The 57,671-nt window shown below is 51.3% G+C and carries 51 protein-coding genes (1 of these 51 running past the window's edge); 13 read left to right on the forward strand and 38 right to left on the reverse strand.

The features are described 5' to 3' along the window. Positions 1–433, forward strand: a 433-nt coding sequence (locus PCH01S_RS26655; RefSeq protein WP_174446854.1) for a YwmB family TATA-box binding protein, incomplete at its 5' end; no start/stop codon positions are given. A gap of 359 nt (positions 434–792) precedes the next feature. Next, positions 793–1,350 carry a hypothetical protein gene (locus PCH01S_RS26660; protein ID WP_042234999.1) on the forward strand — a complete coding sequence of 186 codons (558 nt, stop codon included), beginning with the start codon at positions 793–795 and terminating at the stop codon, positions 1,348–1,350. A gap of 234 nt (positions 1,351–1,584) precedes the next feature. On the opposite strand, the gene PCH01S_RS26665 is transcribed toward PCH01S_RS26660, so the two are convergent. From PCH01S_RS26665 to PCH01S_RS26710, 10 genes are read right to left on the reverse strand one after another with little or no spacing between them, the layout of a single operon-like run. Then, complete coding sequence (locus PCH01S_RS26665; RefSeq protein WP_042235001.1) at positions 1,585–2,628, reverse strand: hypothetical protein; 1,044 nt, start codon at positions 2,626–2,628, stop codon at positions 1,585–1,587. Next, positions 2,588–4,246 carry a glycoside hydrolase family 3 protein gene (locus PCH01S_RS26670; protein WP_042235003.1) on the reverse strand — a complete coding sequence of 553 codons (1,659 nt, stop codon included), beginning with the start codon at positions 4,244–4,246 and terminating at the stop codon, positions 2,588–2,590. The genes PCH01S_RS26665 and PCH01S_RS26670 overlap by 41 nt, the downstream gene beginning before the upstream one ends. 19 nt (positions 4,247–4,265) lie before the next feature. Next, the gene (locus PCH01S_RS26675; RefSeq protein ID WP_042235005.1) at positions 4,266–5,291 is read right to left on the reverse strand and encodes a zinc-dependent alcohol dehydrogenase; all 1,026 of its coding nucleotides are present in this window, start codon (positions 5,289–5,291) and stop codon (positions 4,266–4,268) included. Positions 5,292–5,343: 52 nt separating this feature from the next. Next, a complete protein-coding gene (locus PCH01S_RS26680; protein WP_042235007.1) occupies positions 5,344–6,147 on the reverse strand; it encodes an ABC transporter permease in 804 nt (267 codons plus the stop codon). Positions 6,148–6,159: 12 nt separating this feature from the next. After that, on the reverse strand, positions 6,160–6,969 hold the full coding sequence (locus PCH01S_RS26685) for an ABC transporter permease (RefSeq protein ID WP_042235009.1): 810 nt from the start codon (positions 6,967–6,969) through the stop codon (positions 6,160–6,162). Further along, positions 6,966–7,949, reverse strand: coding sequence for an ABC transporter ATP-binding protein (locus PCH01S_RS26690; RefSeq protein WP_042235010.1), 984 nt, complete (start codon positions 7,947–7,949; stop codon positions 6,966–6,968). The genes PCH01S_RS26685 and PCH01S_RS26690 overlap by 4 nt, the downstream gene beginning before the upstream one ends. Before the next feature lie 60 nt (positions 7,950–8,009). Further along, complete coding sequence (locus tag PCH01S_RS26695) at positions 8,010–9,185, reverse strand: radical SAM protein (RefSeq protein WP_042235012.1); 1,176 nt, start codon at positions 9,183–9,185, stop codon at positions 8,010–8,012. Next, on the reverse strand, positions 9,157–10,263 hold the full coding sequence (locus PCH01S_RS26700; protein WP_042235014.1) for a glycosyltransferase family protein: 1,107 nt from the start codon (positions 10,261–10,263) through the stop codon (positions 9,157–9,159). The genes PCH01S_RS26695 and PCH01S_RS26700 overlap by 29 nt, the downstream gene beginning before the upstream one ends. 23 nt (positions 10,264–10,286) lie before the next feature. Further along, on the reverse strand, positions 10,287–11,801 hold the full coding sequence (locus PCH01S_RS26705) for a hypothetical protein (RefSeq protein WP_042235016.1): 1,515 nt from the start codon (positions 11,799–11,801) through the stop codon (positions 10,287–10,289). Then, positions 11,788–12,063, reverse strand: coding sequence for an acyl carrier protein (locus PCH01S_RS26710; protein ID WP_042235018.1), 276 nt, complete (start codon positions 12,061–12,063; stop codon positions 11,788–11,790). Before PCH01S_RS26710 ends, PCH01S_RS26705 begins: the two co-directional genes overlap by 14 nt. Before the next feature lie 726 nt (positions 12,064–12,789). Between PCH01S_RS26710 and PCH01S_RS26715 the strand changes: the two genes are divergently transcribed. Continuing rightward, complete coding sequence (locus PCH01S_RS26715) at positions 12,790–13,023, forward strand: hypothetical protein (RefSeq protein ID WP_042235021.1); 234 nt, start codon at positions 12,790–12,792, stop codon at positions 13,021–13,023. 103 nt (positions 13,024–13,126) lie between these two features. Here the strand turns inward: PCH01S_RS26715 and PCH01S_RS26720 are convergent, their stop codons facing one another. From PCH01S_RS26720 to PCH01S_RS26740, 5 genes are all read right to left on the reverse strand, one after another. Then, complete coding sequence (locus tag PCH01S_RS26720; protein ID WP_042235022.1) at positions 13,127–14,020, reverse strand: carbohydrate ABC transporter permease; 894 nt, start codon at positions 14,018–14,020, stop codon at positions 13,127–13,129. 19 nt (positions 14,021–14,039) lie between these two features. Beyond that, on the reverse strand, positions 14,040–14,918 hold the full coding sequence (locus tag PCH01S_RS26725; protein ID WP_042235024.1) for a carbohydrate ABC transporter permease: 879 nt from the start codon (positions 14,916–14,918) through the stop codon (positions 14,040–14,042). Positions 14,919–15,285: 367 nt separating this feature from the next. Continuing rightward, positions 15,286–16,611 (reverse strand): extracellular solute-binding protein, encoded by a 1,326-nt coding sequence (locus PCH01S_RS26730; RefSeq protein ID WP_042235026.1) that lies wholly within the window; start codon positions 16,609–16,611, stop codon positions 15,286–15,288. A gap of 344 nt (positions 16,612–16,955) precedes the next feature. After that, positions 16,956–18,566 (reverse strand): response regulator, encoded by a 1,611-nt coding sequence (locus PCH01S_RS26735; protein ID WP_042235029.1) that lies wholly within the window; start codon positions 18,564–18,566, stop codon positions 16,956–16,958. Next, positions 18,563–20,323: a cache domain-containing sensor histidine kinase gene (locus tag PCH01S_RS26740; protein ID WP_042235031.1), complete on the reverse strand. Its 1,761-nt coding sequence runs from the start codon at positions 20,321–20,323 to the stop codon at positions 18,563–18,565. Before PCH01S_RS26740 ends, PCH01S_RS26735 begins: the two co-directional genes overlap by 4 nt. Positions 20,324–20,541: 218 nt before the next feature. On the opposite strand from PCH01S_RS26740, the gene PCH01S_RS26745 reads away from it, so the two are divergent. The 5 genes from PCH01S_RS26745 to PCH01S_RS26765 all read left to right on the forward strand — a co-directional run bounded on the left by PCH01S_RS26745 (position 20,542) and on the right by PCH01S_RS26765 (position 25,594). Continuing rightward, positions 20,542–21,624 (forward strand): cobalamin B12-binding domain-containing protein, encoded by a 1,083-nt coding sequence (locus PCH01S_RS26745; RefSeq protein ID WP_042235033.1) that lies wholly within the window; start codon positions 20,542–20,544, stop codon positions 21,622–21,624. Positions 21,625–21,657: 33 nt separating this feature from the next. Continuing rightward, positions 21,658–23,400 (forward strand): ATP-binding protein, encoded by a 1,743-nt coding sequence (locus tag PCH01S_RS26750; protein WP_042235035.1) that lies wholly within the window; start codon positions 21,658–21,660, stop codon positions 23,398–23,400. 225 nt (positions 23,401–23,625) lie between these two features. Continuing rightward, positions 23,626–24,243 (forward strand): nucleotidyltransferase domain-containing protein, encoded by a 618-nt coding sequence (locus PCH01S_RS26755; protein WP_042235037.1) that lies wholly within the window; start codon positions 23,626–23,628, stop codon positions 24,241–24,243. Positions 24,244–24,486: 243 nt separating this feature from the next. Next, complete coding sequence (locus PCH01S_RS26760) at positions 24,487–25,107, forward strand: GTP pyrophosphokinase (RefSeq protein WP_174446855.1); 621 nt, start codon at positions 24,487–24,489, stop codon at positions 25,105–25,107. Between the two features lie 163 nt (positions 25,108–25,270). Next, positions 25,271–25,594 carry a potassium channel family protein gene (locus PCH01S_RS26765; protein WP_042235042.1) on the forward strand — a complete coding sequence of 108 codons (324 nt, stop codon included), beginning with the start codon at positions 25,271–25,273 and terminating at the stop codon, positions 25,592–25,594. A 128-nt stretch (positions 25,595–25,722) separates the two neighbouring features. Here PCH01S_RS26765 and thrC read toward each other — a convergent pair whose 3' ends face one another. The 14 genes from thrC to PCH01S_RS26835 all read right to left on the reverse strand — a co-directional run bounded on the left by thrC (position 25,723) and on the right by PCH01S_RS26835 (position 43,121). Next, on the reverse strand, positions 25,723–26,976 hold the full coding sequence (gene thrC / locus PCH01S_RS26770) for a threonine synthase (RefSeq protein ID WP_042235043.1): 1,254 nt from the start codon (positions 26,974–26,976) through the stop codon (positions 25,723–25,725). 184 nt (positions 26,977–27,160) lie between these two features. Further along, the gene (locus tag PCH01S_RS26775) at positions 27,161–27,796 is read right to left on the reverse strand and encodes a histidine phosphatase family protein (RefSeq protein ID WP_042235046.1); all 636 of its coding nucleotides are present in this window, start codon (positions 27,794–27,796) and stop codon (positions 27,161–27,163) included. Beyond that, positions 27,787–28,275 carry a GNAT family N-acetyltransferase gene (locus tag PCH01S_RS26780; RefSeq protein WP_042235048.1) on the reverse strand — a complete coding sequence of 163 codons (489 nt, stop codon included), beginning with the start codon at positions 28,273–28,275 and terminating at the stop codon, positions 27,787–27,789. The genes PCH01S_RS26775 and PCH01S_RS26780 overlap by 10 nt, the downstream gene beginning before the upstream one ends. A gap of 321 nt (positions 28,276–28,596) precedes the next feature. Continuing rightward, on the reverse strand, positions 28,597–29,562 hold the full coding sequence (locus PCH01S_RS26785; RefSeq protein ID WP_042235049.1) for a DMT family transporter: 966 nt from the start codon (positions 29,560–29,562) through the stop codon (positions 28,597–28,599). Between the two features lie 6 nt (positions 29,563–29,568). Further along, the gene (locus PCH01S_RS26790) at positions 29,569–30,243 is read right to left on the reverse strand and encodes a GntR family transcriptional regulator (RefSeq protein WP_042235051.1); all 675 of its coding nucleotides are present in this window, start codon (positions 30,241–30,243) and stop codon (positions 29,569–29,571) included. A 70-nt stretch (positions 30,244–30,313) separates the two neighbouring features. After that, on the reverse strand, positions 30,314–31,033 hold the full coding sequence (locus PCH01S_RS26795) for an ABC transporter ATP-binding protein (RefSeq protein WP_241688750.1): 720 nt from the start codon (positions 31,031–31,033) through the stop codon (positions 30,314–30,316). A gap of 27 nt (positions 31,034–31,060) precedes the next feature. Then, positions 31,061–31,426: a GntR family transcriptional regulator gene (locus tag PCH01S_RS26800; protein ID WP_009671720.1), complete on the reverse strand. Its 366-nt coding sequence runs from the start codon at positions 31,424–31,426 to the stop codon at positions 31,061–31,063. A gap of 4 nt (positions 31,427–31,430) precedes the next feature. Further along, positions 31,431–32,204: a hypothetical protein gene (locus tag PCH01S_RS26805; RefSeq protein ID WP_042235055.1), complete on the reverse strand. Its 774-nt coding sequence runs from the start codon at positions 32,202–32,204 to the stop codon at positions 31,431–31,433. Between the two features lie 866 nt (positions 32,205–33,070). Then, positions 33,071–33,223, reverse strand: coding sequence for a hypothetical protein (locus PCH01S_RS31545; RefSeq protein ID WP_241688751.1), 153 nt, complete (start codon positions 33,221–33,223; stop codon positions 33,071–33,073). 515 nt (positions 33,224–33,738) lie between these two features. Then, positions 33,739–34,119 (reverse strand): hypothetical protein, encoded by a 381-nt coding sequence (locus tag PCH01S_RS26815; protein ID WP_042235057.1) that lies wholly within the window; start codon positions 34,117–34,119, stop codon positions 33,739–33,741. Between the two features lie 35 nt (positions 34,120–34,154). Continuing rightward, positions 34,155–39,284 (reverse strand): RHS repeat-associated core domain-containing protein, encoded by a 5,130-nt coding sequence (locus PCH01S_RS26820; protein ID WP_053228795.1) that lies wholly within the window; start codon positions 39,282–39,284, stop codon positions 34,155–34,157. Positions 39,285–39,393: 109 nt separating this feature from the next. After that, positions 39,394–40,674 carry a hypothetical protein gene (locus PCH01S_RS26825; protein ID WP_042235059.1) on the reverse strand — a complete coding sequence of 427 codons (1,281 nt, stop codon included), beginning with the start codon at positions 40,672–40,674 and terminating at the stop codon, positions 39,394–39,396. A gap of 205 nt (positions 40,675–40,879) precedes the next feature. After that, complete coding sequence (locus tag PCH01S_RS26830) at positions 40,880–41,515, reverse strand: NBR1-Ig-like domain-containing protein (protein WP_042235061.1); 636 nt, start codon at positions 41,513–41,515, stop codon at positions 40,880–40,882. 10 nt (positions 41,516–41,525) lie between these two features. Then, positions 41,526–43,121, reverse strand: coding sequence for a carbohydrate binding domain-containing protein (locus tag PCH01S_RS26835; protein ID WP_129112548.1), 1,596 nt, complete (start codon positions 43,119–43,121; stop codon positions 41,526–41,528). Positions 43,122–43,300: 179 nt separating this feature from the next. On the opposite strand from PCH01S_RS26835, the gene PCH01S_RS26840 reads away from it, so the two are divergent. After that, positions 43,301–43,897 (forward strand): LamG domain-containing protein, encoded by a 597-nt coding sequence (locus PCH01S_RS26840; protein ID WP_042235065.1) that lies wholly within the window; start codon positions 43,301–43,303, stop codon positions 43,895–43,897. After that, positions 43,879–45,207: a LamG domain-containing protein gene (locus PCH01S_RS26845; protein WP_042235066.1), complete on the forward strand. Its 1,329-nt coding sequence runs from the start codon at positions 43,879–43,881 to the stop codon at positions 45,205–45,207. The genes PCH01S_RS26840 and PCH01S_RS26845 overlap by 19 nt, the downstream gene beginning before the upstream one ends. 196 nt (positions 45,208–45,403) lie before the next feature. Here PCH01S_RS26845 and PCH01S_RS26850 read toward each other — a convergent pair whose 3' ends face one another. The 9 genes from PCH01S_RS26850 to PCH01S_RS26890 form a co-directional block, all read right to left on the reverse strand. Further along, a complete protein-coding gene (locus PCH01S_RS26850) occupies positions 45,404–46,723 on the reverse strand; it encodes an S-layer homology domain-containing protein (RefSeq protein ID WP_042235069.1) in 1,320 nt (439 codons plus the stop codon). A 217-nt stretch (positions 46,724–46,940) separates the two neighbouring features. Then, positions 46,941–48,137 (reverse strand): nucleotide disphospho-sugar-binding domain-containing protein, encoded by a 1,197-nt coding sequence (locus PCH01S_RS26855; RefSeq protein WP_042235071.1) that lies wholly within the window; start codon positions 48,135–48,137, stop codon positions 46,941–46,943. Between the two features lie 65 nt (positions 48,138–48,202). Next, a complete protein-coding gene (locus PCH01S_RS26860) occupies positions 48,203–48,865 on the reverse strand; it encodes a stalk domain-containing protein (protein ID WP_053228796.1) in 663 nt (220 codons plus the stop codon). A 58-nt stretch (positions 48,866–48,923) separates the two neighbouring features. Further along, on the reverse strand, positions 48,924–50,273 hold the full coding sequence (locus PCH01S_RS26865) for an ABC transporter substrate-binding protein (protein WP_241688752.1): 1,350 nt from the start codon (positions 50,271–50,273) through the stop codon (positions 48,924–48,926). Between the two features lie 67 nt (positions 50,274–50,340). Then, entirely contained in the window at positions 50,341–51,501 is a 1,161-nt protein-coding gene (locus PCH01S_RS26870) for an efflux RND transporter periplasmic adaptor subunit (RefSeq protein ID WP_042235073.1), read from the reverse strand. A gap of 27 nt (positions 51,502–51,528) precedes the next feature. Further along, positions 51,529–52,365 (reverse strand): carbohydrate ABC transporter permease, encoded by an 837-nt coding sequence (locus PCH01S_RS26875; RefSeq protein WP_042235123.1) that lies wholly within the window; start codon positions 52,363–52,365, stop codon positions 51,529–51,531. Positions 52,366–52,421: 56 nt separating this feature from the next. Next, positions 52,422–53,288 (reverse strand): carbohydrate ABC transporter permease, encoded by an 867-nt coding sequence (locus PCH01S_RS26880; protein ID WP_042235074.1) that lies wholly within the window; start codon positions 53,286–53,288, stop codon positions 52,422–52,424. 150 nt (positions 53,289–53,438) lie between these two features. Further along, complete coding sequence (locus PCH01S_RS26885) at positions 53,439–54,572, reverse strand: sensor histidine kinase (protein WP_042235076.1); 1,134 nt, start codon at positions 54,570–54,572, stop codon at positions 53,439–53,441. Beyond that, a complete protein-coding gene (locus PCH01S_RS26890; RefSeq protein ID WP_042235078.1) occupies positions 54,565–55,260 on the reverse strand; it encodes a response regulator transcription factor in 696 nt (231 codons plus the stop codon). Before PCH01S_RS26890 ends, PCH01S_RS26885 begins: the two co-directional genes overlap by 8 nt. A 215-nt stretch (positions 55,261–55,475) precedes the next feature. Between PCH01S_RS26890 and PCH01S_RS26895 the strand changes: the two genes are divergently transcribed. From PCH01S_RS26895 to PCH01S_RS26905, 3 genes are all read left to right on the forward strand, one after another. Beyond that, entirely contained in the window at positions 55,476–56,432 is a 957-nt protein-coding gene (locus PCH01S_RS26895; protein ID WP_042235081.1) for a D-alanyl-D-alanine carboxypeptidase family protein, read from the forward strand. A 390-nt stretch (positions 56,433–56,822) separates the two neighbouring features. Further along, positions 56,823–57,578, forward strand: coding sequence for a LytR/AlgR family response regulator transcription factor (locus tag PCH01S_RS26900; RefSeq protein ID WP_042235083.1), 756 nt, complete (start codon positions 56,823–56,825; stop codon positions 57,576–57,578). Then, positions 57,565–57,671, forward strand: partial view of a sensor histidine kinase gene (locus PCH01S_RS26905; protein ID WP_042235085.1) — the beginning only. Its footprint extends 1,186 nt past the window's final position; 107 of the gene's 1,293 nt are visible here — the first part of the coding sequence; its start codon is at positions 57,565–57,567; the stop codon falls past the right edge of the window. The genes PCH01S_RS26900 and PCH01S_RS26905 overlap by 14 nt, the downstream gene beginning before the upstream one ends.

Raw genomic sequence — 57,671 nt, forward strand, 5'->3', positions numbered from 1 at the left:
CGGGCTGTCGCTGCAGCTCGCCCGCCTTGACGACGGCAGCGCGTTCGTCATCGCCCGGCTGGAGGCGCGCGCAGCCGACGGCCTCCCGGCGCTGGAAGCACGCCGGGCAAGCCTGGAAGCCGCCCTGCAAGCGGCGGGCGTGCAGGCGGACTGCAACGTCGTCCTGCAGGGAGCCGCAGCTCGGCCTTCGGCAGGCGCAGCGGCTCAGGCCGACGGGCTTCAGGCGCTGCTCGCGAAGCGGCTCGGCGCCGCTCCTCTGGAGCGTTACGCCGACGGGGAGACCGTCAGCATCACGATGAGCGCACCCAAGCTTCAAGCTTCGGTAATCAGCGGCGGCAAACGCGTTAACCTGCAGGCCGCGGTTCACACGGTAACCGAAAGCGGACTGCAGCGTATCACAATCGGCACGCCGGTCATTACAACCGAATACTGAATTTCTTTCTTTCTCCACGCAAGCCAGGCAAGCTGCATAAAATGCGGCTTGCCTTTTACCGAATCGCATCGTATGTGCAGCCTGGGGCTCATTTTACACACCGACCCTTTAAATCCAAAACCGGAAGAAACTTTTTTCGAAAATCGGCTTCTAACAAGCGGAATCCGTTTAAATAAACTTACCGGCAAGTGGTAAGCAGTAAGTGCGCGGCGGCGGCCAAAAATCATAAGCACAATTTATGCACGAACGGCTCGCAGTCATAGCCTCATCAATGGCGCTTGCTCAGGCATCTGGTCGTTCACGGTTTAATTTCGACTTTTATTGAAATCGCTTACAATTATAATCCGGGAGGCGGTACAATGACACTGCGTTTTTTTCAATGGTTCGGTAAATGGAGTTTGCCGGAAGGTTTCGGGCGTAGATTAACGGCAGGCCTGATCCTCACGGCCGTTCTTGTCTCCCTGGTGTTAAGCGCGCTGCTAAACAGGCTCGTGCCGGGTTCCATGACTTACGCCGACCTGATGACCCGCTCGCAGCCCGCCTCTTTTTATCTGCCTGATGAAAATTTTACTTACCGTGACCAGGGTGTCATTGAATCGTTTACCCGCCTGGCCCTTACCAAACAAGCTTTGCGGAAAGAAGAAGCCGCCTCCGCTTTTATTCCCGGCAAGGAGCCTCTCCGGCTTTCTTATGATAATTCCAAAGGCCGGGTTATTCTCGTCGACGCGGACGGCCGGATTTATACGCCGGTATCCAAAGCGGAGCTCCGCAATGAATCCAAGCTGCACTGGCTCTGGTGGAAGCTGGATACCGGCCGCTCGTCTTACCTGTATTACGTAACCGAGCCTGACGCGGCTATCGCCCGGCTGGCCGAGCAGATCAAAAATTCGGCTCCGGCAATAGAAGCGGCGGGCTGAACCCTGAGCATCATGCCCTGCCGAAGAACTTCCGCACCGCGCGAAGCTTCCAGCACGCGGTGCTCGGCGTCACATGACGGTGGTCAACCACAACGTTGTCCTTCGCTCCTCGCCCAAGCCCTCTCTTGCCCGCTTCTTTTTTCACATCGCACCGCTATCCCGGCCCCTTGCGGAAACCCGGCTTTCCGGTATGCCCCGCATCCGGTTCCGATGGTTCTCTCCCTGGGGCTTTTTTCAACCTTCGAGCAGGGCAATCAGCTTTTGCAGAAGTACAGGCTCTTCGTCCCGGAATTGGTTGAACCGGAGCCTTAACCGTTCAAACACTTCCTTATCCTCGCGGATTTCATGTCGGATGTACTGGTCCCTCAGTTTCATCGCTCTCTTAGCCAGATCTTTATAGCCTTCCGCAAGCTCTTCGTCATACGGAATGATCCCCTCAGTCACCAGATATTCGATCCGGTCGCTCATCATTTTTTTGTGTTCCCACAGAAGATGAAGGTGCCTTACATCGTTGCGCATTCCCAGCCGGGGATCGTTTTGCTCTACGGCGTCGTAGTACATCTGCAAATAGTCGTATACCCTGATTCCGAAAGCTTCATTCTCGTCGGGATTGTAATTGATCCGGTTTAAGCGGGTCTCCCCGTTAAGATAATCGCGCAATTGGTCGATCACGGCGACTTTGTCGAAAGGATAGTGGAATTCCGGCTCGTATTTGTAAAAATACGTATGGTGATCTGACGTTTGTCCCTCCTTCAGCAGCTTTTTCATGGAATTTACGGCATCGAGAAACTCTTCGAAAGATATCTCCAGATTGCGGTATACTCCCGTATGGTCGAACATGGAGGCATAAAAGACCCGTTCTTCCAAGTTAAACCCATACAGAAAAAGGTGATGGGGGAACGGCTCCTGCTGATAGCAGGCCGCCGGCGACAGCTTGGATTCGTCCAAAAAAACGATACAGTAATACCCGTTACGGATCTGATCCGCAAAAAATTTCGGCCAATCATCCAGCGCCAGATTTTCCAAAAACGTATAATTGACGTTGCATGTGAGCAAGAACGGATTGTTGAAATTCAGTTCATTGGGCTGGCCCCGGAAAAAATCGACGTAGCACTGCCTGCCGTCCTCGAGAAATTTCTTCGTGCAGGACAACTGGATAAAATTGCTGTAAAACCAGGGAATCGTTACTGCATGTCCGCTGGTAATCGAAAGTGTATAGCCCCACCGCAAAAATCCTTTAAGTGGCGGATTCGATAACGGAAGCTGAACGGCGTTCATCTGGTTCTCCCCCTTCTGTCGTGGTATCCGGAATCGTGACCGGCAGAGTTCCGGCAGGCTCCGCCTTGCCCGTCAGAACACGGGCCAGAGCCTGCAGGGTATGCGGATGGTGTTCGTAGCAGGCCAGGAAGCCTTCGGCCTCCGGGAATGCCGCAAGATCGACGGGATTGCGCAGGGAGACCGGGATGACTTTGGCGCCTCCCTCCAGCAGTTTGCGGACCAATGCGGGCTGTCCCGGATTAGAAGCCGTGTGGAAAATACCGGCGACGATCTGCCCGTATCGCTGCGCTTCGGAAGCCAGGGCCGCAATCTCATCCGGACTCGGGCTGGTCCCGTACACGCGCTCCGTGAGGTTCGCCCCGATAAAAGGGCGCAGGAATCCCGCCAGGGTAGCATCGTGTATCGGCTCGTCTTCGGATTTGCAGGCGGCCGAAATTTGCGGCCAGAGCACCAGCGTGTCGACGTCCGGAGACAGCCTGCAGAAATCCGGTTCACGGTTGACGGCCGTAATACTCTCCTCACGGAGCCGTTCAATCGTCCGCAGCGTCTGCGGATTCTCCAGCAGAAGCCGTGCTTCTTCCCAGCTGCGCTCCCGCAGCTCTCCGATGCGGCGCTCCTTCAGGCGAAGAATACGCTCCACGGAAGCGTCGATCCGCTCCTCCGGCAGGCGCCCGTCCGCCACGGCACGCTCCAGAGCCGCCACTGCCTCCAGCTGGCTTGCGTACGTGTGGCTGACGAGCAGCAGATCCGCTCCGGCCAGCATGGCCCGGACGACGGCCTCGCCTAAGCCGATTCCCTGCGTCACCGCGTCCATTTCCATGCAGTCGGTCACGATGAGCCCCTCGAAGCCCAGCTCCTCCCGCAGCAGTCCCGTCAGGACTTCCCGGGAGAGAGTCGCGGGAACAGGCTCTCCGCCGCTGAGCAGCGGAATTCCGACATGGGCCGTCATAACGGCTTCGGCCCCGGTCAGGGCTGCCCGACGGAACGGCACAAGCTCCACCGACCGGAGCCGTTCGAGGGAATGCCTCACGACCGGCAGCTCGGCATGAGAATCCGTCTCCGTATCGCCGTGCCCGGGAAAATGCTTGATGACGGAGGCGATCCCTCCGTCCTGAAAGCCGAGCATGGCGGCGATCCCCAGCTCGGAGACCAGTTCGGCGCTGTCTCCGAACGAGCGGACGTCAATGATCGGATTTCGCGGATTGACGTTGATGTCCACCACCGGCGCGAAATTCATATTGATGCCCAGCGCCTTGAGCTCTTCCGCCGTCCCCTTGGCGGCTTCGTAAAGCAGCCCGGGGTTCCGCGCCGCTCCCAACGCCATCGCCGCGGGCAGCTGCGCGATCCCCTGCCTTACCCGGACCACCATGCCGCCCTCCTGGTCCGTCCCCATCCACAGCGGGATGCCGGTCGCGGCCACAGCCATCCGCTGAAGTTCCTCCGTTAAAGCGAATGCCTGCCCGGGGTTGTCCAGATTGCGGGAAAAGAACACGACGCCACCGGCGAAATGGTTCTCCAAAAGGTCCCGGATATTCATATCGGGCGTAAGGCCCTCGAAACCTACCATCAGAAGCTGGCCGATTTTTTCCTTCAACGTAAGCTCGCTGCACGCTCTCATTCGGTTGCCCCCTTTGCCGTTACATTTGCGTCCAATCGAACATAACTCCCATGAAATCGGACTTCCGCCCGGCGATCCGGGAATACACCGATACGGCTTCGAGCGGGCTAACTTTCTCGCTAATGAGACTTTCGACGTCCAGTTTTCCGCGACGGATGGATTCGAAAATGAATCCGTTCATGTCCGGTTCCGTCCACCCTTTAAAACCTTCCATCATCCGCCCGTGAATCCCCAGTATGCTGACCGAATTAAAGACGACTTTCGGCCCGATGGTCTGCTTCGAGGGCTCCGTCGAATCGCCCAGCAGAATCACTTTTCCGAGATCCCGGGTCAGTTGGGTACAGTACGGTAGTACCGCGTAGGAGCCCGTAATATCGTACACCGTGTCAAGCATTCTTCCTCCGGTGAGTTCTTCGACCTGTCCGTATGCATCAGCCACCGGAAGATCCAGCAGATCGGTCGCCCCGTTTCGGCGGGCTTGATCCAGACGGGGGCTCTCCGGCGCAATCGCGATAATTTGGCGCGCACCGCTCGAATTCAGATACTGGACCACGAGCTGGCCGATAAGACCGAGTCCGACGACACCCACTCTTTCGCCGAATGCGGGTTCGGCGCGCAGGATACCCAACAGGGCGACCTTAGCGATCTGCGTAAAAACCGCCTCTTCATCACGGATCGTATCGGGAATAAGCGCCGCTTCCCGGTAATCGGCGAGGAAGTACTGGCGGTGTCCGGCAGGGCAGATGATCCTGTCGCCGGCCCGGATTCCTTCCACCCCACTGCCCGTCTTCAGCACTTCCGCCGCCATGGAGTATCCCGGATAGAACGGGTAGCGGACCCACGATGACCAGACCGTCCCCTCGTCGAAGCGCCCTTTCAGACAGGCTAGTTCCGTTCCCGTGCTGATCAGAGACTTTTTGGCCGCACATAAGATTTGTCCCGGTCCCGGCTCAGGTACCTTTTCCTCTAAAAGCTCGATCCGGTCCGGCTCCTGAAATACGCAGTTTAACGAGGTGTACCCCCCGCTTATCGCAACATCCGGCATGTTTTGGCACTTCCTTTTCTAAGTATAGGATGGGAATCCAGAATTCCTTGAATTAGCTGCTCGCGCTGCTGTACCCTCTTACGGCCTGTTTCCAGAGCAGCCGCACGACAGCGAAAAGCAGCAGCGAACCGGCCAGCGCCAGTCCCGCATAAAGCCAGCTGAGCTGACCGAGCAGGAACATCGGGCCGAAATTGGTAACAAGGAACAGGGGAATAACGAAGGTGCCGATCCGGCGGACCCAGGCCGGGTAAATGGCCATCGGAAAATTGTTGGCGTCCCAGACAGAATGGGCGATTTCCGATACGGAGCCCGTCTGGACGAACCAGAACGAAAGCAGCGCCGGAATAATCATCAGGCAGTACGTGATGACAACGGAGACGACAAGCAGCAACGCGAATCCCGCAAGCTGCACGAACGTCAGCGGAATATCCATGGCGTGCCAGCCGATACCGACCATGACGAACCCGACCAGAATGTCGGGGATCGGAAGCGCCAGATCCACATAACGCAGGGAAGCCATGAACTGGAGGGAAACCGGCTTCGTCAGCATGAGATCAAGCGAACCGTCCTTGATATACTCGGGAATTTTCATGAAATTTGTAAAAAACAGGCCGACATAAATTCCGGTCGCCACAGTATGCATGCCAATAAAAAGCAGCAGCCCTTCGGGCGGTATCCCGTCTACGTGAAGGTCAGTGCGGAACACGACGAGCACATACAGCAGCTTGGCGAGCAGGTAGACGGATTCGACCAGCAGGCTCATTATAAAATTGCCCCGGAACTCCATCTGGGCAATGAGGCAATTTTTGATGAACATGCCGTACAGAAGAGCGTATTTTCTCATGATTTTAAACATATGGAACGTCCGCTACCCCCCAACCGCCGAGTATTTCTTCATGGATACGCGCCACGTCAGGCGGGAAAGCCAGAAAAACAGCAGGATCCACCCGCACTGGATCAACATCCCCTGGTACATGGCCACCGCTTCCGTCTTGCCGCTGAGGACATTGACCGGAAAATAAATCGTATACGGGAACGGCGTGTATTGAAGCGCCTTCACAACCGTTTCACCGAAAATTTCCAAAGGAAACATGCCCCCGCTCAAAATATTGACCAGCAGACTTGTAATGACGAAAAAGTACGAGATTTCATGCAAGTAAAACGCGCTCGCGCAGATGCAGTAGGCGATCAGGAAGTTGAGCAGAAGCGCTCCCAGCAGCGTGAAGGCAAACAAGATCAGCCGTACGGCCTCCACATCCAGCACATCCCTAGCCGCCGAAATCCAGATAATCCCGATAAGCAGAATTGCCGTAATTCCGTAATAGATCGCCTTCTGTCCGAAGAAGGACACCAGCCGGTAACCGAAATAGCTCACCGGTTTGATCAAGTATTTGTTAAGACCGCCGTTTTTGATATCGTCGGCAATCTGGTGCTCGAACTGGGTGGCGATCAGCTTGGACACCAGCCCCGCCAAAATGGTGTACAAAATAATTTGGCCGTACGAGTACGAGAACAGCGCCGCCTGGCCGGAATGCCGGTACACCGCCGTCCAGATAAAATACTGGACAAGGATCGGAAAAGCGGCTCCCAGCAGACCGAGAAAGAAGTGAAACCGGTATTCCATCGAATGCTGGACGCCCATCGAAAAAACCGCCATGTACAATTTGCGTCTGTTCATCCGGCGGATTCCTTACGGTAAAGCATCGAAATGCTTTCCTCGATCGGCACGTCTTCAATCGTCCAGTCGACGATCGGAAACGAATCGAGCACGGCGCGCGACACTTCCTTCAAGCGGTGCTTCGGCAGCTCCAGAACGGCATTGTAGCCGTCTCCGCTGACGATTTTGCCGAACTTGGCCAGCCGATGCTCGGCAACGGGTTCGGAGAACTGCAGCCGGATAATTTTCTGCTCGCCGAAAAGATCATTGATCTTATGGAGATCCCCGTCATACAGCAGGCTTCCTTCGTTAATGATGATCGTCCGCTTGCACAGATCCTCCACGTCCTTCATGTAGTGGCTTGTCAGCAGGATCGTCGCGCCGAACTGTTCATTGTAATATTTCAGAAACTCCCTAACCTTCTTCTGGGATGGAAAATCGAGGCCGATCGTCGGCTCGTCGAGGTAAAGCAGCCGGGGCCGGTGGATAAGAGCGGCGATCAGCTCCATTTTCATCCGTTCACCCAGGGATAGCCGGCGCACCTGCACGTTCAGAAGCTCCTGAACATCCAGCATTTCCGATAACTCGGCGAGGCTCCGGCGGTAAAGATCGTCGTCCACGTCATAGATACATTTGTTCAGATAAATCGACTCGCTGGCGGGAAGATCCCACCAAAGCTGGTTTTTCTGGCCCATCACTATGGAAAACAGCCGTTTGAACTCGTTTTTCCTCTCCCACGGCACATAGCCGAGCACGTCGGCTTCCCCACCGGTGGGATACAGAATGCCCGACAGCATTTTGAGCGTCGTGGTTTTACCCGCCCCGTTGGGTCCGAGGAATCCGACGCACTCGCCGGGGCCGATGTCGAAGGAAACGGATTTTACCGCTTCCTTCACCAGCGACTTGCGGGCGAATAAATTTTTCAGCGAATTTTTAAGCCCGGCTTCTTTCCGGTAATACACGAACGATTTGTGCAGCTCCCGCACACGGATGAAGTCCATCCCTGCCCCTCCTGAACGATTGCCTGTTTTGCCTGATTGGGCGGCATAAAGTTTAAACGCTTAAATTCCGTTATTGTAAAGCAGCACGCATTTGGAGCAAATCGGCATCAGACCGCAGGCCAGAACTTCGCGCTGCTTGCGGAGATCTTCACCGTGGAAAATATCCGCCACGCTTTCTTCATTCAAGTTGCCGACGCTGAATTCCGGGAAAAATTTGCACGGATTCACTTTGCCGTCCGGCATAACGTCCATCCGGTTGGAGATCGAAAAGCACTTCGTCCGTTTCATGGCCGGTTTCTCGCCGCCCCGGATGAAGTCTTCCACTTCCTCGGGCTCCAAAGCGGGCTGGTAGCGGACACGAACATTCCATACCCGGGAATTGACGCGGTTCAGTTCATCGATCAGCGTGTCGTAATTGTCCGGCGAGATGTGGAACGTGAACGAATGCCAGCTGTTCTTGTGGCCTTCTTCGAAACGGGCTGCGAGGTGCGGGAAATGGGCATCGAAGTAGGTGTCCATTTTCTCGGCCGTATCGTTGGGGATGTACCAAGGGAAGCAGAAATAGACGGAATCGACGCCCATTTCTTCGAAGTATTCCATAAAGCTGTACAACTGGTTGACCATCTGGTCGTTTACGGTCAAGGCTACGGACACTTTGCCTTTGTACACGCCCTGCTTTTGCAGATCCAGAAGGAGCTGGACGGCGTGAATCACTTTCTTGAACGTGCCTTTGCCCCGGATCGCATCATTCTCCTTCTCGAAGCCTTCCAGGCTGACCAGCATGACGAGATTTTCCGACATTTTCAGAATGGAATCCAGCTTCTGCTCAATGAGAATCGCATTCGTGCAAATGGTCGTGTACCGGTCTTCTTTGGCCAGCAATTCCGCCAGTTCATCGAACTTGGAATAGAACAGCGGCTCACCGCCCCACAGGAACACGCGCGATTTGCGTTCTCTCGTTTCGGCCAGAAGCTTCTCCACGACGGGAATTTCGATTTCGTCGTTCTTCACTTCTTTGGCAAAGCCGTGATGGAAGCCGTCCGGGTTCCATTCGAAGCAGTGTTTGCAGCGCAGGTTACAGCCGTTATTGAGTTTGATTCCGATCTCGTAAGGCACGGGGGCCGCATAAGCCGGATCTTCCCTGCGCTTCCTTCCCGTTTCCGCCAGCGGAACCAGGGTTCTTTTCATATTACGGAACGTAAGTTGGTCAAACGTAACTGCTGTTTTCGGCTGCATAAGTAATCCTCCCAAAATGCTTGATTTTTGACCGCTGCTCCAGCAATCGTGTGCAAATCCCTTCCAACAGATGTTCCGAAAAATTCCGGGCTTGCCACTCCGCAAAACGGATACCGAAACCGCAGGATTCCCAGTAGGCCGAATTATGAAGCTCATGGTCGCCGAACGGCTCCAGCATGACAAAAGGGATCCCGAACGACAGCGAGTCGTTCAAGGTAGCTCCTCCCGGCTTGCTGATGATAGCCGAGCAGTCTCGCATCAGGTCCGTGTATGCGGAGTAATCTCGGAGCGGATACTCCCGGAGAACACCCTGCTCACGGACATAGCGGACCATCGGCGGGAACGTATGCCGTCCCTGCGCGTCCCGGCTCCACGGATCCCAGGAGGCATCCGTTCCGAAGTAGCGCGTAACCCCGTCGTCCTCCTCCACTTCGGAAGGATCGTAGACGATCACATCGAGCCGGCGGCCGAGCCCACGGAGTTCGCGGATCGTCTCGGCGTAAGTGCCGATCCCCCAGCCTCCTCCGTGGATCAGGATGCGTCCGGCACGCTGCCCGTAGGGCAAGGGCTCCGCTTCGTCCGAAGCGATGTAGGCGCCCGGGGACAGCTCCGAAGGTACGTAGAACCAGACGTTGTCATAGCCGGGATACAGCTGCTTGTGTACCTTAAACGACGGCGTATCCCACGCGTCCAGCCGGATCAGCCGGATATCCAAGGGTTTGCCGGCAGCCGCCTTGTAGCGCTCCAGGATCGGCAGCCAGAAGCCGGTGAACACCGCAAACCGGGTGACGCCGGCCCGCATCCAGTCCTCCAGCAGCCTCAGGACCGCTTCCTCGTTCAGGGAAGTGTCGACGGGCCTGGCCAGCTTATGCCCCATACGGGCCACGGAGAAGTCCGCATGGAACGCTTTTTTGGTGGCCCGGATCTTGTCCCGGACTTCTTCGTGATACACGTTCTCCAGAACGTGAACATCCGAACCGACTCCCCTGCCCTGCAGGTACGTGTGCAGATGCATAGCGGGAATGTATGCGCCGAGCGAATTCCCCGACGCCAGCAAGGTAACCGAAGATGAATTCATGTTGCAGCTCCCGAGTTGCAAATTTAGTTGTACACTTTAACGGACAAGTCGGCGAGAACGTGCCGCAAGCTTTCGATCAGTTCGCTGCGGTGTTCGTCGTCACGGCCGACAACCGATACATACAGCCGTCCCTTCGGCATACCGCGTTTGTTCAGTGTTCCCTCGGCCATGCGGCGGCGGCTCAAAATCTCGTTCACCATCACGGTATTCGATGAGAGAGGAACGATCCCGTACCCGCCGGGGGCCGTCAGCAGCAGACCGGACTCACGCAGAGCATGCAGCAGTCTGCCGAACGCGAAGCCTTCCGGAAGCCCGAGGGAGAGGAACGTAAGCCAGCCCGTACGGCCGTGCTTCTCCCAGCATTTATCGAGATAAGCGTTAATGAGTCCCATGGACTTACGGGCGTTAATCTCCACGATGGATACGACTTCCCCGTCTTCCAGGACCATAGAGTCGAAGCAGACGAAGCCGTGGTAGCCGTCCTCCGCCAGAAGCCGGAGCGCTTTCTCCATCACACCGAAGTAGCCGGCGTTTTCCAGCAGGCGGATAAACGATTCATCCGCTTTGATCGACCCGCCATAATTTTGCTGGTGGTTGATCATACGCTGAACGGAGATGAATTCCACTTCCCCGCTCTCCCGGATGAGCCAGTGAGAACTAAAATCCGTTTCTTTCTTCAGCAAAGGCTCCAGCAGGAAATGAGAGCGCAGTCCGCTTCCTTCCTGTTTATGCAAGTGCTCCGCAATCCTCCGCTGCATCGCTTCGCTGTCGATGAGCAGATTTCCCTTGCCCGAAACGCCGAAGGGATCTTTCAGCAGGTAAGGCCCCTGCTTCAGAAGCGCATTCCCGGCCGCTTCCACTTCTGCCGCACTGCTTGCCTCCGTGCCGTAGCACTTCTCGCCGATTCTGGCCAGGAGACGGTTGGAGTACATCTTGGAGTTGACGCGCACAACCGTCTCCAGGTCCGGCAGAGGCGCCAGCGGCCCGGCCGCCTGCAGGTACGCTTCCGTCTCCGCCGTAATGGCGTACGGGGACAAAATGCCGGCTGCGCCGGTGATTCCGGCTTCCTCCGCCGATTGCGCTTGCCCGGAAGCTCCATCGGCATTCACCGGAGCAAAGGATTGCGGCAGCCCCGCACCGTCGGAATAACCCGAACCGGCGGCCTGCAGCACCCTCTTCTCCGGATCGGCAAGCTTGTCTTTGCCGGCCGCAAGCCGGAACATACACCGCTTGAAATCGTCCGGTCCCGGCAGGGTGGCCCGCTCGTCGTTCAAATCATAGAGATAACGGTTCCGAAAGGAAAACCCTAACCCTTCCAAGTACTCGTGCAGCACCGGATCGATCTTGCAGCGGCTGTAAAGGATATCTTCCGGTCCACAGAACGGAAACAACAGGTCGTCCATGCAGAGGACAATGGACTCCCGGTCCTTATCGGGCATAGCCGGCAGCCGGGCTAGATCCGGATCCCTCCAGCGCGTTTCGGGATCGAAGGTTCCCATCACGGTTTTCGGAATCGCGCGGGCTTCACTGTTGGACATCTTCATACTGCGGCTGCGCTTGGGACTGGCAGCTTTTCAAAAAAGAAATAAATGCTTCAATCGACTCAAGATGTTCGTAATCGAATTGGTCGTAGTCGATTGCGACGTTCAACTGTTCCTCGACTTTCAGCATAAACTGGATCATTTGCAGTGAATCGAGGCCTATATCGTTGTTAAGGTCCGTTGAGGGGGACAGGGAATGCCGGAGTTCCGGTTGATCTTCTTTGATAGCGCACAAAATGTCTACGATTTTATCGTACATGACTACACTCCTTTAAAGGGTTAATGTGTGTGGGTGCAACCGAGTTCTTGCGTTTACAAACTCCAGTACAAACGATAACCTGCTCGCTGTCTCCCCTCCTTTTTCCATAAGTTACAATTATTATCCCCCTGCTGTTAAAAGCTGTCAATGTTTACAATCCTGTATAAATATTAAGTTTTGTTTACAAAAACCTAAAATAAGACACTTATTCAGGCTTTTTCCACTCTTTTTTAAAAGAGCAGGAGAAGAGTCACGTATGGAAAAATGCGCTAACCGGACCCGTTCCCGTTTCATCCTTTTCCCCTCCGGTTAAGAAGAACTACAACAGAACAAGAGAGGAGAATGAGTCATGAAATCTTCCTTGATGCAAAAGGTTGCGACAGGAGTTTTAGTGGCGGTGCTCCCGAAACTCGTTGACATGGCCTTCGAAAAAATGAGAAGCAAAAAACAGAGCCGCGTCCAGTAAACGGACAACGGCCCTGACTGCCCCCGGGCAGCTGATTCCCTCACACCGTTCATGCCTGTCAGGCGCGCTGCACAAGGCCGGAACGTTTGCATAGAATGAAGCAGAAAAAAATCCCTCTTAAGTAGACAACGTCTGCTCGGAGGGATTTTTTTGATGCTTTCTTGAGTGCAGGGCGAGTGCTTTCCCGACATGATAAATGTGGTAAAATATACAAATAAAATCGTAATTTTGGCGTCGTTTCTTTGCCCGGAGGTGATGGTTTGATTGCTCTTCTCTATTCATTCTTAAGCATTGCCGCATTGCTCACCGTAAGATTCATGAACTTCAGTCCCGCGGTTACACTTACTACGGCGTGCTTGCTTATCGCTGCCGCCTTCGTATGTGCGTACCTGGATTACAAAAGAAACAAAGGCTTTAACGCTTACATGAAAAACGTCAGCATAACCTACTTGATTTTCATCGTGATTTTCGCGTATACAGCGGTGAGTCTGTAAGTATACCTCTCCCTTTACCCTTGCGCGTGCCCGGCAAAAAAAGCCTCCTGAATAGGAACACGTTTATGTGTCCGGTCAGAGAGGCTTTTTTGCATTCACTCTATTAACCCTTAACCGCGCCGGCAACCATGCCCTTCATGATCTGCTCCTGGAACGCCAGGTAGATCAGAATGGTCGGGATGACCGAGATCGCCATGGCCGCCATCGTCAGACTGTAGTCCGTGCCGAAACCGGTAGCGAACTGTGACAAGCTGAGCGGAAGCGTCTTGAGAGACGGCTTATTGATAAACACGAGCGCGAACGCGAAATCGTTCCAGTAACGCAGGAACGCGAGAATTCCGACGGTGGACATCGCGGGAACGGACAGGGGCAGCAGCATTTTGGTGAAAATGCCCCAGTAGCCCGTACCGTCGATCAGCGCGGCTTCCTCGATTTCCTTCGGCACCGACGTCATGTAGGCCGCGATGATGAAGATGGCTACCGGCAGCTCAAAGGCGACGTACGGCAGAATCAGCGCGCCGTATGTGTCGAGCATGCCGATTTTTTTCAGCATGATGAACAGCGGCACAAGCGTACTGTGCACGGGAATGAGCATGCCGAGCAGGAAGTAGCCCATCAACGGTCCGCGCAGGCGGAACGAGAAGCGGGAGAGGACGAACGCGGTCAGCGCGCCGATGGCCAGGGTAAGCACCAGCGCAACCAGCGTGACGATCGCCGAGTTGATAACGGCCGTCTCGATGTCGGCCACTTTCCAGGCCTGCACGAAGTTGTTCCATTTCCATTCCGCCGGAAAGCCGAACGGCTTGCCGAAAAATTCATCGTTGGTCTTGAATGCGCTGATAAACAGCCAGATCAGCGGGTATAGCGTAACGAGCGCATATACCGCGAGCAAAATATTTGAAATCGAGCTTTTGGCAAGCTTGCCAAAAGCGTTCTCTCTGCGGGCGGGTCCCGTCCCTTTCACGGGAGGAACGGCGGTTCCGGTCATCTGTGGCATACTAGCCCTCCTCCTTTCGTCATACAGCCTGATTCCGTCTCATGAGACGCTGGCTTCCGGCGATCAGCACCAGGCTGATAATAATGATCAGCGTGGAAATGGCGCTGCCGTAACCGAAGCGGTAGACGGAGAACGTGTTGTTGTACATATAGGAGGCGAGCAGTTCCGTTGAATGCGCAGGACCGCCCCCGGTCATGACATAGATCAGGTCGAAAGCTTTCAAGCTTCCCGAAATACAAAGCACGATCGTGACCTTCACGGTATCCCAGATCATCGGCAGCGTAACAGAGAACAGCTTGCGGCTTCCCGTCGCCCCGTCGATCATGGCGGCATCGTCAATATCCGAAGGAATATTTTGAAGCGCCGCGATAAACATAATGAGATAAGGCCCGATATAGTTCCAAATAATCGGAACGGTCAGCGCGAGCATGGAGACCGATTTGTCGGAAAGCCAGGCTTTCTTCCACGATTCCAGCCCCACCGCCTCCAGCAGGAAGTTCAGAATCCCGATTTGCGGGTGATAAATGTAGCTCCAGATAATCCCGACAACGACCGACGAAAGCACCATCGGCATAAATACCGCCGAACGGATAAAACGCTGGAAGAAGTTGCTCTTGCGCAGTACCAGGGCCAGCACCAGGGCGATCGGCACCTGTCCGAAGACGGAAGCCGCTACCACGATCAGGTTATTTTTTAACGCGAGCCAGAAGATCGGATCCTTCAGGGCTTCGACATAGTTATCAAATCCGTTGAACTTGGCTTCTCCAATCCCTTTCCAGTCGAAAAACCCGTAATACGCCGACCAGAAAATCGGGATAATGACAAATACGCTGTAAATAAGCAGCGCAGGCAGGAGACCAAGCACGATAAAGTTGGTCCTTCTTGACGAGGAAGTCATGGCGTCTCTCCCCTCCTGTTGGTGTATACCTTCAAGGCTGTTCAAAAATATCTACTAAACCTATCAGGAAGCATGGTTATTCACCGGTGAAGCAGCGTGCGGAAACCGCTTCGGACTGCATAACGCGAGCAGACTGCGGAGCGTATTTCCGCCGTGCTTTCATACCGGGAATTCCGTTGTGCCCGGCTTCTCGCCGGGATCGTTGTTTTTATGAGTTCAATCGGTCAAAAAGCTGCCGGTTCCCGGTTCGCGCCGCTGCACGGCCGTCCCGTTATTCCGTCGGGTCTTTCTCCGCCGTTCAGGCTCTCTCCGATGCTCTTTGTTAAAAACGGGGCGACCAGCGCCCCGCTTCTTCTACTACCTCTTGTTATTTGCCGAGGGCTTTCGCTTGTGCATCTTGCAGTTTCTTCGCGATATCTTCCGGCTTGCCGCCCATCAGAAGCTCCTGAATGCCGTTGTTGATCACTTCGGAAGCCGCCGAGGAAAGCTGGGAATCATAAACCGGCGTACGTTTTACCTGGCCGACCAGGTCGTTCACTTTCGCGAAAAGAGTGGAAACCTTGCTCTTATCCAGCTCGACTTTATAGGCGACCAACTGGTTGGATTCCAGCGTGCGCTTCTGTGCATCCGGTCCGGCCATCGCCTGGATCAGCTTGTCAGCCGCTTCTTTCTTCGCGCCCTCCACTTTCTTGTTGAGGCCCAGGCCTATGCCTACAACGCCCGAGAGGGATTGTGGATCGCCTTTGCCGTTAGGAACGGAAGGAAGTACCGTGACTTCGATGTTGTTCAGTGCTTCCGGCTGCGCGCCGTTGGTCAGGTTGGTCAAGGCCCATCCGCCGTCGATCATCATAGCCGCTTTGCCTTGTGCAAACATTTGCTCCATTTGCGTGTTGTCGATGGAGTTGAAGCCTTCCTGGAAAGCTCCCGCTTTGCCGAGATCCTGCAGCGCTTTCAGAGCAGCTACGAATTCGGGATCCGTGAACTTGGCGCCGTCTTGTGCTGCCGCTTTCATAAACCATTCCGTACCGGTGTAACGGTCTGCCAGAGAGCTGAGAATACTGGACTGGGCCAGCCATGCCGCTTTATTGCCGAGAGCGATCGGAGTAATTTTCTTGGATTTGAACGTTTCGACGGCTTTCATCATTTCGTCCCAAGTTTTAGGTACCGTTACGCCGTTATCGTCAAACATTTTCTTGTTGTAGTAAAGGATAGAGGTCGGGGACAACGACATCGGAATGCTGTACACTTTGCCGTCTACCGTAAAATCGTCGAAAGAGTTCGGGAGGAAACCGTTCTTCCACTCCGCATTTTTGTCGAGCAGATCGCCTACAGGCTGAAGCAAGTTACCGCTTACAAATTCTTTGGTCATAGCGCCCGGCCACATCTGGAACAGATCCGGCATTTCGTTTGCTGCTGCAACCGTTTTCAAACGCGTTTTGTAACCGTCCGGCGGAATCGCCTGTACTTCAAGCTCTACATTCGGGTTCGCTTTTTTGTATTCTTCGATGATAGCCCGCATCGTTTTGGCGCGCGCGTCTTCACCCGTAAAGTTGTGCCACAGGGAAAGCTTTACTTTCTCGGTCCCTTTACCGGCGTCGCCCGTGCTCGTTGTTGCCGGCTCTTTGCTGCATGCGGATAACAATGAAAGTGACAGAATCAGCGCAATACCTGTTTTTGCCGTTTTTTTCATCATGTGTAACCCCTCCTTATCTCTATTCTTTTTTAGTATAAAAGGGGACAGCCCTTGTCAAAAGGGGAGTGATTTCGGGGATAGGGTGGGGTAAATTCAGCCTTTTTATTCGCCCCCTCCTCCAATACCTGGAAAATAAAAAGGCCCCGATGATGCCGGCAAGCACCATGGAGTCTTCATTTTAAACACCCGGCAGGGCTGTGCTTATCCGGGTTGCCCTGCTTTCCTTCTGGCTTCGCGAGCCCGAATCTATCGAATATAGAGAGACGGAAATTTTCCGGCTTCAAGGCGTTATCCACGTTCAAAAGCACGTATCCGGCCAACCGGCCGGCTCCGGGCCCCATGCTTTACTGCTTGCCTTCGCGTCCCGCACGGAATTCCGTCGGCGTCTGTCCCGTGTATTTTTTGAACAGTTGGCTGAAATATTTAATATCCTCGTAGCCGACCTTCTTGGCCACCTCGCTGACCTTCACGGGGGTTTCGCTTAAAATTTCGGCGGCCCGGCGGATACGTTCTCTCATAACGAACTCAATGTAGTTTACGCCCGTTTCCCGTTTGAAAACTTCACTGAAATGATTCGGATGAACATGAACGTGCCCCGCCACCTGCTGGAGAGTCAGGGTCCGGTCGAGATTATCCTGAATGTAGGCTATCGCCCGCTTGATATAGAGAACGCCGTCTTCCGACACGTATTGATAGTAGGTTTCCATAATGACGCGCAGCCGCAGATACAGGTTCTCCTGGAGATCGCCCTGCCCTTCGGCGCCCGGGCCGTCTCCCGGATGCTTATCTCCCTGCGCCCGTTTGGCCGGATCCTGCTCGGGCAGACGGGGAAGCTGCGGCATGCCGAGCGCCGCCGCGGTACGTTCCAGCCACCGATGGGCCGCAACGACGAGCGAATCCGAGTAGGCTTTCAGCGAAACGGGCGTCGCCTCGGCGTCGGCGATCTCGCCGTCCAGCGCCTTCTGCACGAAGTGGCGCAGCTCGATCGGATTGCCGTTCTTCAGCAGAATCGCCAGTTCCGATTCTTCCTCCTTCGAGCAGACCGTGCGCCCGCCCTCGCGGCCCTCCACCGCTTCGTAGGCAAGCAGCGTTTCCGTTCCCGCGAAGCCTCGGAACGATGCGGTATAGACCGCCTCCCGGTAGGAGCGCGGCACCTGCCCCAGCCCGGTTACCCGCGAGCCTGCGGCGGTGAACAGCACGCACTTGAGCTTGTCCGAGATGCGGCCGAGCTTGCTGCGCAGAGCCCCCGCATCCCTGCCTTCCGCCCGGAGCAGGACGACGATGTCGTGTCTGCGCCGCAGGGTCTCGCAGGGCAGCAGCTCGCCGAGCATGTTGTCGACGGCGAACTGGAGTAGGCTTCCCGCAGCGCGGCTGTCGCCCCAGCCCTGCACGCTGATCAGCAGCACCTGCAGGCACACGCCCGCAGACGCTTCGGGCAGGTGAGGCAGGCCAAGCTTGGCCAGCACCTGGGGCACCTGCTCCAGCGAATCGGCATCGTCGATGCCTTCGGTCGCAAGACGCTCCAGCAGCCTGCTGCGGAAGGCGCGGCGCTGCATATTGTCCGCTTTGCGGGCATCCCACTTGCTCACAATGCGCTGCTTCGCTTTCATCACGGCCCGGATAATTTCCTCCGGCCGGCTCGATTTCAGCAAATAATCGCCGATGCCGCCGCGGATCGCCTGCTGGACGTAAGCAAAATCGTCGTAGCCCGTCAGCACGATAATTTCGCTGTCCGGAAGCATCTGCTTCACCTTCTCGGCCATCGTGATTCCGTCCATTCCGCCCATCCGGATATCCGTCAGTACGATATGGGGATGCTCGGCGGGGGCGCGTTCCAGCGCTTCTTCCGCCGACTCCGCGGCCGGAAGAAGGCGGAAGCCCAGCTCCTCCCACTGAATGACCGTGCTTAAGCCGGTGCGGATAATGACTTCGTCATCGACAATCAGAACATTCATGCCGTCCCCGCCCTCTCTACAATCGGTATCATAAATGTAATTACCGTGCCTTCTCCGACGATGCTGCGGATATGCAGGCCCGCCTCGCTGCCGTAATGCAGCTGCAGCCTCCGGTGGACGTTGCGCAAGCCGTAGCTGCCCGGCACGACAGGCTCGTCCGCCGCCGATAAGGCCGCCCGGATTTCATTTAATTTGTCGGGTTCGATTCCTATCCCGGTATCTTCCACCATAAAGGTCAGCTCCGTACCCATCCGCTGCGCGTAGACGCGGATGCTGCCCTTCTCGCGCTGCTTCTGGATGCCGTGAATGAGCGCATTCTCGATGAGCGGCTGGAGAAGCAGCTTCAATACGGGCTTCTGCCGGATATCCGGATCCACGACGAACTCGATATCGAATTTATCGGGATAGCGGACGGCTTGGATGGCGGCATAGTGCTCCGCGTGAGCGACTTCCTGCTGCACCTCGCAGTACTCCGCCCCCTTGTTCAGGCTGAACCGCAGAAAATCACTGAGATGGCCGACCATCTCGGCAATTTTCATATCCTGGCTCATCAGAGCCATCCAGTGGACCGAAGAGAGCGTATTGTACAGAAAATGCGGATGAATCTGCGCTTGAAGAGCGAGCATGTCAGTCTCCTTCTTCCGCGCTTCATTCAGCTTTACCTGCTCGGTCAGGCGTTCTATCCGGTCGCTTAACCGGTTATAGCTGCGCATAAGCTGCCCGACCTCGTCGGCCGATGTGACCGGAAGGGCTTTCATAGGTTCCTCCGGATCGGTGTCCTTGAGGAACCGGGTCAGCATAAGCAGCGGCTTCGTCACCCGCTGGACGAAGAAAATCACGAGCGAAGCGACCAGAACCACCGCAATCGCGACCGCCGCGGCAGTGAGAAGCAGCACGTAACGGTTCTGCTCGCGGAAGTTTTTATACGGCATGATGCCGACCAGCTTCCAGTCCACGCCGGGCACCGTATCGTACAAAACCGTGTTTCTGTCGTCGCCCTGCCCTACATTAAAAGAACCCGAGGTCCCCGTAATACCGGACATTCCCGGCATCCATTCGGACAGAGGGCGGTTCAGCCATTCCACTCCGGGGCCGGCGATAATGTTGCCCTGTTCGTTCACGAGCAGAACGCTGCCGCCTTCGCTGATGTTCGATTTCCGCAAGGTATCGGCAATCACTTTCTGGTCCAGGCTGATCGTCAGGCTGCCCAGATGGGCGAACGTATTCACGCTGCGGATGGGCCGCACCAGGGAAATCACATCTTTCTCGCCTATAGTGGTCTGGTTCTTATACAAGGGCGTCCACCATTTCGGACGGTTTCCGGGCTCGGTGTCTTTGGGACCCGGCCAGCCGGGCATGCCCGAGCTGACAATGCTTGTATTGGATAAGGAAGGAAGATCTCTCGCCGATTCTATGGTGATTTCGGCAATATAAGGTTTCGAGAACGCCAGGTTGGTCAGAAACCCTATAATAATGGTAGGCCTGAGCGCATCCCACTGGGTATCGGACAAATACTGCTGCACATCTCTCTGCCCGATCAGGAAGATCGACATGTTCTCTACGTCCTGAACCATAAGCTCCATGTTGGTTCTCATCTGGGTCAGAAGCCCGAAACCGGACTGCTTCGCCTTTTCTTCCGTAACCGACGAAGCGATTTGATAGGAAAATATTCCGAAAGACAACAGCGGAATCCCTATGGATACCAGCATCAGAAATGATAGTTTCCGCTTCAGCGAACGGTCCAGCCAGCGCCTCATCTTCTATCCCCCGCTTAATAAGTGTTCAGATCATATCGAAATAGGTAGATAGCACCATCCTAACATACATTTCGGTCCGTCATCCTAACTTTTTAAGCCTTTCCCGATCCAGACAATTTCCAATTATGCCGAAAAAGGTTATAATAGTAGAAACGTCCGAGTTTCCCGTCTACCCTAAAAGGCATCCTCGCGATGCCGGCAAAGGAGGTCACCCTATCATGAATCATGAGGAAACGGGCAGACGCCTTTTTCAAATGGCGGAGAATTTAGCGGAGTATGTGACTCAGCTTCAATATAAATATCAGCCGGAACTGACGGAACGGTTCGGCGAACGCGGACGTTTGCTGACGATACAAGACTCCGGTTACAGCATTAAATATCTGGCCGAGAGCGTATACATGCAAAGTCCCGACTTGTTCAATCACTACACATCCTGGATGACGGAGCTTCTGTCCGGCTACCAAGTATCTAGGGAAGACTTGGCGCTGAATTTTCGGATGATCGAACAAGCGATTAACGCTCATTTCGGGGAAGCGGATCGCGCATTGATCGGCGAATACCTCGAAATCGGACTCCATCAGATTCAATCCGCCCAGACTTCGGAGACATTCTTATCCGAAGAACGGCCTTTCGCGGAAACGGCGATCGCTTATACCGAAGCTATCCTGCGGGCGGACCGCCGCGAGGCGTTAAAGCTCATTTTAACGAAGCTGGAGGAAGGCATGGCTATAGCCGACCTGTACCTCCATGTCTTTCAACCGTCTCAACGTGAAATCGGCCGGCTGTGGCAGACCCATCAGATTACCGTCGCACAGGAGCACTTGTGTACGGCTGCCACACAGATGATTATGTCGCACTTGTATCCGCACTTGTTTGCAACCGAGCGCAGCGGTAACACGATGGTGGCCGCCTGCGTGGGACAGGAGCTCCATGAAATCGGGTTACGCATGGTCGCCGATCTCTTTGAACTGAACGGTTGGGACACCTACTATCTGGGCGCCAATGTCCCTACGCGCAGTTTGATCCGTACCCTTGTCGAGAAGAAAGCACAAGTAGTCGCCATCTCGGCGACTATGACGTTTCACGTGCATCTGGTGGAAGAGCTAATTGCCGAAATCCGCAGCAGTGAAGCAGGACAATATGTGCACATTCTGGTGGGCGGACTGCCGTTCAATATTGACCGCGATCTCTGGCGTAAGGTTGGAGCCGACGGTTATGGGGACGACGCGCAGGAAGCCATTCGGCTGGCGGACCACTGGAAACACCACCGTATCGGAAACGAATTAGCCCGGTCCAATTGAGACCGCTCGTTTACCGAGGAAGGAGGATTCTACGTGGATCCCAATATGAAAACAGAGGACGAACGCCTGGAAATCACTCATTACCGCCAAACGATCGAGAAACTTTCCCAGCAGCTCATTCAGGCCAGACAGCGCGAAGAACAAGCCCTGACCCAATTCAGTTCCCTGAACAACGAGCTGATCACGCTGCAGAGGCAGCTTTCCAAAACAAATGTAGAACTGGTACGGTCCAAGGCGGAAGCCGAAAGAGCCAACGAGGCGAAAAGCATGTTTCTTGCCACCATGAGCCATGAAATCCGCACACCTATGAACGGCATTCTCGGTATGGCCGAACTCCTCGCCGACACGCTGCAGACCGAAGAACAGAAACAGTCCATCGCCATTATCGAAGAATCCGCGTCGCTTCTCCTGACGATCATTAACGATATTCTCGATCTTTCCAAAATCGAAGCCGGCCATATGCAGCCGGAGCCGGAAACCTTCGAGGTCCGGAAACTCCTCAACCACTCCCTTAGGCTCCTTGAACCGAATGCTTCCCGGAAGCGAAATAAGCTGAGGGGTACCGTCGATGAATCCGTCGGCCAATTTCTGACCGGAGATGCAGGAAGAATCCGACAAATTCTGATTAATTTAGCGGGAAATGCCATTAAATTTACCGACGGCGGCGAGGTTCATATCCGTATTCGCCTGCTGCAAAGCTCGGCCACCTTTCAGACTCTGCGCTTTGAGGTGACGGATACGGGAGTGGGCATCCCGGAAGAACATGTCAATCGTGTGTTCGAGCCGTTTTACCAAGCCCATACCCAGCGGGAAGACGCCCAGAAGAGCACCGGCCTCGGTTTATCCATCTGCAAGCGCCTTGTCGAATGGATGGAAGGACGCATCGACGTGACGAGCAAGGTAGGCACAGGCTCCTCCTTCTGGTTCGAGCTGCAGCTCGCGATTCCTTCGGAAGCCGAGTACCGTCAGGAGGCCGCGGCCGCGCTGCAGACGACCGGAAGCGGCATCGGCCCCGCCTTCACGGACGAAGAGCGAAGTCAGCCTCTCCTGCTCGTCGAAGACAACGCCATCAACCGTCAGGTCGCTCTTCTCCAGCTCCAGAAGCTGGGCTTCATGCACATCGACACGGCGAGCAACGGCGAGGAAGCTCTGGAAGCGCGCTCCCGCAAAGATTATTCGCTCGTGCTGATGGATTCGCAGATGCCCGTCATGGACGGACTCCAAGCGACTCAGCTTATCCGCGAATGGGAGAATGCCCGCCGGCATCCGCGGAGTGCCATCGTCGCGCTGACGGCAAGCGCCATGCAGAGCGACCGCTTACGCTGCTTGGAAGCCGGGATGGATGACTTCCTGACGAAGCCGATCCAGCTGTCGAAGCTCCAATCCGTCATCCGCAAATGGCTTCCCGCCGGTCCTCCCGAGCCCGTGAGCGAGCATGTGCTCATACCGGAAGTTATCCAGGAGCTCAACGGGCTGGATGAACCCGGTTCTCCCGGCGTGCTGGCCATGCTGCTCGGCATGTACCAGGAACAGACGCCTTCCAAGCTGAATCAGCTGGAAGAAAAAATGCGGGCAGGCGATTTGACCGCCGTCCAATATGTCGCTCATGACCTTAAATCGACAAGTCTTAGTCTGGGGATCGATCAATTTTCGAAGCTGATCGAGAGAATCGAAAATCAGGCCAAGAACGGAACCGTTCATCTATCGGGCACCATCTTTAAAGAGCTGTGGCAGGCGTACGATAAAGCTTGCCGGGAACTCAAAGCACTTCTCTAAATTTCCTAAAATAGCTGTCTAAAGACTGGCGGAGAACGATATGAAATGTCGAAAACGAAGGAACCTATCCTGAATGACGTTTAAACTTCTCCAGTTTGAACGTCATTTTCATTTTGCCGAAGGAGGATTGTCCATGGTATACGGAATAACACCGATTTGATCCTCTCCCCGCTTCATTAACAGATAGCGGAATAACGCAAACATTATAGATAGCGGGGGATATCATTGAATAACGAACACATAAAAAAAGCAGCGGACTATTTGTCGGACAAGTACGAAGGCCATTCGGTTATCCTCTACGGCTCCTACGCGAACGGGGATTATACGGACGAAAGCGATCTGGATCTTATGATCTTCTCGGATTTAAATTTCAAAAGAAACGACACCTCCCGGATAGACGGCCTGCTGCTCGATGCCTGGATTCATCCCACATCATCCATGGACGATCCGGCCCGTTTTCTGCATATTCATGATGGTGTAATTGTGACCGACAGCCGCGGGCTGGCTGCTCCTTTTCTGGAGAAGATTCAATCCATATTCGCGAAAGGACCGGAAAAATCAGGTCCGGAAGAGGCCGATTTTCAGAAGGCATGGCTTCAAAAAATGTTGAAACGGGCAGGAAAAGGCGACGCCGAGGGCGATTTCAGGTATCACTGGATGCTCACGGACAGTCTGGAAATTTACTTTAAGCTCAAAGGCCGCTGGTATTGGGGGCCCAAAAAGTCTCTAAGATGGCTGGAACAGCATGAACCCGGCACTTATCTGCTTTTCAGAAAAGCGCTCTCCCCGCTCGCCGGGCAGGAGGATGTCTCGGAACTTATCGGACATATCGTCGAGAGCTGACCTGAAACCTGACAAGGGCGTTCGGCAGAACGTCCTTGTTTCGGGTGTCCGGCGTAAAGCAGGGATATGTTTCCGCTTTTCAGGGCAAGGATAAGTATTCGGAAACGGCTGCGTTTAAGCCGAAATATGGAGGAATTTGTGTTCCCGGTCCGCAGCCTGTAAAATTTATAGCGTACCTTTCGAAAATCCGGCTGGCTGGCCGGCCGGTTAGGAGGATTCATTTTGATTTTGGACATAAAAAATATGAAAAGCTGGGCGCATTTTCTGCTCACCTACAAATTTGCCCTGGATGAAGTCGGCACGAAGCTGCAAATCCTGAACGAGGAGTTCCAGTTTATTCACGACTACAACCCCATCGAGCATATGAAAACGAGAATCAAATCGGCCGAGAGTATCGCCGCCAAGCTCAAACGCAAAAATCTCGAGATCACGATGGACAACACCCGCTCCTATATCCGGGACATTGCCGGAATCCGCATCATCTGCTCGTTCTCAACCGACATCTATCGGATCTACGACATGATCTGCAGCCAGAACGATGTGCAAGTCGTTCAGACGAAGGATTACATCAAGCATCCTAAGCCCAACGGCTATCAGAGTCTTCATCTTATTATTCAGATTCCCGTCTTTCTGACCAACCGGATCGAGCATGTGCCCGTTGAAATTCAGATCCGCACGGTGGCCATGGATTTCTGGGCTAGTCTGGAGCACAAAATCTACTACAAATACAACGAAGGCGTTCCGGCCGAGATCCGTCAGGAGCTTAAGGACACCGCCGATCTGATTGCCTCGCTGGACGCCCGGATGCTCGCGCTGAACAACGAGGTACAGAGCCAGAAAGCGCTCGTCAAACCGGAAGCCTGACCGCCGGACCCGTTTTGCAACTTCACTAAGCGGGCGCCTTAGGGCGATCCGGGACCTGCATGCGGTAGCCGCCGCTTTCGGAATACGGCACACAGAACGCGAATACACCGGACACTTCGCCTGTAACGGCAGCCCGTACTTTCATCTGAAGCAGGAGTGAACCATGGTATCGTTTATACTCACACTTAAAAGACTCGTCGGCGGCCTCTGGCACGCTTTTAAAGAAAAAGATTTTCAGGTGCTGTTCGTCCTGATTCTCCTGATCCTTCTGTCCGGCACGATTTTCTACACGCAGGTGGAGGGACTCTCCGTCCTGGATTCGCTGTATTTCTGCGTGGCGACGCTGAGCACGGTCGGACATCCGGATTTTGTTCCCCAAACCGGGCTGGGCAAGATTTTCACGATCATTTACATCATAGCCGGTACCGGACTCTTCCTGGGGCTGATCCTGCGGGTCGCCTACGGCATCATGACGAGCAAAAAATAAACCGGACTCCTTCGGAAGAAGGAATCCGGTTTATGAAGAGCCGCTTTCGCGAGAAGGCGGCTCTTTGCCATACGCCGCAAGCAAAACCCCGTCCTCCCTTCCGGGAAAAACGGGGCAGTACTTGTCGTTTATTTAATCACGGCAAAGATGTCGTCGTAAGTCAGGCTGGACGGAATGATCTTGTTGGAGAACGGTTTGTTGTCCTCCAGGTGGTACTCGCGGAGCGCATCGGTGTCTTTCAGCATATTCCCCGTCAGAATGCAGGCCACAGTCTCGTCCTTGTCCACAATCTGCTGGGATACGAGCTTGCGCAGACCCGCTACCGTAGCCGCGGAAGCCGGCTCGCAGCCGATGCCTGACGCGTCGATTACGGCCTTCGCGTTCAGGATCTCCTCGTCCGTGACGGACACGGCAACGCCGTTCGTCTCATGGAGGGTGCGCTGCGCTTTGCGCCAGCTCGGCGGATCGCCGATGTTGAGGGCCGATGCTCGCGTGTACGGATTCGGCTCCGCTTCGAGCGCCGTTTTGCCCTCTGCGACCATCTTGTAGAAGGGACTCGCTCCCTCCGCCTGTACGAGCGCCACGCGCGGCAGCTTGTCGATCAGACCGAGCGCATAGAGATCGGAAAGTCCTTTGCCGAGGGCGGACACGTTGCTGAGCGCGCCACCGGGTACGAAGATCCAGTCCGGCAGCTTCCAGCTCATCACTTGAGCCAGCTCGTACACGATGCTTTTCTGGCCTTCGATCCGGAACGGGTTGATCGAGTTGCAAATATATAAACCCAGTTTCTCGCTGTTCTCCTCCAGAAACTTGATTCCGTGGTCGTAAGTTCCTTCAATGGAGAAAATATTAGCTCCGTAAGCTAATGTCTGCAGCACTTTGTTCAGGGAAATATTTTTGTTCGGTACGAACACGTACGATTTGCGGCCCGCCAGAGAGGCGTACATCGCAAGAGAGGAAGACGTGTTGCCCGTAGAAGTGCAGGTAAACCGGTCGTAACCGAGCGATCGGCCGTGCGTAACCGCAACGGTCATGCCGTTGTCCTTGAAAGAGCCGCTCGGATTCTCGCTCTGCGCCTTAAGCCAGACGCTTCTCGTCCCCGCATAAGAGGCAACCGCATCGCTCCGGTACAGCCCCGTGTTTCCTTCGTATTTGGTCACAATCGCCGAATCTTCCACGTCCGGAAAAATCAGTTCCTTGTAGCGCCATACCCCGCTCGCATAAGGGGAAAGCCTGTCCGAAAGCCGGCTCTGGAAAAGCCGCTTCAGCTCTTCGGCATCCAGACCGGAGAAGTCCTGGAAAATATCAAGCATTCCGTTACACGTACAGGTATAGCGGAATTCGGCAAACACCTTGCTGCACTCAACGCAAACAAATTTCATCGCGGTTCGATAGACTAACGCCTATCTCCCTCCTCACAAGATCAGATTTATCGCCTCCCAAGAGGCGGACATACCGTCACGGGCCAGCTGTACTCTCTACGACAGATCTATACCGGAATGATTAACCAATGCGATCTTTTGTGGTATTTTTGCATACTCTATGAAAAAAATCAATAACTTCCGCTCAGAACGCGCCTTCGATTTCATTTTTATAATGAGAGATATCGGCATGCAGAACGATCCGCGGAACGCCGTCCGTCAGCTCCACCTTGCACAGGCAGGTCGGATGAATGTAAGGGAGCTCCCACAGGTCGCGGAGATCGCGGCTTTCGAAGTGCGCCATGATCAGCTTGAGCGCAACCGTGTGAGTCACGATCAGCATGCTTTTCCCCGGGTTCTCCTCCGTGATTCTCAAAACCTCCCCGACCGCTCTCTCCTTCACTTCCTCATAAGATTCGCCCGTACCCGCACGGAACTGATGGGGCGCTTTCCAGAAAGCATGATGCCGTTCGGGTTCACGCTGCTCGATATCCGTCAAGCTCTGCCCTTCCCATTCCCCGAGATTCATCTCTCTGAGGCTGTCCCGCTCCGCAATGTCCAGCTTCCGCCCGCCGCGTATAATCTCGGCTGTCCGGACGGCCCGCGGGCTTGAACTGGAGTAGATGCGGTCCAGCGGCACCTCCGCCAGCGCTTCGCCCAGCCAGGCTGCTTGCGTTTTGCCCAGAGAGGTCAGCGGAGAATCCTGATGGCCCTGCATTTTTCTGGCCACGTTCCATTCGGTCTGCCCGTGCCGGGTCAAATATAGAGTCGTTACCGCCATGTTATTCCCTCCCCCTTGGCCGCTAAAGGTTTCTCAAAACAGATACTCGCTTCGCTGCCGATATATTCGCCGTATTTTTCGATTTCCACATAGCCGTGCTTCTTATAGAAATAAAGGGATTCCGGCTGTTCCGGGCCCGTTTCCAGTTTGACGGAAACGAAGTTCCGCTCCCTTGCCCGTTCCTCCAGAAAAGCCAGCATCCGGTCGGCGACTCCTCTTTTACGATACTCGTTATCCACAAAAAATCGTTTCAGCTCGGTGCTTTCCGCATCCAGCGGACGGATGCCCCCGCAGCCGACCGGCCGGTCCCCGCCATAGGCGACCACAAAAACAGATTGATCCAGACGGGGATCGTCACGGTCCAGACCGAAAATGTCCTCGGCCGGATACCGCTGGAGCAGCTCCTCGTCCAGTTTTTCGATCAACAACCATAGATCCGGATGTTTGGCATCCACCTGTTGTAAAGTAAGGTTCTCCATCTCGCGCGCTCCTTTCCATCTGGCTGCCGCTTCTCTATGAAAGCTTTTGCCTATAAGCGATTGAATCTCTTACATACATTCGGTTTTTCCTTTTGGAAGTCCTTTTCCCCGTCCTTTAAAAAAGATTAATCTTGTGGATAAACGCGATTGTGGATATGTTAATAATAAAAGTCCGATCTATACACTAATAAGCTTTTAAAGGTGTAGATTATGGGGATAACTTTGTTAATAACTGTGTTAAAACCGAAAAAAACCGCCTCCCTCGCAGAGAAAAACCTCTGTTTGGGAGTAGGGTTTCTGGGGATAACCGGAAATTCGCGGTTACTTTTCCATAGAAAATTGTGCCTTGGGCCGCCGATGGGACACATGGCTGTGAAGCACCATTCCGGCCACAATGATCCCGATGCCGAGCCAGGACAACGCCGAAGGAAGATCGGCGGACAACAGCAGCACCTCGCCCGCCAGGGCAAAAAGCACTTCGCCCGACTGCGTCGCTTCCACGGCGGCCAGCTTGGACACGTCTTCCCGCACCATGTCCGTGGCCCGGAAGAAGAGTATCGTGGCGATGACGCCGGATGACAGCGCGACGATGAGCGACTGGAAAGTCTGCTCCGTGCTCGGCAGCCCGGCGCTTGCGTAAGCCCAACCCGCGAGGAGCAGCCAGAACGGCAGGCTGGCCAGCGTCATGCCTAGCACGCGCTGGAACACGTCCAGTCCGCCGCCGCACAGCTCCATCATCTTGCGGTTGCCGAGCGGGTAAGCGAAGGAGGCGACCACGATCGGCAGGACGCCGAGCAGCAGATCCTTCGCCGTCAGCGAGCCGGCCTGCTCAAGCTGGAGCAGGAAGATGCCGGCCAGAATGACGAGCGACATCGCGAGTCCGCGCAGCGGAATCCGGCTTCGGACTTTCACGGGCCCCGCCGGAGTCGCGATCGTCTCCCAGAAGAGCGGGGCGAGCAGGGAGCCCGAGATGATGGTAAGCTGCCACGTTCCGGCGGTCAGCCAGCCGGGGGAATAGGCCGCGGCGAAGCACATGGGCGCGTAAAACAGCCCGAAGCCGACCGTGCTCCACAGGAGCCATTTCCACGGGTGCAGTCGCATCGCCCGGAAGAGTGGCCGCAGGTTGCGACGGCCCGCAACGATCAGCAGGAGGAACGGGACCATGAACAGGTAGCGCAGAGAGCCGCTCCAGAGCCAGCTCCCTCCTCCCAGCTCCATTTTACGGTTGAGCACGAACGTAATGGCAAAGAAAAAGGCGGATAAAATGCCCAGCAGTATCGGTTTCATGAAGGATCAGCCTTTCTCTGCTTGATTGCTCCCGGCCAGCCGTTCCCCCAAGGTGAGCCAGTTCTCTTCGACCAGACGGGCAGCGGCGGCCGCATCGCGCTTCCGGCACGCATCCGCAATTCTGCGGTGCTGCTCGACGGATTGAAGCCCGTGGACGGAAGCGAATCGGGAAATTTCCAGCCGCTGCACTTTGGGCAGGATGCCTTTCAGCGCGGACAAGATTTCTGGGTTGCCTGCCGCCTGCAGAAAAACGGCGTGGAAAGCGTTGTCCGCCTCGATCGCCGCCGGAACGTCGTTCCGGCCGAGCGCCTCCTCCAGCGCCTTGTTGGACTGTTCCAGCGCTTCATGTTCCTCCGGGCCCAGACAGGGCACGGCCAGACGGGCGGCCAAGGCATGGAGTGCCGCCACTACAGTGAAGGCGTGCCTGCCTTCCTCGGGCTTCAGCGGCGTGACGCGTGTCGCGGAGCCGGGAACCGCTTCGACGAGCCCCTCGTCCTCCAAGCGCTTGAGCGCCTCCCGGACAGGCGTGCGGCTTACGCCGAATTGCTCGGCCAGCTCCTGGTCGCTGAGCTTGGCGCCCGGCTCAAGCTCCAGCGAAACGATCGCCTGCCGCAGCGCCTCGTAAATCTCGTCGCGGAACGATTGGCGTTTAATGCGTTGAATGGTTGGTTTCGTTTTCATAAAACCAATATATTGGTTTATAGATTGGTTTGTCAACCTCTTTACCGGGAACAGAAAAAGCAGCCGGGCGTTATCCGCCTGCCTGCTTCATCCAGTTCACAAGTCCGATTCCGTATTCGCTTTGAATCTGTTCAACCGCCTCGTCCCGCACGACCTCACCGTCCCGGATCAGAATAACGCGGTCCAGCAGAGGCTCGATCTCGTCGACTTCGTGGGTGGACAGGACGAGCGTCTGTTCCTCCATATCCACGTAAGAAATCACGGTCCGGATGATCGATTCCCTCACCAGCGGGTCCAAGCCGGACAACGGTTCGTCCATCACGATCAGCGGCACCTGTCTGGCGAGCACGAGCACGATTTTCAGACGCGCGCGGTTGCCTTTGGACAGCCGGGCCACCTTTTCCTTCAAATCCAGCCCGAAAGATTCGGTCAGCTCCAGCGCCTTCGCAATGTCAAAGTCTTGGTACATCGCGGTGTAAAAACGCAGTGTACGCTCCACGGTATGGGTCGGATAGAATACGTCCTGCTCCGGCAGGAACGCGATCCGCCGCGAACTGATCCGCGATACCCGCTGTCCTTCAAGCTCCACCCTTCCTTTGGAAGGCTGCAGCAGACCTGCCATCAGCTTCAGCACGGTCGATTTTCCGCTTCCGTTCGTGCCGATGATGCCGATAATCTGTCCCCTCGGTATGCGGAAGCTGACGTCCTTCAGCACCCTTTTGCCGATAAAGCTCTTGCTTACCCCATCGAACGCGACGATAGGCTCCGTACCGTTCCAGGTTTCTGCCATTTTCATTTCCTCTCCTCTGAAAGACCCTTAATTCAGCTTGAGAAATTTCTGTACATTCTCTATAATCTGCTCGTTGGAGTAGCCCAAATCACGCATTTCCTCGGCAAATCTTTTTAATTCCCCTTCTTTCAGCTCATCCCGGAGCCGCGTTAGCAGCGACTCGTCTTCCGTAACAAACATGCCCTGTCCCCTCCGGCTTTCGACTATGCCCATTCTCTCCAGCTCCATATTCACTCTCTGGACCGTATTGGGATTAACCCCGAACTGTACGGCAAGTTCCCGGACCGAGGGCAGCTTGCCTCCCGGCGGAAATTCCTTGCGGATGATTTGCCGGCATACCCGCTGGACCAGCTGCAGGTAAATCGGCTGCGAGCCCGAAAACTGTTCAGGCATGAACTTACACCTCCACTTTGCGATCCAAAAGCCAAGCCGGTATATACACGATGACGGCCAGATTGGCCAGGGACCAAATCATTTCCCCCGAATAAAAAGGGTCGCCGTCCCAATCAAAGGCGTAGCCCCACTTGAACAAAAATTGATACACCGGGCTCATTTCAAATGTATATTCCACGAGCATGGCCGCTCCGATCAGAATAATCGCCGCCAGCCAGCGCAGCCGGCCGACCCGGTTGCTTAGTGCCAAAGCCGTGAAGTACACCAGGACAGCCAAGGCGGCAATGAAAAATGCGATGAAGAAAAAGATAAAGACTTCTTTAAGCCCCGAGCCGTGAAGCAGACCCCTGAAATAACTGACGTGTCCCGATAAATAAAAGAGATCGTCTCCCGCACGTTCGATCAGCGCCGTTTTCTCCACCTTGTACATCCACAGGAACATCGTGATCGAAACGAGCAGACCGCCGATCATCTCCGTCAGCGCGGCCGCATATTTCGCCCCGATCAGCTTCCAGCCCGGCTGCGGCAGTTGGAACCAGAGCGGTGCCCGCTCCCGTTCTTTACCGAAACTGATCAGCAGGTAAACGGACGGAAGAAAAACATGCAGATAAATGATGCCCAGCCACAAGGGAGTGACAATCCCCGACTGGTAGCGGTAAGCCATAAACGTCATCAGAGCGATCATACCGACGGAAAAAGCTGCCCAAGTCTTTTGAGAGCCGGTTACGGCTGTCCGGATGCCGATTTCTTTTTTGAATAAATTCCACCAAGCGTTCAAAGTGTATTCCTCCTCGGTCAGTTCTTTGTGTTAGTGTATTAATTAAATAGTACACTGGTACATGAAGGAGTGTCAAGCAAGACCATTGCGGATAAAAGAGTTATCCGCCATCTTTACTCTCCATCTAAGAATCAAGAATCTCCCCCGAAATCGCAAACCGCCCACGGCGCGTCTAACTGTTTCTTATTCAAGTGATTCTTATCTTGGTTCTTATTGAATCTTATTTATGATTCTTATTAGTGAGACTTCAGTCGGTTTTTAGCAGACCCTGTGTCTACAACCCAGACACTCTGTCGAAATCGTGAACACAGAGTCTACAGCCTTAAATTTTGGCTGTTAACCGACCGTATGACGTCTATCTGGACAGAGAGTCCGCTGAAATACACACTCTCGATTATGCTCCGTTGACATCTGGTGGAAATCTCTTAGCAAACGCCGTTGTTAGATACTGACCATAGTTAGCCAATGTTTCCGTTTTAGCGAATTTGTCCATCGGCAAGCGTCTTTCATGAAGTCTTTGAAGTCGGGCGGTAAACGCCTTATAATCCTCGCTCTTGACCATCTCCTGAATCCACAGAGTTAGGTCTCTCTCGTTAACCTGCTTCTTTACACTACCGACGAACTCATGAGTCTTCTCCGGCAGGAGTAGATATAGATGAACATGCAGATAATTCGGCAGATAGTAAGTATTGTTCTTGCCCTGACTAACCAGAATCAGCTTCTTGTCCTCTAGCTTCCCAATGTGACGCTCTACCGTCTTGGAACTACATCCGACATTTTAGGAAATCATTTCCATGGAAAGACAGCACTGACTCTTATCGCTCATATAGGTGATAATATCCACTAGAATCATCTTCTCGTACTCACTAAGTCCATAGCAACGATGGATTTTTTTGCGGCACCATGGTATAGCCCTTGTGGCATCCTGTAAAGGCACTCTCTTTGTATACCTCATCCATATACGTATTTGCGGCTTTATCGCTTTTAATCAGCCAGATTTCAGGTGTTCTTGTCTTCATTTGATGTACCTTCCTTTTCGATTGGTGTATCGCCGCACGGCGGCTTTGAAGTCAGGAAGGCGGCTAGCCTAAGCGTTACCTTACCTGCTCTATGTTAACTGGTCGTCACCAGACTGACGTTCTGTTATAACCATCGGAGCATATTGTTAGATCGTTGCGAACAACTTCTAAAATGTGCTTACAATCTGTAGTCGGCCTTTGTTGTAATAAAGATGCGGATGGCATTATATCTGGATAAACAGGGAGAAAGCGAAGGTAAGGTTTTAGAATTCAAATACGGTGGTATCTGACCATTTTAGGCTATGTCGAGGATGAATGATAAGTCAAAGAGGGTTATATTCTCAAGCATTTCGCATGTGCGTACAGGCTATTTCGAATATATATCATACGGAGGTGATGAGGGTTAAGTTCTTTCGGGACTTATCGCCGATCCATTCGGCACTGGGTGGGGTGTTATAAAGAAAGACCTTGAGGATTGCCGCCCCCAAGGCCAAGTTTAACATCACTATTCAATTTCAATTATAAATATTATATTCTTTAGCAATCACCCATCCATTAAGACCATATGAAGATGAAATTACATAATAGTTATACTTTTCATTTTGTAAACGCTCAAGCAAATCTTCAATCTTTTCATAATGCATCGGCCACCCGTAATTCTTCTGTTTCTCTAACAATTCTTTATTATGTTTGAGAAATCGGCTTACTTCGTATTTGCTAATATCAAGAATAATACTTCCCTGTAGCTGTGTTTCAAACATATGCGCCAGGACATCAATAAACTCGATAGTGGTGGTAACTGAATCTCCATTACCACCTAATGTGTGCAATGTAATTCTAGACTTTTGAAAATCAACTTTATAGGAAATAATTTCATTGTCATGAATACTATGCATTTTTCTCCAACCTCCTAACATAGAAAAGCAAGGTACTATTTGCTTCTTTTTGGAGAACCACTACTCCAATCCCAAGTATGAGAATGTGGGAAATCATGGCTGTTATCTCCATTTGAATGTTCATAATCAATGTCTTGTTTCGCTCGCCCTTTTTCGTCGTAATACCTTCTTTGTGTTAGTTTGCCGTTATCATAAAAATCTACTGAGGAATTCGGTTTACCAGTAGTAGGCAAACTTCTCGTCGTATCGGTTTTCTTTACAGTTGTATGGTTTTCATATGGCTTACCTTGAGAACGAAGGTCCTTTTCACTTGCCAACCTGCCTATTCTGCCACCGCCGCCGCCACCTTGAAAAGCACTACCACTGTTAATCCTTCCTCCGGCAGACACAGATTCAGATCCTGCCTGCATATCCATATGACCGCTTGGATCAATGTAACGAAGTGGATTATTAAGAACATAGGTATACAAATTTAAAGATAAAGGTGAATTCAATTGTCCTTGATAAGTATCTTCATTCAGGAATCTTCCCATACCGGGGTCATACCAGCGAGCACGCAAATACTGCAGTTTGGCCGTATTATCCCAGTATTCTCCGCTATAACCAAACGGGTTGGACACCTTTTCTTGGACCATTGTAGGATTGCCCCAAAGATCGTAGGTGTACTGGTTAAGCAAGGCACCACCGGCATCCCGTAATTCAATAACGTCCCCATGCCCATTATGAACATAGTAAGCCTTATTGCCCTGAACGTCCACTTTGGCTACGAGCTGACTAAAGTGCGTTACACCGGATTGTTTGCCTTCCGTTTGAACAATTACGGTCCGTCCCCAAATATCTGTGTTTGAAGACGATTCCTGGCCATTCCCTTCATCCTCTTTGTCTTCATAAACAGCAGGCGTAGCCAAATCTATACCACGGATATAACTTGCCTTGTGGGCGACTGTACCGTTCGTCATGGTTGCTTCCGCGATGATTTGATCCCCATCGTAATAATAACGGCTTGTTTCCCCGTTCTCGGTACGTTCCGTAAGCAGCCCGTCACCGTTATACGTGTAACGGACGCCCGTCCCTTCCCCAACCTTCACTTCAGACAATCTGTTACGCTCATCGTAACTGTAGCTCATGTCGGCGGATGTGATAGGCTTATCACTTTGAAGAGTGAGCCGGTTCCCGCGGCTATCGTAGCTGTAATTCTCATTAAACTCAGAAGCTGTAGCAATCCGGTTCAATAGGTCATACGTATAGGCGTTAGATTTTCCATTCTCGGTTTTAGTTTTCTGATTTCCATGAAGATCATAGCCGTAACCGAAAGAATTGATTCCTGTACCGGATAAATTTTGCGTCATAGAAGTCAGGTTCGAAACCTCGTAATTATACGCTGAAACGAGTCCATTTTTTCCTTGAATGACGGCAGGTAAATTATTGTTCTTATACTGGTACTCCGTATCCCAGTTCATCGGATCCTGTCCGACCGCTTTTAGCCGGTTCCTAGCGTCATACTGGTAATTCGTTACAACGCCGAAAGGATCGGTCATCTGCGTACGATTGCCCTGACCATCATACGCGTACTGCAAGGTACGTTTATCCGGATATTGAACCTGTTTAAGCCATCCTGTCGACGGCTCATAAAGATAGTTGGTCGTTCCGGTACGATCCTGCATCGATAGTCTGCGTCCGGCTGCATCATACTGGAATGTTAGGCTCTCATCCCCTGTGACACTCGTGGTTTGCAGATTCAGAGAGTTATAAGTAAAGGTTTGAGCATTCCCTTTCCGGTCGATTGCTTTAATCAAATTATTGCCGGCATCGTAAAAACTGGTTTCCGTTTGACCGAGGGGATCGGTTTCTTGAATCAATCTTCCCATCTGGTCATACGCTTTTTGTGTTTTGTTATGATCAGGATATTCAATCTGGGTTAACTTGTTGGCCAGGCTATAGGTGTAACGCGTCGTATTCGTTTCCGGATCGGTCACGGATATCAGTCTGTTCATCACATCGTAACCATACTGGGTAGTTTGAACGTCCCCGGGATTATTGCCTGTTCCATCATTTACAGTTGCTAAGTTACCTGCCGAATCATAACTGTAACGAATGGATTCCGTCAGAGTTCCCGCTGAGCTGTAGACTTCTTTTTGTGCGAGTCGTCCCAGCAGATCAAAGCTTTCTTTAACTTTGTTGCCTTCCCCGTCTTTACTCGTCACTATCCGGTTTACGTCATCGTATTCGATTGTCGATTTAGCCTGTTCTGCTCCCGGGTACGTAGTGGCAACAAGACGATCTCTTTTGTCATATTCATAGGAAGTGCGATTACCCGCTCCATCCTGACTCCAGACCTGACGGCCGTATGAATCATAGCCAAATTCTTGTGCCGGTTTGCCGACAATCCCCGTTTTAATTTTCCATCCTAATGGGTTCCACTTAGCAAAAGCAGTGACTCCCGTAGGATCTACCGTCGTAATTTCATTTGCTTCATCATTATAGGTGTACGTACTGTAACTGGTGTCGGGCTGAGTTACCTTAGTCGTACGGCCGAGCTTATCGTACTCATAGCGGGTATCGAACCCTTTGCCGTCCGTAAATTTCGTCATGGAGCCAGTAGATGGATTGTATTCGAATCGCTGTGTAATCACTGAATTTTGTTTGGCGGCGTCGGTAACTTCTACAGATTGCTCGGTTAGAAATCCACCCTGATACTGCGCCCCAAAAATTTGGTTCACAATTGTATCCTTTGTATCGTCTTTCACTGAAATTTGCACCGGATTTCCGTAGGCATCATAGGTATAGCTCGTTTGTGCCTTCACAGCGCCTGCCGCATTGTTTTCTTTGATTCGAACGACTTTAATTCCATTGGTCGTCGGATACCGTTCCAATTCGGTGTAACTATTCAACCCACTTTGGACAGGTTTGGTGACGCTGCTAACCAAATGGGTGGACGCATCATACTGATAAGTCGTCACGGCATTTGCCGGGTCCGTCTCCGTTAATACATTCCCATACTCATCATACGTACGCTGAACGACTTGTTCAGTCGAATTTGCGGACCCTTGTACCGTCTTCGTCGTGGTCTTAATTGGGGACGGCCAGCGGTTGGCCCGGTTATATTCCATGGTTTGAATCGTTTGTTGAGTACCGTCGTCCTGCTTAATTTGCGTGTTATAGAAAATTTCAGGTGTTTTATCATCCACATAAACCTTGTCATAGTTGTGCGTGGTCTGAGTTCTGCCATTGTTGATTGTGGTAGCGAATGACGTATTTCTTTCTTGAACCGCCCCGCCGTCACCTGAATAGGCATAATCTACACGATTAGACCGACTCTCAGTGCCATCTGCAAAAGTCACCACATCTTCCCTGGTTTTTACCCGGTGGACAGTTTCCTTGGCATAGACGCCCAGACTGCGTGTAAAAGTCTCATACGTGTAGTCTGTTTTAGCTTTAGTGGGATGGTAAACTTGCTTCAACAAAGCTACGTAATTGTCTTTCATGCTTGAAGCACGTACCAAATCAAATGGAGCCGCTTCAATGCTGTATACATATTGTGTTTTACGCCCCGCCGGATCGGTAACCTGAGACAGCAGCTCTTTATTACCTTGCGGATCCTTTATCTTGTCATATTTAACGGTACGGTCACCAGAGGTCAGCGTCACGTCCTTTTCCGTATAAGCAATGGAAATTTCATTTCCTATGGCATCCTTGATTTTTGTAAGAACTTGTCCGTAAGGAGTAACGTCCTGATATTCAAACTGAATCGTGTTTTGGTAAGCATCCGTTATTTGAATAAGTTTTCCGTTATAAGCGAAATACTGCTTTTTTCCGTCCAGGGATTCCAGCCTGTAGGAAGACGGTAAATTATTCACTTTAATACTTGAATCATAATACATTGTTAGGTCTTTCCAAGGGTATCCTTTCAGAGTTCTGCCATCCAGCTCGTAAGTTGCTCCGCCAAAAAGTCGGATGTAGGTTTTACCGTTATCCTTACTTTCGATGTAAGGAAGATCCCAGCTCCAGCCCTTTCCGATTGGATACCGGTTTTCATTTTTAATCGGTTTGGTTTTGTTGGCATAGGCCGTTCCTCTGAACTCCGGTACCATCATAGGATCCTGGCGAACGTTGCCTGTCGTATAGGCTTTCGCATAAAAATCCAGTCCGAACAGACGAATGTTCTCTTTCGCGATGAATGGAGGAGTATTAGGATTTTTCGGATCCATGTAGGGCCAAGCCTTTTTAAAAGAGTCATACACCTCATTGTTAAACTCTTCTATGACAGGGTAATTAGCCGGAAAATACCAATAGGTGTATTCACCCATATATTGAACAAAAGATTGATACGCAGGCCCGAAGTAGAAATCCGATGCGCTTCCGTTTTCCGTAACCGGCTGGTTAGAATATTTAAAATATAATTGGCTGGTGAGTTCCGGATAATATCGTGTCGTATAAATAGAACCATTTAAAATATCTTTTTCATAATATAAGGCGTCCGAACTGTCATACTTACGCTTTAATTCAAAAGAAAGTCCGTTTCTCCCCGGTAGGGTCATATCTGTCGTTTGTATTTGCAGAGAACCATTTACCGTGGATACATCTTCACTAATTGAGGAAGCCGAAGGAGCCCGGTCTGCTTTAATATCAAGGCGTTTTACCGCTAGCTCATCATAACTTGTAGGATATTTGTTAGACGAAAGTAGTGACGCTCTTCCGTAAGTAGCATCCGTTACCCCAGGTGGATAAAGCAATGACGGGTCGGGTATAATCGAATCTCCGGTCGGCTCCACATAGGTTCCATAAGTTTGTTCGGAAACAGTAGGTGCCGTCGGACCGGGCTGAGGATGCTTCTCTGCGAATCGTTCGGCCGAGTAGTCTTCCTTTTTCAACTGTTCTTCAATCGTTGGATTCATTTGATTTAGGATTTCTCCAAGCGGTTGGGAAGGGTCCTGCCTTGTTTGCAAGGCGGATTGAATCTCCGATAGCGAGTATCCTTTGTTAAGTTCGGACAATAAATCCGTTTCCGGTACTCCGTAAGTTTTACTCAGGCTTTCTACCGTTAATAACTGGGATATTTGCTGCGGATTGCTTGCCGATTGCTCATTCGCATGAATTACATATAAGGGAGCGAGCATTTGAACCACTAAGCAAAATAAAACCAAGTAATTAATTTTCTTCTTCATGCCGTCGTTTCACCATTCCTTTGTAATAGTACATAAAACAGTTCCATAGGCCTTTCTATTGGTGGCTTCTATATTCTTATGGTTAAATTAAGTTTGATGACATGCCCTACTATGTATCGCCTAATATCTCATTAAATGAATTATATGGATACTTTAAATAAAGCAAATCACCTGAGTATCCTTCTTCATTATCAATCCTGTTATAGATGGATTCTGATATTTTATAGAGTCTAGCTCCATCAACTTGCACCTTACTTACGCCGCTATCAAGATATGCTCCAATAATCGTAATCGGATTACCTGTTGCTTGAAATTTAATATGTGCTCTTCTCCAAGTATCATCCGTTTTAAAATACTTATAACCTAAGTTTAATCCCCAATTTGTTTGGGTATCATTTACTCGCATGGACACTGTAGTGGATGAAGTTGCTTTATAAGAAACAAGAAATAAGTAGTAACTACCCTCAGTTAACGTTCCTAGTTCTTGATTCAAAGAAGCCCATTCCCCATCAAGTTCTAGTTGCTGACTTGTATTTCCATAGACAGATTCATGGCTTAAACTTGAAACACTATGGCCGTCAACATTCCAACCGTTTGCGTTACCATCATTATTGTCGTCCAGCTCAAAGTCACCTTTATAGTCTAACAAGTCACCATATGAAAACTTCTCAATTAGAGAATCCCCAGTATATTCTGGGTTTGAATTAATTTGGTCATATACAGCTGTTGTAATCTCATAGAGACGCAGTCCATCTATATTAACCACATGGCTCCCCGGATCAAAATATGCGGCCACTAAATTGATAGGCTTCCCTGTCGAGGTGAATTTTACATATGCAGTTCTCCAAGTATTATCGGTAATAAAATAATTGTATCCAAGATTTAAACCCCAATCTGTTTGGGTGTCATTTAACCGCATTGACACTGTATTTGAGGCATTCGCCTTGTAATCTAGCATTACAAGAAAATGTCTCCCTGCGCTTAAATTGCCCAGTTCCTGCCTGAAAGCCCCCCCATCATCGATAGTCTCTAAACGTTGACTATATTTCCCGTATTTGCTATCAGAACTCATGCTTGCTTTAACTTGACCTGAAATAAGCCAGTCATCAGCAATTCCATCTTGATTGTTATCAGTTTCAAAACTTTCGTTACGCCCGATAATTGACGACATCTTTTTGTAAGCATTGTCTCCCCACAGATTTTTCCTTATCGTGTTCCCATTCTTATCATATTTATATTCAACAAACTTATTGTTAGATATAAATGAAGAATAGGATATCCTCCCCTTTGAATCATACACATTTGAAACAATCTCTTGAGCATGGACACCAAACATAGAAATCACGCTTATCATTTGTAATATTAAAAATATTGATATAGTTTTTTTCATTGTGCCTCTCTCTCTCCTACATGAAACCAAATTTGTTATCGCCCCCACCTATTCGACAATGCCCCTTTCCAATTGTTGTCTATTAATAATTCGCCCACGTTCCACAATTTTCCTTCAATTTAAGACTAACAACTGATTCTTTAGACCTATATAATGAGAGTTAAAAAAAGCAGCCGCAATGGGCTGCTTTGGATCAGGCAGGGTTTTAAACCACGTCAACTAAAAAAATGACTGAATGAAATAAGCGGCTTTTTTTGGCAAAATCGTCACTATCTCCAACCGCCCCTAAACGATAATTGTCTGTCCAGGTCGTTGTTCCCTCATTTCGAACTGTTACAGATACAGAATAGCTCGTACCCGGCCCCATTTTTGTCGGAATAGACTCTGATAAAATGACAGCTCCCCGCTCTTGCTGAGTTGTGACTTCGACCTTTTTAATTAATGCTTCTCCAAACCAACTCACCGACTCTTGTACCATTTTCCAATCTGTTACATAAGAACCGGGAGTCTGTGGAGCTTGTAAAGAAAAAAGAAAGGTGAATTCTTCGCCCGATTTTTTTATTTTTCCATCGGGCAAATACTGCCGTCCCTCTGAAAATGGATCCATATCGTCTATCGCGCCAAGACGAAAAAAATCTTTACTAGTCCAGCTAGTTCTTCCTTCATTTTTTACCGTGACAGACACAGGATAAGTTTTCCCCACAACCATTACGGATGGAATCAAGTACGAAACAATGGAAGCATCCGATTCCGCAGTATTCCCATTAGCCTGCATCGTACAAGTGAAGTTTATTGCTGCTAAAGTCCATATCATACATAAAATAATTGTTTTTTTAATCATGCTGTATCTCCTACCGGGAAGACGCCGGATAAAATTTGATAGAATCAAACCATGCCGTTCCCGATGCTCCGTACAGCATAGTACTTACGAATATTTCCTTGGTCCCGGCGGGCACAATCACATCCTTACTTATCTTGGTCCAGTCTTTGCTTCCAACTTGCGGTTCTACCCATTCATTAGCAATCTCTTTCCCGTTCGCATCCTTGAAGTTATAGTAGAGAAAAGCTCCATACAATGGTGGTGCTTGTACATTCTCTACCTTTACCCAGCCCTCCAATGTGTATTTCTCTCCCACTTTAAAATCGGTAATCGTTTGGCCCCAGTTCGTATAAGCTTGTCCTGGATTTTGCAGCTTAACGGATTTTTTCCCATCCCGGGCCAGATCACTTTGGGATATATTATCGGTAGTAGACCAACTCCACCAACCGCCTTCTTTAATCCCATACTCCCACTCAAACGATCCGTTTTGGATTAAATCTCCTTTGTCATTCATTTCTATTAGCTTCATGTCGTCGAACCAAGCTTTTCCCGAGGCTCCGTACAGCATCGTACTGATATATATTTCTTTAGCTTCACGGGGAATCTTGATAATTCGACTCAACCGGGTCCAATCCCGTGTACCTGTTTGCGGTTGTATCCATTCGTTGGAAACCTCTTTCCCGGCGGCATCTCGGATACTATAGTATAAAAAGGCTCCATAATTCTCGGGGGCATCGACATTCTCGGTTTTAACCCAACCCTCAAATAGATAATAACGCCCTTTCTTTATATCTTTAATCGTTTGCCCCCAGTTGGTGTACGCCATATCCTTGTTTTGTAAAAGCAGTGAATTTGCCCCGGTATGCCCTGCGTTATCGGCTTTAATATTGGATGTCTCGGGTGACCAGCTTCCCCAATGATTATCGTCACGACCACTCTCCTTCTCGAATCCTCCATTAAAAATCAAGTTCGGATTAACCTCATTTATTTTAATTTCATCAAACCATGCTGTTCCCGAAGCTCCGTAAAGCATGGCACTTATGTAAATACTAGCTGTCCCTTCAGGTACCGTAATAGCGGCGCCCAAGCGTTTCCAGGGATTCGTTCCCGTTATAGGATCGATCCATTTGTATGCTAATTCATTATTCTCCGCATTTTTAAAACTTACATAAAGAAATGCACCGTGGTTAGGCAAAGCTGTTACGTTATCCGTTTTCACCCAGCCTTCCATAAGATACGTTTGTCCTGGGATAAAGCCCGTTATTGTCTGTCCCCAATTGGAATAACTTTTGTTTTTATTAACGATTTTTATACTTTTGTCTCCACGTAAAGAATCATTGTCCAACAGAACAGTAGAATCACCCGGCCAGCTCGTCCACCCCCCCTCGTCTTTTCCGTCCTCGAAGGATCCATTTCTGACCAAACTACCTGGATAAACGGTTTGATGCTCTTTGGCCTGCAATAAATTCCCGTTCTTATCATATGAATATTCCCGGGCAAGATCTGAGTCTAGTTGCATATACTCCAATTGACCATTGTCACTGTACTGATAGGAAACCGCAAATACTGATAGATTAGAAACCAATAAGCCAAACACTACTAACAGAGTACTTGCAAAAATTTTCATAAAATCCACCCCATCTAAAAACTTCCTATACAAACCCACTCTAATACAGGATTATATACGATGTATATCTTTAATTTTCCTTTTGATAAAAATATTATTTTCTTATTTAGAAAAAATATTGTATTTTATTATGAAAAAATTTATTGTGGTTGTTATCTGCTTCATAGGGGGAATTTAATTTGAATAGAAAAATAGGACTTAATAGTCTAGTATCGATGATTTGTTTGTCATTGCTGCTGGCATTTGCCGGGAAAATTCAAGCTGTTCCTACTGTTATGACAGGAACTAAACAACTATATGGAAGCGGTGGTCAGTTGGACTACACCCACCTCCCTTCCAACGAATTTATAAAATACAAATATGATCGAAACGGAAATTTATTAGGCAAAGAGCCTGCAAATATGGAACCTGATTCTTCTGTCGACCTTAACGGCACAGATGTTTATGAAATCCCTAATCTTAATGTCGATACTTCTTTTGGCAGCAAAACTACGGTTGAATTTTGGATGTTCTGGGACGGCAAGGAAGTTGTAATGCCATTTGCCTGGAGTTCAAAGTTTGATCTGTATTTTGCAGACGGGTATTTCGGGTTTAATCATTTTAATGGGGATATCTTCGGAATTCCTTCGACTACCTTAAAAAATAAATGGGTGCATGTTGCTGCGGTATTTTATAACGGTGACCCTGACTCTGGAAATCTTGAACTATATATCAACGGGGTAAAGCAAACCTTACAAAAGGCATTAGGCAAAGAAACATGGGGGGAATCGGGGTAAGCAACCGCGCTTATATTGGCGGGTATAAAAATGAAAATGGAACGGACTACCGGTTTAAAGGTAAGATAGCTAATCTGAGAATTTGGAACAACAAACAAGAGAATAAACAAATCGTTACGAATATGTACAAAAATTTAAAAGGTACAGAAGATAATTTGATCGGAGAATGGTTTTATGAAAAAACTCTTATTAATCCCAAATCCTTCAATGGAACTAAGTTTATTGAGCTGTCCAATTTAGATATAAATAAACAAGAAGGCGGTTATAATACGGTCGAATTTTGGATGTTCTGGGATGACACTAACACCGTTATGCCATTTGCTTGGAATACAAGGTATGATCTTTATTTCGCGGATGGATACTTCGGCTTTAATACATTTAATAGCGACTTGCTGGGCATACCTTCCCTGCCTCTTAAAAATAGATGGGTTCATGTCTCAGCGATATTCAAGAACGGGGATGTCACCAAAGACAGTTGTGAACTATATATATACGGCACTAAACAAAATATCCAAAATCACCTTGGTTCGGACAAATCTAGAGCGAGCGCAGGCGATAAAGTTTACATTGGCGGTTATAAAGAGAATAATCAAACCTTATATAACTTCAAAGGCAAACTTGCCAACTTTCGAATTCGGAATAAGAAACTAGATGTGTTACAAATCCAAAGTAATATATTCAAACGGTTAAACGGGAATGAAAGCGGGTTAGTTGGTGAATGGGGACTTCGCGACAATCCGCTTAACCCCAAAATTTTCAAAGGAGATATGTATTCTGAGCTTTCGAACGTCCATATAAATACAGGCCAAGGAGAAAAAAATACGGTAGAATTCTGGATGTTCTGGGATGGAACGAATGCGGTTATGCCGTTTGCATGGGATTCGGGCTATGATCTATATCTTGCTGACGGATACTTCGGTTTTAACACTTTTAATGCGGATGTTTTAGGTATTCCTTCAGATAATCTGAAAAATAAATGGGTTCATGTGGCCGCCGTTTTCTATAATGGTATTCCTGATAAAGATAACGTTAAATTATATATTAATGGGCTCCCCCAATCCCTGCAGACACTTAAGGGACCTTTTACCCGAGGGGGAAGAGCAAGTACAAATGTATATCTGGGCGGGTACTTGGAAGCAGGCAAGAAAAATTATTTATTCAAAGGGGGGATCACAAATTTAAGAATCTGGAAAAAAGAGTTATCTGAAGATCAAATCAAAACATATATGTACTTAAATAGTGCAAAAGCTCCCGATTTAGTTGGACAATGGAAACTTGAGAATTCCGAATACCTTCTTAAAGAAAAATAAGTATAACTAATTCTAAACTTTAGTGTGGAATGAAACGATTCAATGGAGGCATTATCACCGGGCGTTCCTTTACGGGACATGTTCATGGTAATGCCTTTTCTTTTTAAGGCCCGTATCCGGCCTCAGCCTTCTATACAAAAAAAGCCGTACCAAAATCATCCGCGATGAATTTCGATACAGCTCTTTTCTTAATGTTCTATTTTGCCGGTATCACAAAGTGCGCACCTGAAATATACGTGCTTTCGATATAGCCGATGGAGAGATATATGTCCTGTTTCTCGGCCGCTGCGGCAATCGGATTGAAATGGAAGGTCGCTGTTTTGGTCGCCGGGTCATAGTCTGTTTTGGTAATATCAAGTTCTTTGTATTGGGACGGATCCTGCAAATCCTCCTGAGCGATGGAGATCGAATCAATGTCCGCTCTGAACTTCCCGCCGTAGCCGTCGTCCAGCACCTCCGGCTCTTCGAAGAAAACGAATTGAACCTTACCGTTAGAAGCTAGAACATTTTTAATGTTTCCCTGGCTGGCGTGAACGGTTTTGGAACCTACGACGGATTTGTCGGATGCCAGTTTGGCGACGACCTTGAAATCCTCAATCCAGGAATACCAGCCGACATTAAGCTTGCCCGTAGCCGGGTCGATTGTAATGCCGTAAGGGGCGTCCGCCTCGTCCTGCCATCTCTGGTGATCATTTGCGAATTCCAGGCTCCAGACAACCTTGGCGTCTTTGACGGCCTCGCCGTTCTTGTTTTTAACGGCCGCTTCAAAAGAAATGCTTTGGGCCGACTCGTCCGTTAGTTTCACGGAATCCGGGCCGGTAATGGCAATGGTGCTCTCCGCTAGCTGAGCCCCCTCCTCCGTGCCTGGTCCCGTGGTCTCCGTCGGAGCTGTCGTTTCACCGGCTGCCCGCTGCAGCGTGACAATCGTTTCGGCGCGGGTGATCGGCGCTTCGGGCTTGAAGGAATGGTCCGCATAGCCGCTCATCACGCCGGAGCTGACTACGGCCGCAACGGCCGAGCTTCCCCACGACGCAATGGCGGACTGATCGCGGAAAGCCTCCGCTGTTTCGCTCTGAGCCGCTGTCTTATTCAGCAGCCGGGCGACAATCACGGCCGCTTCCTGCCGGGAAATCGAAGCGTTAGGACGGAAGCTGCCGTCCGGGTACCCTTCGATATATTTGGCCTGGACCGCTTTGGCGACTTCGCCGTACATCCAGTCGGATGCCGCGACGTCTTTGAAGGAAGCCGTCCCCTGCGCTTCCAGCTTGAACGAGCGGTTAACCAGCGAAACGAACTCCGCGCGGGTTACCGCCTTGTCCGGCTTCAACGTGCCGTCTGCGTAGCCCTGTATGTATCCTTTGTCTACCCACTGCTTTGTCTGCTGCTCGGCCCAGTGCCCCGAGATATCGCTTGCAGCGGACGCCGAAGCGGCCCAAGATAGTTGAGCGGGCGCCATCACGGTGCATGCGAGCAGCGTGACCGCCATTTTTTTGCGTAAACCTGTACTTGTTTTCATTCGATGAAACTCCTCTCTATCTGTTGTCTCCTAATGATTCGACCCCCTTCCACAATTTCCCTTCATTTCGTGCCTATATTATGATTCTTTAGACCTATAAAAGTTCGGATTGAAATAAGTTCGTTGTGATTGCAGGACCTGCGCGGTCCCATGAACCCTATTATTCATGTCTTTCCTGACTGCTCAAACTCTTGACTTCGCAAATCCCGATGCGCACTTAAAACTTCCTGTACTGCGTCCAGCTTAAATACCGGTCAATGAACGAAATGGCCGTCTCTATGCCGTTCTCCCGCCTCAAGCCTATGCCAAGCTCGGCCGCTTTGTTTTTCATTCGCTTGTGTTCAAGAACCTTTAACGCCTGCGTCAGTTTCTTTTGCGCTACCTTGTTTAGCGGCAGGCAGCTTCCCGCTCCGGTTGTTGCGGTCAGCCTTCCCCACACCTTCTCCTCGGCGGCAGCCGGACAAACGAGAGCGGGAATTCCCGCTCTCAAGCTTGCATGCGCGGCAGCGGCAGAACCCCGGTGTACGATGCTCCTGCAGCGGGGAAAGAGCCGGTCATAGTCGGCCTCTTCAATAGGCAGCGCATATCCGGGCAGCTCATGTCTAAGCCTGCCCAATGCCTCCCAGTCGGCCTCGATGACGGCTCTGCAGGAAAACTCCCTCACGGCGTCCAAAGCGGTTTCGATACAATGCGCCTGTGCCTGCAAGGGTAATCCGCTAAAACCGAAATAAAGAGGAGCCTCTCCCTCATTCAGCCATTGCTCTGTATCCTCACAGGACTTGCTTGAACAGATAAAATCACCGGTGCCCGCCATCGTCGTTATCCACTCGCCCGTTACAATCCGTCCGGCGGCCCCTCCCCATTCGCCGGGTCTCTTCAGGAAGCATGCGCTGTATGCGTGAAGGACGGGAATATCCCGTAAAATCAGCTTGTCTTGGACCGCTTTGCAGGTTAGCGGCCATGCGTACCCGGCCTCCCGTTTCCTAACTGCCCCATAGAAGAAGGGCAGCTTCTTAAGAGCGGCCGAAACGACCGCGGCACTGCGGGATACGGGGCATGGAGGAGTCAAGACAACCGCTATAAGTTTGCTGTTAAGCTCATCCGAAACGGCCAGGGCACTTTCAAGCATGCGCAGATCGGTAATGATCAAATCCGATTCTGCGCAAACCTCCGGCAGATTTCCGTATCCGTCCCCGGCGCCCTCCTTTTCTAACCCGTCCTTCTTCAACCCGGGAAGTTTCCAGACGCGTCTGGGCATCAGGGCGCGGCCTGTGCCGGAATGTGCCGGATAAGGAATTGAACCGGCCGGTACCACTACCCCCGCTTCATACCCGCCGGCTTGAAGTGCGGAAGCGAGTGCGGCGAAAGGCTTGCCCGCTTCCGGATCATCATAAGGCAACAATGTGATTTTCATGCGCTTTATTTCACCTATGATTCTTGCCGAACTTGCCAAACTTTCCGACGGCCGGACCATGCTCCTTAAACGATCTTTACGGCAAATAAATAAGTCGTATTGCCTTGCTCCCAGTTGGAGCGCAGCACAATCGAATAAACTCCGGGCTCCCTCGGCAGACGTATTCTTCCTTGGTCCATCTCTATTGCCGTATATAATTCCTTCCCGTCCGCGCTTGTGATAACGGAGCATTCCAACTGCTGCGGCTCCATCCCTTTCGTATAACGGATGCCGATGTACGATTCGGGTTTTACCTCCACCGCGGGATATTCCGCCTGCTTAAGCAGGGTTAGGTCGGACCGGGAATCTTGGATGCACTCTACCCAGCACGAATTCCCCTGCAGCAGGGGAATATCCTGCATCCACATGGACCCGTTCCGGAGCCTTTTCTCGTAGACAACTTCGGGCTTCGGAGCAGCCACGGCATCATCGAACCTTATACTGTGCTGGTCTATGCTGGTTATTCCCGTGTTCTCGTGGTACTTGACGTCGGAAGCCATATTTTCGGCTACAAAGCGCAGGGGAACATACACGTGCCCGTTGTATTCGATGACCGAGTACTCGGCTTGCTTCCCGTTTACAACGAATTTCTGGGAACTGAGAAAGTCCAGGCTGAAGCTCAAGGAGTAAGCCAGTATGCTCATAATCATCAATAAGCCGAGCACTGCAGCTGCCATGATTTTTTTCAAAAAAACCGGCCTTTCTTTACCAGATTTAAAGATGAATCTTGCTCATCTCTCTGCTCATCTACTCGTTTAAATAAGTCGTCACCCGATTCTGAATCAGTTTGGCCACTTCCTCCGCCGGCTTCTGCCCGCTGAAATAGGCCGGGGACTCCTCATTGATAACGGACAGCACTTTCATATCGAATGCGGAGTAGCTGTCGGCTTTTTGAATCAGCTTTTTATACAAGTTAAATTGTTCATCGGATATGTTCGCTGCTTTTCCTGTCGGGAGCTTAAACGTTCCGGCTTTCACCTGCTTCTGAATCTCATCGAGCTTTTTGTCGTTCACTTCTTTAAGCAGGGAAAATCCTTTCAGATCCTGCAGAGATTGCACGTCTTTAGAGTAGAGGAAGGAAAGGAACGTCCACGCTTCCGCTTTAACCGGGGAGTTGGCCTGTATCCCAAACTCGTCGGTCGGAATAATCCGGATCCCTCCCTTGCCCTCCGCGTGCGGCTTCTGAAGCAGCTTCGGATTGGAGAAAAGCACGTACGGCTGCGCGACCAAATCTTGAAGCGTGAGAAAAGCGGCCGAATAAAATAAGGCGGTTTCTCCTTCTGCAATTTCGCTTGTCATTACTTTGTCGTCGTACATTTTCTTGACCGACTTCAGCAAATCCGTGAAGGAATTCGAATCGAACTTCGCTTTCATAGTGGCCGGATCGACAAGCTCCCCGTAACGATCCATGATGATCTCCTGCAGGATTACTCCCGGATCGTCCGCGAAAACGGGCCGCTTCGCTTTGCCCCCTCCCCCGTCCTTCTCCCTCACCTTTCTCGCCGTTTCTCCAAACTGATCCCACGTCCAGTTGGCATCGTCGATTGTGACATTCGCCTTCTTAATCGAATCGCCGTCTCCTATGTAGGTTCTCAAGTAGAACGAGGTGGGAATCGTGTATAACCCGCCGTCCTTTTTCTTCAACCCGTTCAGAATGTTCAGGTTCATTTCGTCCTTCTTCAGGGATTTATCCTGGTCGAACATTTCGTTCAGGTTTACGAGAAGTTTGCTGTGCACATATTTATCGACGGGCAGATCGCTTAATTCCACAATATCCGGGCCCTTACCCGACAGTAAGGCCGTGTTCGTCGTCTTCACGTACTTCTCGTAATCCCCGGCTCCCCATTGCTCGCCCGGCTGCTTATAGGACTGAATCTGTAAATCGATGTCCGGGTACTTCTCCTCGAATTTCTTCTCGATCACCTGGAAGAGCGGATCGGGATTTCTTAAGGACAAGGTCACGACGGTTTTCCCTTCTTTGCTTTTCGGTTTCTCTTTATTCGAAGTCCCTCCGGTTTTCCCGCTTTCCCCGGCTCCGCAAGCACTGGTTGCAAGCGCCGCACAAATTAACACGACTCCTACCTGTTTTCTCATCATTTGAAATCCTCTCCTCAACCGATTATGGTCTATCGTTATCATGATCGTTTTGTGCAGCTATTCCTTGCTACTGCAGACGAACCCTATTGTTGTCCTGTAAAGGCTCGCTGCTTTTGAGAATAATGAGGTCTTTTTCGTTCAGGCTATCGGATTGAATCACCGTCTCCGACTCATTGGTTTCGCTGGAACGGACGGGGACTCTGCGGACTACGAAAACGTTACCCAGCGCGCCCTTCTGCTCTTCGATCTTATAAATGAACTTGCCGTCGCGCTCCTGATGAACCGCGTCGCTGGAAACCTTAAACCCTTGCTGCACGGAACGCTTCGTGAGCTTGACAACGGCACGGTCGCCGCCTTTCAGCTCCGGGCCTTCCACTTGAATGCGCAGCGACTTCCGCGCAGCCGTGCGGCCCCCGCTCTCCCCCGCCTCCGCACCGGAGGAACCGGCCGCAAGCGGTTCGGCCTCCGCCGTCTCTTCAACGGTGCCCTCGATGAGGCGGGGCTGCTGATCCGGCGTGCCGAGCCCTACCTCGATCTTCGTCCCGGCGGTAATTCCAAGGCTGGTCAGCAGAGCGGCGTCGGCCGCAAATTCGAACCGGTACCCCTTGGCGCTGTCCGCGATAACGATCTCGGGCTCTCCCGCCGGTTTGGTTCCCGCGCTGGCATTCACTTTCGTGATCACGCCCTCGAAGGGAGCGGCCAGATCCTTCTGATCTGCCAGCGCTTCCCGCAAGCCGGTAACTTTGCGCTCCTGCATGCTTATATCGAGCTTGCGCGTCTCCATCTCCCGGGTGACGCTCCGGACCTTCAGTTCATCACCCTCCGTAGACGCCGCAATGAACTGGTCCTGCGCGTTTTGCAGCTCGATCTTCAGCTTTTCCAGCTGCGTAGTCTCGTCCTGCAGCTCCCGTTCGGCGGACTTGCTGTCATAGCTAACCAGCTTCTGCCCTTTCTTCACACGGTCTCCCTCTTTCACGAGGACCGCTTTGACCTTCCAGCCCGCGGAATTGCTCAGTTTCTCTTCCGCAAGCGGCCGCAGAACCCCGGTTCCTTCGAGTGTATGCACCAGACTTCCATACACCGCGCTCTCTGTTCTCACTTTGGGTAAAGTCAGCGCCTGCAGCGTGTTGCTGAATAAGGTGAAAAGGATCAGTCCCCCGATGAACAAACCGGCAATGATCCGGATATTTCTTTTGCGCTTAAGATCTTTACTCGCTTCCTGCTCCATTCCCGAGCTTTCCTCCCCTTGCAGAACCTACCCTTTGATGCCGGACAATTGAATGCCTTCAATAAAATTCGTCTCCGCGTACAGAAACAGCAGCACCATCGGCGTCATATAAAGCATGGATGCGGCGAAGGCGATCCCCTGCTCCCCCTGATTCACCCTCGATAAATAAACCGAGAGCGGCTGCTTGAACGGATCATCCAGAAAAATAAGCGGCTGCTCCACCATGTTCCAGTAATCGACGAACAACAGGACCGCCAGAGCGGATACGCCCGGTTTGACCATCGGAATAATGATGGTGGAGAAAATCCGCCAATGTCCGGCTCCGTCCATCTTGGCCGCTTCGATATAAGCGTACGGGATGTGCAGCATGTACTGCCGGAGCATGAACACGCCGAAAGCCGCAAAAATTCCGGGCAGTATGATGGCGCCGGGACTGTGGAGCAGCCCCAGTTTATCCGCCATGATGTAATTGGGCACCAGCGTCACCTGGAACGGCATTAGCATCGTCAGAACATAAACGAGAAACAAAGTCTCCCTGCCCCGGAAACGGAGCTTAGAGAATGCGTAAGCTGCCAGTGCGGCCACGACCGTCTGACCGGCAATAATGGGGACTACCAGGAAGACCGAGTTCCAGAACATCATCAGAAATCTCGGACTGTGAATCAGCACTTCGCCGTACTGTCCCAGCGTTACGAGATCGGGCAGCAGCTTCAAATTAACGAACGCATTCGCTTCCGAGCCCGCCGTATCGTTCATTTTGCCGATGAGCCCATAGTTGATCCCGATTTCCCGTTCGGTCATGAGAGAGTTTGTGAAAGTTATCACAATTGGTATTAGTATGATTCCCGCGATAACCGCCAGCATGGCCGTTACCGCCCCTTTTTTCAGCAGCTTTAACCCTTGCAATCTTCTCTCCCCCGCTATTCAAGAAAACTCCGGAAACGGCGTTCCAGCGCAAACAGTACTAAAACCAGAAGCAAAATACTGCCTGTCATCAGCGTTGCGGCTGCCGTCAATTTGGGAATATCCAAGGACATGAACATGTTGTTCATATAATGCTGCAGCATGTAGATGCTGTCGTGCGGATAATCTCCCGCTATCAGGTAGGTTTCCCGGAACACCTTGAACGAGTTGATGACGGACATAATCGTGACGAAAAATAGCGTCGAGGTTAAATAGACCAGCGTAATGCTGCGGAATTGGCGAAACGGGCCCGCGCCTTCGATCCTGGCTGTCTCGTAATAATCTTTGGGGATTTGCTGAAGCCCCGCCAGGAACAAAATCATGTTATAACCGATGTTTTTCCACAGATAGACAGCGATCACGACGCTTCGGGCGGCATCCGTCTTCATCCAATCCACACGCGCCCGCTCGAAATATCCCAGCCAAGCGTTAACCGATCCGTTCCAGTCCAGCAGAATCTGCCAGACGAGAACAACGGAAGCCGCGGGAACGACTAGGGGCAGCACGAAAGCGGTCCGGAGCCATCTCCGGATATAGATGTTTTGATTAAGCAGCACCGCCAGGCTTAACGACAGAAGAATCATTAGCGGAACACTGACCAGCGTAAAAGAAGCGGTATTCCGGGCAGCCTTGCGGAACGATTCGCTCGACAGAAGCTCGCGGTAATGCTCGAAGCCGACGAACCGGTTGTCGGCCGTACTCTCCACGAATGAATCATACACGCCCATGGCAAACGGGATGAGATAGAACATCATGAATCCCAGCGCGCTCGGCGCCAGGAACATCAGAACGGCCGCCGTATCCGTACGGGCGCGTCTAAACATCCCCGGCTTCAACCCGGTACACGAACTGTCGTGGTTGCATACATGGACCGATCCTTTCCCTATTTTTCGGATGAGCAGGGACTGTTCCTTGCTAGTTCCAGAATAGGGAACAATCTTTAAGTAACAAGTAGGGTAAAAATAAAATTTTTCTTAAATCGTTCGCTCAATAGGTGCCGACGTCTCGTTGTCCGAATGATTTTTCGGCAGCCGAACCTCGAACAGCGTCCGGACCGGATTACTTTGAACCGAAACCGTACCGTTATGGCGTTCCACAATGTTCTTCGTGATGAACAAGCCTAGTCCCGTACTTCCCGTCCGATGATTGCGCGCTTGATCCGCCGTATAAAACATATCGAAGATACGCGGTAGCTCCTCCGGCGGAATGCTGTCCCCATAGTTGACGACCCGAACAACCGCCTCTTCTCCTTCGGACGCCGCGATAACGTCGACATACTGCCCGTCGCTGCCGTAGCGGATGGCGTTTGTCAGAAGGTTTTCAAACACGCGGGCAAGCAGCTCCCCGTCTCCCCACAGATGCAGCGGCTGATCCGCGTTTAATCTCAGCGTGAGCTGATTTTTCTCAAACATCGGGTACAATTCCTCGTTCAGCTGGATAAGCAGCTCGCCGAGATCGAGCCGGTTTCTCTCGACCTTGAGCATGCCGTAATTCATCCGGGTAATTTCAAACAGTTCATCCACAAGCTTCTCCAGTCTCTGCGACTTGGTAAACGCGATCTGGGTAAAATGCCTGACCTGTTCGGAGGATAATTCCTTGTCCCGCAGTATAAAATCCAGATAGCCCAGCACGGAAGTAAGCGGAGTACGCAAATCGTGCGCCAGATTGAGCACCAGCTGATCTTTGCTGCTTTCCGCAAAATCGCCCCGGTTTACGGCTTCCTGCAGCTTCTCGCTTGCGAGATTAATGTCTTTGGCGATATCTTCGAATTCATCGTTGGAAGCCACGTGAACCCGGCTGTTGAAGTCGCCGCTGGCAAGACGATGGATTCCGTCCGATATTTCCCGGAAATAGACCGCGTAGGATCTCGTAAAGAAAAAGAAAAACAAAATTACCATAGGGATAAAAAACAGCAGAAAAAAGTTGATATCCCCGATCTTGTGCAGAAACAGGCGGAAATAAGCGAGCGGGTCCTCAAATTTGACCTGGGAACGGTAATAAATCTGAAGAACTTTATAGATCAGATAAGTAATAAGGCCGGCCAGAAGCATACTTATCCCCAGCAGCAGAATCATTTTGGTCCGGAAGCTCCGTATCATGTTAGGCATTGAACGTGTACCCTACTCCCCAGATCGTTTTAATCAATTTGTTCTTACTCACATCTTCCCCGAGCTTTTTGCGGAGAGTGCGGATATGAACCATGACCGTGTTCCCTCCTTCATAGTAAGCGCCTCCCCATACCTGCTGGAAGATGTTTTCGACGCTGAACACTTTCTTCGGATATCTCGCCAAAAGGTACAAAATATCGAATTCCTTCGGGGTTAGCTCGATCAGATTTCCGTACAGGCTGACGGTACGCTGCTCCGGATATATCACCAATCCCCCCGACTCCAGGATCGGTTTGTCTGCTGCAGCCGCCTGATTCATCTGCAGAAACCGGCGCAGGTGGGCATTCACCCGGGCGACCAGTTCCATCGGGTTAAACGGCTTCGTGATATAATCGTCCGCGCCTCTGACGAGACCCGAAATTTTATCGAGGTCCGTCGTTTTGGCGCTCAAAAAAATGATCGGCATATTGTGTTTCTCCCGGATTTGGTGCGTCACTTCGTAACCGTCCATTTTCGGCATCATAATATCCAAAATCGCCAAATCTATCGAATGGGTCTGAACCGCTTGTAGAGCGTCGTGCCCGTTATGTGCTTTCACGCAGTCATATCCTTCTTTATTCAGATGCATCTCTATTAAATCCGCAATTTCCACTTCATCATCGGCGATCAGTATGGTGATGCGCTTCATGCGATCCTCTCCTTCGATTCCACGATTATTCCAATCTGTCTGTCCCTTTATCATACTCATTTTTTCCGGTAAGGACAGGCTGTTATTATCCCGGCGATGAATTCATAGAGAATCGTAATAATTTCGAAAGTTTTTCTTAGGAAGAAGTTAACTGTTAGGCTTCATAATACTAGACAGCTGAAGCCTCGTGAGAATTGAGAGGAGAAACGTTATTTATGAACTTGAAAACGATCCTGCTGGGTGGAACTGCCGCCGCTATTATACTGGTTATGGCCTGGAATTTCCTAGATCTTACCCGGCATCGTTTAGCATCCCCCGTACCAGAGTCGTCAGTATCCGAACCCGTTATATCCGAACCGGCTGCCGGCAAATCGGGAAAAAATCAGCTTGTTAACGAGTCCATAGAAGGGGAAGCCGCCGTTCTGATGGATGCCGAAACCGGAAAACTATTGTTCGGCAAAAATAAAGACCTCCGCCTCTATCCCGCAAGCACGACCAAAATCGTAACGGCGCTGGTGGCTCTCGAAAAAGGCGGACTCCAGGACTCGGTCACCGTCGGTGATGAAGTCCGTTTAACTACTAAGGGAGAGAGCACGGCGGGCTTGCAGGAGGGCCAAACCCTTACGCTCCGGGACCTGATCGTTGCCATGATGCTGCCCTCGGGCAACGATGCGGCCAGAACGGTCGCCCGCTATATTGCGGAGAAAGACAGCGGCCGCAAGCTCTCCGCGCAGAAGAGCATCGATTATTTTGCCGGTCTGATGAACGCGAAAGCGTCCAAGCTCGGCGCCAAAAAGAGCCATTTTACGAATCCGCACGGGCTGCACGATCCGGGACATTATACGACTGCGGGCGATATGGCCCTACTAAGCCGCGAAGCCATGAAGAACAAAGTGTTCAGCTCCATCGTCAGCGAACCTAAGCAGGCCGTCGCCGTATCGTCCGGTTCCCTTACTTACGTGAACCGCAATCAGCTTCTTCAGGAAGGAAGCGAATTTTATGTGCAGGGTGTAAACGGGGTGAAGACGGGCTTTACGGATGAGGCCGGTTATTGTCTCGTATCCTCGGCAACTTTGAACGGCAAGAAATTTATCGGCGTCGTGCTTCATTCGAGCTCGGGCGGCGTCTATACGGATACCCGCTCCCTATTGGAGTACGCAAAGAACAGATAGGTCCGTTCGACTGCCGCCTGTATCGGGCGCTGCCATAAGCGTATATAAGATCCGCCCGGAACTCTGCTTCCCGGGCGGATTTTTCGTGTCAGGCTGCGACTTCGCTCCGGCTTCCTCTCTGTAGATTCGGTCTACCGGCTTCCGATGCCGCCGACGATTTCGTCGCAATGCTCCCGCAGAAGCGGGTCGCATATCCATTCCCGTGCGTACCCGATCGTTTTCGCTGCCGAGTAAACCGTAAAGAACGATTCCGGACCGGCCGCACCTTCAAAAGGGATTTGAGGGATTCAAAAGTGCGTTTCATCCAAAAAGGATCTATGCAAAATCAAAAAATTATATCATGCTTAGATAGAGTGCCAATTAATGGAATGAAACTGAGGGGTTATTCTTATGTATAGAGTGGCTATTTGCGACGACGAGGAAAAACAAAGAGAGCTTGTCAGAAACATTCTGATCACTCTCTCGATAAAAACCAATATAGAATTTGAAATCGAATTATTCGGCTCGGGCGAGCAGCTCTCAGCCTATTATGAGCGCCGGGAAACCCCGTTCCATATTTTACTGCTGGATGTTGAAATGGGCGGGATTAACGGCATTCAAACCGCCCGGAAAATAAGAGAGTTAAATAACCTGGATGAACAAATTATTTTTCTGACCGGCTACCCCGAATATATGGTAGAAAGTTTTGACGTCATGACATTCCAGTATCTGATCAAACCCGTCGCCCCCTCGGTCTTGGAGGAGAAAATCATTAAGCTGTGCCAGTACTTCCAAGCCCTTGACAAAAAATTTATGGTCATCAAGTCGGCCTATGACGAAGTCGTGATCAAATACGACGACCTCATTAGTATCGAAGCCGCCAAAAGCTTAACGATCAAAAGCAAGCTCCATTTTACGACCGTTAATCAAACCTATGAAAGCAAAGGAACGATTTCAGATTATGCGCTTGCCTTAAAAGATCATAAATTTCTGCAAATCCACCGATCCATTATTATTAACCTACTGCATGTGAGAAAGTTTGCCAAGGGAGTTGTCCTCATGTCCAATGGCACGGAATTACCCATAGGCCGTTCTAAAGTTAAAGAGGTTAAAGATGTATATACCAAATTTATGATTATGAAGGTCGATGGCTATGAGTCAAACTAATTTTCCCATTTTCTTTAGCATGGTGGTTGTAATGGCCGTCCAAATTAATTTTTTCTTCAACTCGGTTTTCGATAAAACCACGCACAAACGCAA

This window comes from Paenibacillus chitinolyticus NBRC 15660 (genome assembly GCF_000739915.1).
Lineage (GTDB): Bacteria > Bacillota > Bacilli > Paenibacillales > NBRC-103111 > Paenibacillus_F > Paenibacillus_F chitinolyticus.

Coding starts and splice junctions, on each gene's coding strand:
- PCH01S_RS26660 (WP_042234999.1), top strand. CDS start 793: ATGACACTGCGTTTTTTTCAATGGTTCGGTAAATGGAGTTTGCCGGAA.
- PCH01S_RS26665 (WP_042235001.1), bottom strand. CDS start 2,628: ATGAACGCCGTTCAGCTTCCGTTATCGAATCCGCCACTTAAAGGATTT.
- PCH01S_RS26670 (WP_042235003.1), bottom strand. CDS start 4,246: ATGAGAGCGTGCAGCGAGCTTACGTTGAAGGAAAAAATCGGCCAGCTT.
- PCH01S_RS26675 (WP_042235005.1), bottom strand. CDS start 5,291: ATGCCGGATGTTGCGATAAGCGGGGGGTACACCTCGTTAAACTGCGTA.
- PCH01S_RS26680 (WP_042235007.1), bottom strand. CDS start 6,147: ATGTTTAAAATCATGAGAAAATACGCTCTTCTGTACGGCATGTTCATC.
- PCH01S_RS26685 (WP_042235009.1), bottom strand. CDS start 6,969: ATGAACAGACGCAAATTGTACATGGCGGTTTTTTCGATGGGCGTCCAG.
- PCH01S_RS26690 (WP_042235010.1), bottom strand. CDS start 7,949: ATGGACTTCATCCGTGTGCGGGAGCTGCACAAATCGTTCGTGTATTAC.
- PCH01S_RS26695 (WP_042235012.1), bottom strand. CDS start 9,185: ATGCAGCCGAAAACAGCAGTTACGTTTGACCAACTTACGTTCCGTAAT.
- PCH01S_RS26700 (WP_042235014.1), bottom strand. CDS start 10,263: ATGAATTCATCTTCGGTTACCTTGCTGGCGTCGGGGAATTCGCTCGGC.
- PCH01S_RS26705 (WP_042235016.1), bottom strand. CDS start 11,801: ATGTCCAACAGTGAAGCCCGCGCGATTCCGAAAACCGTGATGGGAACC.
- PCH01S_RS26710 (WP_042235018.1), bottom strand. CDS start 12,063: ATGTACGATAAAATCGTAGACATTTTGTGCGCTATCAAAGAAGATCAA.
- PCH01S_RS26720 (WP_042235022.1), bottom strand. CDS start 14,020: ATGCCACAGATGACCGGAACCGCCGTTCCTCCCGTGAAAGGGACGGGA.
- PCH01S_RS26725 (WP_042235024.1), bottom strand. CDS start 14,918: ATGACTTCCTCGTCAAGAAGGACCAACTTTATCGTGCTTGGTCTCCTG.
- PCH01S_RS26730 (WP_042235026.1), bottom strand. CDS start 16,611: ATGATGAAAAAAACGGCAAAAACAGGTATTGCGCTGATTCTGTCACTT.
- PCH01S_RS26735 (WP_042235029.1), bottom strand. CDS start 18,566: ATGAATGTTCTGATTGTCGATGACGAAGTCATTATCCGCACCGGCTTA.
- PCH01S_RS26740 (WP_042235031.1), bottom strand. CDS start 20,323: ATGAGGCGCTGGCTGGACCGTTCGCTGAAGCGGAAACTATCATTTCTG.
- PCH01S_RS26745 (WP_042235033.1), top strand. CDS start 20,542: ATGAATCATGAGGAAACGGGCAGACGCCTTTTTCAAATGGCGGAGAAT.
- PCH01S_RS26760 (WP_174446855.1), top strand. CDS start 24,487: ATGAAAAGCTGGGCGCATTTTCTGCTCACCTACAAATTTGCCCTGGAT.
- PCH01S_RS26765 (WP_042235042.1), top strand. CDS start 25,271: ATGGTATCGTTTATACTCACACTTAAAAGACTCGTCGGCGGCCTCTGG.
- thrC (WP_042235043.1), bottom strand. CDS start 26,976: ATGAAATTTGTTTGCGTTGAGTGCAGCAAGGTGTTTGCCGAATTCCGC.
- PCH01S_RS26775 (WP_042235046.1), bottom strand. CDS start 27,796: ATGGCGGTAACGACTCTATATTTGACCCGGCACGGGCAGACCGAATGG.
- PCH01S_RS26780 (WP_042235048.1), bottom strand. CDS start 28,275: ATGGAGAACCTTACTTTACAACAGGTGGATGCCAAACATCCGGATCTA.
- PCH01S_RS26785 (WP_042235049.1), bottom strand. CDS start 29,562: ATGAAACCGATACTGCTGGGCATTTTATCCGCCTTTTTCTTTGCCATT.
- PCH01S_RS26790 (WP_042235051.1), bottom strand. CDS start 30,243: ATGAAAACGAAACCAACCATTCAACGCATTAAACGCCAATCGTTCCGC.
- PCH01S_RS26795 (WP_241688750.1), bottom strand. CDS start 31,033: ATGGCAGAAACCTGGAACGGTACGGAGCCTATCGTCGCGTTCGATGGG.
- PCH01S_RS26800 (WP_009671720.1), bottom strand. CDS start 31,426: ATGCCTGAACAGTTTTCGGGCTCGCAGCCGATTTACCTGCAGCTGGTC.
- PCH01S_RS31545 (WP_241688751.1), bottom strand. CDS start 33,223: ATGAAGACAAGAACACCTGAAATCTGGCTGATTAAAAGCGATAAAGCC.
- PCH01S_RS26815 (WP_042235057.1), bottom strand. CDS start 34,119: ATGCATAGTATTCATGACAATGAAATTATTTCCTATAAAGTTGATTTT.
- PCH01S_RS26820 (WP_053228795.1), bottom strand. CDS start 39,284: ATGAAGAAGAAAATTAATTACTTGGTTTTATTTTGCTTAGTGGTTCAA.
- PCH01S_RS26825 (WP_042235059.1), bottom strand. CDS start 40,674: ATGAAAAAAACTATATCAATATTTTTAATATTACAAATGATAAGCGTG.
- PCH01S_RS26830 (WP_042235061.1), bottom strand. CDS start 41,515: ATGATTAAAAAAACAATTATTTTATGTATGATATGGACTTTAGCAGCA.
- PCH01S_RS26835 (WP_129112548.1), bottom strand. CDS start 43,121: ATGAAAATTTTTGCAAGTACTCTGTTAGTAGTGTTTGGCTTATTGGTT.
- PCH01S_RS26845 (WP_042235066.1), top strand. CDS start 43,879: ATGGGGGGAATCGGGGTAAGCAACCGCGCTTATATTGGCGGGTATAAA.
- PCH01S_RS26850 (WP_042235069.1), bottom strand. CDS start 46,723: ATGAAAACAAGTACAGGTTTACGCAAAAAAATGGCGGTCACGCTGCTC.
- PCH01S_RS26855 (WP_042235071.1), bottom strand. CDS start 48,137: ATGAAAATCACATTGTTGCCTTATGATGATCCGGAAGCGGGCAAGCCT.
- PCH01S_RS26865 (WP_241688752.1), bottom strand. CDS start 50,273: ATGATGAGAAAACAGGTAGGAGTCGTGTTAATTTGTGCGGCGCTTGCA.
- PCH01S_RS26870 (WP_042235073.1), bottom strand. CDS start 51,501: ATGGAGCAGGAAGCGAGTAAAGATCTTAAGCGCAAAAGAAATATCCGG.
- PCH01S_RS26875 (WP_042235123.1), bottom strand. CDS start 52,365: ATGCTGGCGGTTATCGCGGGAATCATACTAATACCAATTGTGATAACT.
- PCH01S_RS26880 (WP_042235074.1), bottom strand. CDS start 53,288: ATGTTTAGACGCGCCCGTACGGATACGGCGGCCGTTCTGATGTTCCTG.
- PCH01S_RS26885 (WP_042235076.1), bottom strand. CDS start 54,572: ATGCCTAACATGATACGGAGCTTCCGGACCAAAATGATTCTGCTGCTG.
- PCH01S_RS26890 (WP_042235078.1), bottom strand. CDS start 55,260: ATGAAGCGCATCACCATACTGATCGCCGATGATGAAGTGGAAATTGCG.
- PCH01S_RS26895 (WP_042235081.1), top strand. CDS start 55,476: ATGAACTTGAAAACGATCCTGCTGGGTGGAACTGCCGCCGCTATTATA.
- PCH01S_RS26900 (WP_042235083.1), top strand. CDS start 56,823: ATGTATAGAGTGGCTATTTGCGACGACGAGGAAAAACAAAGAGAGCTT.